General features: G+C 41.9%; 66 protein-coding genes, 2 tRNA genes and 1 pseudogene (1 of these 69 cut by a window edge). 51 read left to right on the forward strand and 18 right to left on the reverse strand.

Features of this window, described 5'->3' with window-relative positions; translation table 11 throughout:
- The 5 genes from B2863_RS02155 to B2863_RS02175 form a co-directional block, all read left to right on the forward strand.
- On the forward strand, nt 1–944 hold a 944-nt coding region (locus tag B2863_RS02155; protein ID WP_296207237.1), incomplete at its 5' end, for a hypothetical protein.
- 17 nt (nt 945–961) lie between these two features.
- Nucleotides 962–2092, forward strand: coding sequence for a GTPase-associated system all-helical protein GASH (locus tag B2863_RS02160; RefSeq protein WP_102078720.1), 1131 nt, complete (start codon nt 962–964; stop codon nt 2090–2092).
- A gap of 2 nt (nt 2093–2094) precedes the next feature.
- Nucleotides 2095–3072 (forward strand): TRAFAC clade GTPase domain-containing protein, encoded by a 978-nt coding sequence (locus B2863_RS02165; RefSeq protein WP_102083184.1) that lies wholly within the window; start codon nt 2095–2097, stop codon nt 3070–3072.
- On the forward strand, nt 3065–3910 hold the full coding sequence (locus B2863_RS02170; RefSeq protein WP_102078927.1) for a hypothetical protein: 846 nt from the start codon (nt 3065–3067) through the stop codon (nt 3908–3910). The genes B2863_RS02165 and B2863_RS02170 overlap by 8 nt, the downstream gene beginning before the upstream one ends.
- Nucleotides 3903–6338, forward strand: a complete 2436-nt coding sequence (locus tag B2863_RS02175; RefSeq protein ID WP_102083185.1) for an effector-associated domain EAD1-containing protein — start codon at nt 3903–3905, stop codon at nt 6336–6338. The genes B2863_RS02170 and B2863_RS02175 overlap by 8 nt, the downstream gene beginning before the upstream one ends.
- A 322-nt stretch (nt 6339–6660) precedes the next feature.
- On the opposite strand, the gene B2863_RS02180 is transcribed toward B2863_RS02175, so the two are convergent.
- Nucleotides 6661–6737 (reverse strand) — tRNA-Arg (locus tag B2863_RS02180).
- 352 nt (nt 6738–7089) lie between these two features.
- Here B2863_RS02180 and B2863_RS02185 point away from each other — a divergent pair.
- The 4 genes from B2863_RS02185 (at nt 7090) to queF (ending at nt 10787) form a co-directional block, all read left to right on the forward strand.
- Nucleotides 7090–7749, forward strand: coding sequence for a c-type cytochrome (locus B2863_RS02185; protein ID WP_296207238.1), 660 nt, complete (start codon nt 7090–7092; stop codon nt 7747–7749).
- Nucleotides 7750–8071: 322 nt separating this feature from the next.
- On the forward strand, nt 8072–9034 hold the full coding sequence (locus B2863_RS02190) for an ABC transporter ATP-binding protein (RefSeq protein WP_296207240.1): 963 nt from the start codon (nt 8072–8074) through the stop codon (nt 9032–9034).
- A gap of 29 nt (nt 9035–9063) precedes the next feature.
- Nucleotides 9064–9837, forward strand: coding sequence for an ABC transporter permease (locus B2863_RS02195; protein WP_057762348.1), 774 nt, complete (start codon nt 9064–9066; stop codon nt 9835–9837).
- Nucleotides 9838–9902: 65 nt separating this feature from the next.
- A complete protein-coding gene (gene queF / locus B2863_RS02200) occupies nt 9903–10787 on the forward strand; it encodes an NADPH-dependent 7-cyano-7-deazaguanine reductase QueF (protein WP_296207242.1) in 885 nt (294 codons plus the stop codon).
- Between the two features lie 123 nt (nt 10788–10910).
- Here queF and B2863_RS02205 read toward each other — a convergent pair whose 3' ends face one another.
- Nucleotides 10911–12629 (reverse strand): proline--tRNA ligase, encoded by a 1719-nt coding sequence (locus tag B2863_RS02205; protein WP_179799641.1) that lies wholly within the window; start codon nt 12627–12629, stop codon nt 10911–10913.
- A gap of 593 nt (nt 12630–13222) precedes the next feature.
- Here B2863_RS02205 and B2863_RS02210 point away from each other — a divergent pair.
- Entirely contained in the window at nt 13223–13963 is a 741-nt protein-coding gene (locus B2863_RS02210; protein ID WP_296207244.1) for a DUF4230 domain-containing protein, read from the forward strand.
- Between the two features lie 21 nt (nt 13964–13984).
- Here the strand turns inward: B2863_RS02210 and B2863_RS02215 are convergent, their stop codons facing one another.
- Entirely contained in the window at nt 13985–15601 is a 1617-nt protein-coding gene (locus B2863_RS02215; RefSeq protein WP_296207245.1) for a cryptochrome/photolyase family protein, read from the reverse strand.
- A 171-nt stretch (nt 15602–15772) separates the two neighbouring features.
- Here B2863_RS02215 and B2863_RS02220 point away from each other — a divergent pair, with 171 nt between their 5' ends.
- The 8 genes from B2863_RS02220 (at nt 15773) to B2863_RS02255 (ending at nt 24839) form a co-directional block, all read left to right on the forward strand.
- The gene (locus tag B2863_RS02220; RefSeq protein ID WP_296207277.1) at nt 15773–16474 is read left to right on the forward strand and encodes a phosphoribosylanthranilate isomerase; all 702 of its coding nucleotides are present in this window, start codon (nt 15773–15775) and stop codon (nt 16472–16474) included.
- A 160-nt stretch (nt 16475–16634) separates the two neighbouring features.
- Complete coding sequence (gene trpB / locus B2863_RS02225) at nt 16635–17909, forward strand: tryptophan synthase subunit beta (protein WP_296207246.1); 1275 nt, start codon at nt 16635–16637, stop codon at nt 17907–17909.
- A gap of 122 nt (nt 17910–18031) precedes the next feature.
- A complete protein-coding gene (locus B2863_RS02230; protein WP_296207247.1) occupies nt 18032–18784 on the forward strand; it encodes a hypothetical protein in 753 nt (250 codons plus the stop codon).
- 53 nt (nt 18785–18837) lie between these two features.
- Nucleotides 18838–19662, forward strand: a complete 825-nt coding sequence (gene trpA, locus B2863_RS02235) for a tryptophan synthase subunit alpha (protein ID WP_296207249.1) — start codon at nt 18838–18840, stop codon at nt 19660–19662.
- 398 nt (nt 19663–20060) lie between these two features.
- Entirely contained in the window at nt 20061–21008 is a 948-nt protein-coding gene (accD, locus tag B2863_RS02240; RefSeq protein WP_296207279.1) for an acetyl-CoA carboxylase, carboxyltransferase subunit beta, read from the forward strand.
- 199 nt (nt 21009–21207) lie between these two features.
- On the forward strand, nt 21208–22581 hold the full coding sequence (gene folC / locus B2863_RS02245) for a bifunctional tetrahydrofolate synthase/dihydrofolate synthase (protein ID WP_296207251.1): 1374 nt from the start codon (nt 21208–21210) through the stop codon (nt 22579–22581).
- Between the two features lie 258 nt (nt 22582–22839).
- The gene (locus B2863_RS02250) at nt 22840–24045 is read left to right on the forward strand and encodes an SPOR and LysM peptidoglycan-binding domain-containing protein (protein ID WP_296207253.1); all 1206 of its coding nucleotides are present in this window, start codon (nt 22840–22842) and stop codon (nt 24043–24045) included.
- A gap of 251 nt (nt 24046–24296) precedes the next feature.
- Nucleotides 24297–24839 carry a DUF2726 domain-containing protein gene (locus tag B2863_RS02255; RefSeq protein WP_057758628.1) on the forward strand — a complete coding sequence of 181 codons (543 nt, stop codon included), beginning with the start codon at nt 24297–24299 and terminating at the stop codon, nt 24837–24839.
- Nucleotides 24840–24920: 81 nt separating this feature from the next.
- Here B2863_RS02255 and B2863_RS02260 read toward each other — a convergent pair whose 3' ends face one another.
- From B2863_RS02260 to B2863_RS02300, 9 genes are all read right to left on the reverse strand, one after another.
- Nucleotides 24921–25898: a DUF1853 family protein gene (locus B2863_RS02260; protein ID WP_296207256.1), complete on the reverse strand. Its 978-nt coding sequence runs from the start codon at nt 25896–25898 to the stop codon at nt 24921–24923.
- A gap of 101 nt (nt 25899–25999) precedes the next feature.
- Nucleotides 26000–26167 carry a hypothetical protein gene (locus tag B2863_RS02265; protein WP_296207257.1) on the reverse strand — a complete coding sequence of 56 codons (168 nt, stop codon included), beginning with the start codon at nt 26165–26167 and terminating at the stop codon, nt 26000–26002.
- A gap of 112 nt (nt 26168–26279) precedes the next feature.
- A complete protein-coding gene (locus B2863_RS02270; RefSeq protein WP_296207258.1) occupies nt 26280–26477 on the reverse strand; it encodes a hypothetical protein in 198 nt (65 codons plus the stop codon).
- Nucleotides 26478–26515: 38 nt separating this feature from the next.
- A complete protein-coding gene (locus B2863_RS02275) occupies nt 26516–27307 on the reverse strand; it encodes a hypothetical protein (protein ID WP_296207259.1) in 792 nt (263 codons plus the stop codon).
- A 213-nt stretch (nt 27308–27520) separates the two neighbouring features.
- Nucleotides 27521–27597: transfer RNA gene (locus tag B2863_RS02280), tRNA-Pro, on the reverse strand.
- 114 nt (nt 27598–27711) lie between these two features.
- On the reverse strand, nt 27712–29238 hold the full coding sequence (gene gatB, locus B2863_RS02285; RefSeq protein ID WP_296207261.1) for an Asp-tRNA(Asn)/Glu-tRNA(Gln) amidotransferase subunit GatB: 1527 nt from the start codon (nt 29236–29238) through the stop codon (nt 27712–27714).
- Nucleotides 29238–30734: an Asp-tRNA(Asn)/Glu-tRNA(Gln) amidotransferase subunit GatA gene (gatA, locus tag B2863_RS02290; RefSeq protein ID WP_296207262.1), complete on the reverse strand. Its 1497-nt coding sequence runs from the start codon at nt 30732–30734 to the stop codon at nt 29238–29240. Before gatA ends, gatB begins: the two co-directional genes overlap by 1 nt.
- Before the next feature lie 81 nt (nt 30735–30815).
- Nucleotides 30816–31130, reverse strand: coding sequence for an Asp-tRNA(Asn)/Glu-tRNA(Gln) amidotransferase subunit GatC (gene gatC, locus B2863_RS02295; RefSeq protein WP_057758683.1), 315 nt, complete (start codon nt 31128–31130; stop codon nt 30816–30818).
- 528 nt (nt 31131–31658) lie between these two features.
- Nucleotides 31659–31787: a hypothetical protein gene (locus B2863_RS02300; protein WP_261863515.1), complete on the reverse strand. Its 129-nt coding sequence runs from the start codon at nt 31785–31787 to the stop codon at nt 31659–31661.
- A gap of 25 nt (nt 31788–31812) precedes the next feature.
- Here B2863_RS02300 and B2863_RS02305 point away from each other — a divergent pair, with 25 nt between their 5' ends.
- The 33 genes from B2863_RS02305 (at nt 31813) to rplQ (ending at nt 51656) form a co-directional block, all read left to right on the forward strand.
- Nucleotides 31813–32850, forward strand: a complete 1038-nt coding sequence (locus B2863_RS02305; protein ID WP_057758685.1) for a rod shape-determining protein — start codon at nt 31813–31815, stop codon at nt 32848–32850.
- A 313-nt stretch (nt 32851–33163) separates the two neighbouring features.
- The gene (gene mreC / locus B2863_RS02310; RefSeq protein ID WP_102077941.1) at nt 33164–34024 is read left to right on the forward strand and encodes a rod shape-determining protein MreC; all 861 of its coding nucleotides are present in this window, start codon (nt 33164–33166) and stop codon (nt 34022–34024) included.
- Nucleotides 34025–34142: 118 nt separating this feature from the next.
- Nucleotides 34143–34628 carry a rod shape-determining protein MreD gene (mreD, locus tag B2863_RS02315; RefSeq protein ID WP_296207266.1) on the forward strand — a complete coding sequence of 162 codons (486 nt, stop codon included), beginning with the start codon at nt 34143–34145 and terminating at the stop codon, nt 34626–34628.
- 105 nt (nt 34629–34733) lie between these two features.
- A complete protein-coding gene (locus tag B2863_RS02320) occupies nt 34734–35417 on the forward strand; it encodes a Maf family protein (RefSeq protein ID WP_296207268.1) in 684 nt (227 codons plus the stop codon).
- Between the two features lie 120 nt (nt 35418–35537).
- A complete protein-coding gene (locus B2863_RS02325; RefSeq protein ID WP_296207269.1) occupies nt 35538–37139 on the forward strand; it encodes an Rne/Rng family ribonuclease in 1602 nt (533 codons plus the stop codon).
- A gap of 410 nt (nt 37140–37549) precedes the next feature.
- Complete coding sequence (gene rpsJ, locus B2863_RS02330; RefSeq protein WP_010196670.1) at nt 37550–37861, forward strand: 30S ribosomal protein S10; 312 nt, start codon at nt 37550–37552, stop codon at nt 37859–37861.
- Nucleotides 37862–37910: 49 nt separating this feature from the next.
- Entirely contained in the window at nt 37911–38549 is a 639-nt protein-coding gene (gene rplC / locus B2863_RS02335; protein ID WP_057758696.1) for a 50S ribosomal protein L3, read from the forward strand.
- 14 nt (nt 38550–38563) lie between these two features.
- On the forward strand, nt 38564–39166 hold the full coding sequence (rplD, locus tag B2863_RS02340) for a 50S ribosomal protein L4 (protein ID WP_057758698.1): 603 nt from the start codon (nt 38564–38566) through the stop codon (nt 39164–39166).
- The gene (gene rplW / locus B2863_RS02345) at nt 39163–39513 is read left to right on the forward strand and encodes a 50S ribosomal protein L23 (RefSeq protein WP_057758700.1); all 351 of its coding nucleotides are present in this window, start codon (nt 39163–39165) and stop codon (nt 39511–39513) included. The genes rplD and rplW overlap by 4 nt, the downstream gene beginning before the upstream one ends.
- Before the next feature lie 11 nt (nt 39514–39524).
- Nucleotides 39525–40352, forward strand: a complete 828-nt coding sequence (rplB, locus tag B2863_RS02350; RefSeq protein ID WP_057758702.1) for a 50S ribosomal protein L2 — start codon at nt 39525–39527, stop codon at nt 40350–40352.
- Between the two features lie 12 nt (nt 40353–40364).
- Nucleotides 40365–40640, forward strand: a complete 276-nt coding sequence (rpsS, locus tag B2863_RS02355) for a 30S ribosomal protein S19 (RefSeq protein ID WP_010196682.1) — start codon at nt 40365–40367, stop codon at nt 40638–40640.
- 10 nt (nt 40641–40650) lie between these two features.
- Nucleotides 40651–40980, forward strand: coding sequence for a 50S ribosomal protein L22 (gene rplV, locus B2863_RS02360; protein ID WP_021813373.1), 330 nt, complete (start codon nt 40651–40653; stop codon nt 40978–40980).
- A 3-nt stretch (nt 40981–40983) separates the two neighbouring features.
- On the forward strand, nt 40984–41706 hold the full coding sequence (rpsC, locus tag B2863_RS02365; protein ID WP_057758704.1) for a 30S ribosomal protein S3: 723 nt from the start codon (nt 40984–40986) through the stop codon (nt 41704–41706).
- A 3-nt stretch (nt 41707–41709) separates the two neighbouring features.
- The gene (rplP, locus tag B2863_RS02370; RefSeq protein WP_025644399.1) at nt 41710–42123 is read left to right on the forward strand and encodes a 50S ribosomal protein L16; all 414 of its coding nucleotides are present in this window, start codon (nt 41710–41712) and stop codon (nt 42121–42123) included.
- On the forward strand, nt 42123–42320 hold the full coding sequence (rpmC, locus tag B2863_RS02375; protein WP_025644397.1) for a 50S ribosomal protein L29: 198 nt from the start codon (nt 42123–42125) through the stop codon (nt 42318–42320). Before rplP ends, rpmC begins: the two co-directional genes overlap by 1 nt.
- A complete protein-coding gene (gene rpsQ / locus B2863_RS02380) occupies nt 42317–42592 on the forward strand; it encodes a 30S ribosomal protein S17 (RefSeq protein ID WP_021813375.1) in 276 nt (91 codons plus the stop codon). Before rpmC ends, rpsQ begins: the two co-directional genes overlap by 4 nt.
- 183 nt (nt 42593–42775) lie before the next feature.
- Nucleotides 42776–43144: a 50S ribosomal protein L14 gene (gene rplN / locus B2863_RS02385; RefSeq protein WP_010196702.1), complete on the forward strand. Its 369-nt coding sequence runs from the start codon at nt 42776–42778 to the stop codon at nt 43142–43144.
- A gap of 8 nt (nt 43145–43152) precedes the next feature.
- On the forward strand, nt 43153–43470 hold the full coding sequence (rplX, locus tag B2863_RS02390; protein WP_101204866.1) for a 50S ribosomal protein L24: 318 nt from the start codon (nt 43153–43155) through the stop codon (nt 43468–43470).
- Between the two features lie 21 nt (nt 43471–43491).
- On the forward strand, nt 43492–44028 hold the full coding sequence (gene rplE, locus B2863_RS02395; RefSeq protein WP_296207270.1) for a 50S ribosomal protein L5: 537 nt from the start codon (nt 43492–43494) through the stop codon (nt 44026–44028).
- Nucleotides 44029–44040: 12 nt separating this feature from the next.
- Entirely contained in the window at nt 44041–44346 is a 306-nt protein-coding gene (gene rpsN, locus B2863_RS02400) for a 30S ribosomal protein S14 (protein ID WP_010196705.1), read from the forward strand.
- 11 nt (nt 44347–44357) lie between these two features.
- A complete protein-coding gene (rpsH, locus tag B2863_RS02405) occupies nt 44358–44756 on the forward strand; it encodes a 30S ribosomal protein S8 (protein WP_101204864.1) in 399 nt (132 codons plus the stop codon).
- A gap of 176 nt (nt 44757–44932) precedes the next feature.
- Nucleotides 44933–45466 carry a 50S ribosomal protein L6 gene (gene rplF, locus B2863_RS02410; protein ID WP_057758710.1) on the forward strand — a complete coding sequence of 178 codons (534 nt, stop codon included), beginning with the start codon at nt 44933–44935 and terminating at the stop codon, nt 45464–45466.
- Between the two features lie 11 nt (nt 45467–45477).
- Nucleotides 45478–45828, forward strand: a complete 351-nt coding sequence (gene rplR / locus B2863_RS02415; RefSeq protein ID WP_057758713.1) for a 50S ribosomal protein L18 — start codon at nt 45478–45480, stop codon at nt 45826–45828.
- Nucleotides 45829–45830: 2 nt separating this feature from the next.
- Nucleotides 45831–46346 (forward strand): 30S ribosomal protein S5, encoded by a 516-nt coding sequence (rpsE, locus tag B2863_RS02420; RefSeq protein ID WP_057758716.1) that lies wholly within the window; start codon nt 45831–45833, stop codon nt 46344–46346.
- A gap of 20 nt (nt 46347–46366) precedes the next feature.
- Nucleotides 46367–46546: a 50S ribosomal protein L30 gene (rpmD, locus tag B2863_RS02425; RefSeq protein WP_057758718.1), complete on the forward strand. Its 180-nt coding sequence runs from the start codon at nt 46367–46369 to the stop codon at nt 46544–46546.
- The gene (gene rplO / locus B2863_RS02430) at nt 46546–46986 is read left to right on the forward strand and encodes a 50S ribosomal protein L15 (protein ID WP_057758719.1); all 441 of its coding nucleotides are present in this window, start codon (nt 46546–46548) and stop codon (nt 46984–46986) included. Before rpmD ends, rplO begins: the two co-directional genes overlap by 1 nt.
- 19 nt (nt 46987–47005) lie before the next feature.
- Nucleotides 47006–48337 (forward strand): preprotein translocase subunit SecY, encoded by a 1332-nt coding sequence (gene secY / locus B2863_RS02435; protein ID WP_166739245.1) that lies wholly within the window; start codon nt 47006–47008, stop codon nt 48335–48337.
- Between the two features lie 31 nt (nt 48338–48368).
- The gene (rpmJ, locus tag B2863_RS02440; protein WP_010196721.1) at nt 48369–48485 is read left to right on the forward strand and encodes a 50S ribosomal protein L36; all 117 of its coding nucleotides are present in this window, start codon (nt 48369–48371) and stop codon (nt 48483–48485) included.
- Nucleotides 48486–48732: 247 nt separating this feature from the next.
- Nucleotides 48733–49089 carry a 30S ribosomal protein S13 gene (gene rpsM / locus B2863_RS02445; protein WP_021813384.1) on the forward strand — a complete coding sequence of 119 codons (357 nt, stop codon included), beginning with the start codon at nt 48733–48735 and terminating at the stop codon, nt 49087–49089.
- Between the two features lie 20 nt (nt 49090–49109).
- Nucleotides 49110–49499: a 30S ribosomal protein S11 gene (rpsK, locus tag B2863_RS02450; RefSeq protein ID WP_010196728.1), complete on the forward strand. Its 390-nt coding sequence runs from the start codon at nt 49110–49112 to the stop codon at nt 49497–49499.
- A gap of 48 nt (nt 49500–49547) precedes the next feature.
- Complete coding sequence (rpsD, locus tag B2863_RS02455; RefSeq protein WP_057758723.1) at nt 49548–50189, forward strand: 30S ribosomal protein S4; 642 nt, start codon at nt 49548–49550, stop codon at nt 50187–50189.
- Nucleotides 50190–50269: 80 nt separating this feature from the next.
- Nucleotides 50270–51277, forward strand: a complete 1008-nt coding sequence (locus tag B2863_RS02460; RefSeq protein WP_021813386.1) for a DNA-directed RNA polymerase subunit alpha — start codon at nt 50270–50272, stop codon at nt 51275–51277.
- A 19-nt stretch (nt 51278–51296) separates the two neighbouring features.
- Nucleotides 51297–51656, forward strand: a complete 360-nt coding sequence (gene rplQ / locus B2863_RS02465) for a 50S ribosomal protein L17 (RefSeq protein WP_021813387.1) — start codon at nt 51297–51299, stop codon at nt 51654–51656.
- A 110-nt stretch (nt 51657–51766) separates the two neighbouring features.
- On the opposite strand, the gene B2863_RS02470 is transcribed toward rplQ, so the two are convergent.
- The 6 genes and pseudogenes from B2863_RS02470 to B2863_RS02495 all read right to left on the reverse strand — a co-directional run.
- On the reverse strand, nt 51767–52387 hold the full coding sequence (locus B2863_RS02470) for an L-threonylcarbamoyladenylate synthase (RefSeq protein WP_296207273.1): 621 nt from the start codon (nt 52385–52387) through the stop codon (nt 51767–51769).
- 232 nt (nt 52388–52619) lie between these two features.
- A pseudogene (locus tag B2863_RS02475) lies at nt 52620–52991 on the reverse strand (elongation factor P hydroxylase); the annotation flags it as partial.
- Between the two features lie 394 nt (nt 52992–53385).
- Nucleotides 53386–53883 (reverse strand): elongation factor P hydroxylase, encoded by a 498-nt coding sequence (locus B2863_RS02480; protein ID WP_057758727.1) that lies wholly within the window; start codon nt 53881–53883, stop codon nt 53386–53388.
- Between the two features lie 103 nt (nt 53884–53986).
- Nucleotides 53987–54406 carry a hypothetical protein gene (locus B2863_RS02485; RefSeq protein WP_057758729.1) on the reverse strand — a complete coding sequence of 140 codons (420 nt, stop codon included), beginning with the start codon at nt 54404–54406 and terminating at the stop codon, nt 53987–53989.
- A gap of 1 nt (nt 54407) precedes the next feature.
- A complete protein-coding gene (locus tag B2863_RS02490; protein ID WP_057758731.1) occupies nt 54408–56447 on the reverse strand; it encodes a hypothetical protein in 2040 nt (679 codons plus the stop codon).
- On the reverse strand, nt 56444–56485 hold the 3' end of the coding sequence (locus tag B2863_RS02495) for a hypothetical protein (RefSeq protein ID WP_057758733.1). The gene runs 1920 nt beyond the window's last position; the window shows 42 of its 1962 coding nt (coding positions 1921–1962); its start codon lies off the right edge, out of view; the stop codon is at nt 56444–56446. Before B2863_RS02495 ends, B2863_RS02490 begins: the two co-directional genes overlap by 4 nt.

Consider the following 56485-nt stretch of genomic DNA (forward strand, 5'->3'; position numbering starts at 1 on the left):
TAAAGTCGGGGCGGTTCAAAGTCTTTCAAGGCGATACGTTGCAGTACAAACCAAGTGAAACAATAGTTCAAAACATGCAACGTACAAGTACGTTATATAAAAATCAGAGTATGGCATGGATGGAATTAAAGCCTCAGTATTCTTTAGAAGCGCAAGAAAACTGGGTATTGAGTCAATTAATAGATAATAAGAAACCAGTTGAACAAGATAATTTTGATGAAAAGTGTCCAGATTGGAGCGATGTTATCTTGAGACTTAGAAAAAGAGGTTATATCGAGAAACCAGTTAAGTTAACCGAAGCGGGTATAGAATATATTCAAGATTTATTATTACTCAACCCGAGAGGACTACCAGCAGAACCAGAGTTTTCTGTCCATGTTGCACCTATCGCAACAGGAGCAACTGTTACTGAAGATGAGCAAATATATAATAAGCTTTCAAGTTATATGAGAAAAGTGCTAGGACTAGACATGGAAGGAAGTGGGTTAGCTGCATCAGCTGATAGCTACGATATGCCATTTATATTTGCAAAAGGAGTATCAGATTTTGCAGATCCTTATAAAGATGATCGTTACCGTACTTTTGCAGCACGTGCTTCAGCTGAGTTGCTTATTCTCTTATTAAGGAATAGTGAGTCTTTATTTACTCGTAAAGAAGATAAGTTACCAGAAATTGAAAGCGATAATATGGACAGTGATGACATAGTGCGTCTGCTTGCAGAGTTGTATCCAGACTTTGACGAAACTCAAGTCTTATGGGAAAGAGCAGGAGGTAAGCTGAGTGATTTAGAAAATAAGTCACGCCCATATACCCGCTGGCATACCATATGGAAAAAAGTAAACCAAGGCTCAGAAGTAACACCGAAAGCGCTTTTACAAATCATTCAAAAAGATAATCCTCAATGCATAGCTATAAAATCTTTATTAAAAGCTTACCACTCATAAAATTTGGAGTACAGTAAATGTCAAGAGTATTGGATGGAGTCAATAGTTTAGGTTTAATTGAAAAGCTAGATGGCGATGATAGGCGTTTTGATAATATGGTTGAGGCAACTACCTTACTAGTAGAAAGGTTGAAAGAAGATGAGCCATTGCTTACCTCATTTGTATTAACCAGTATAAACCAAACGCCTAATAGCGATGATATAGCAATAAAAATTGCAGATGAATGTTTTACAGAAGTATGGAGGTCGGCCAGGTCAATCTACATAGACACCCCATTCTTACTTTATCGCTCTATGCTTCTAGATGCTTGTCAACAATTAGCATTAGATAATCAAAGGTATGCTTATATACTGTGGAATACAATTGCTGATATGCTACCCTTCAAACGGTTCGCAGAAGAAAAAGAAGTCTTTGAAAGTATATTTTCACAATGGTCTAAAGAAAGTGAGGAATATTCAAGTTTCGATCTTCTAGAGAACGGAAAAGGGAATAAAATACCATTTCCAAGAAAGCTTCCTACATTTGAACTAAGTACTGAGCTTGAAGGCATCCAGGACTTTCAAACCATGTATACTAAATTATCTGAAGATTTTACGACCCGAGAAAGTCTTTATCAAAGCCAGTATCAAAAATTTGAACAATACAGAAATAGTATAAATGAAAATATTAGGTCTAATGAAAATTTAAAGTTAGACACCATTTGGTGGAGTAAGGCTTTATACTCTCCTTCCTTAAATCAAAGCTATAGAGAGTTTGAAGGTAAAATTGCCTTAATAGTCATGGTGAGTGATTTACTGTCTCTAATGGAAAATGCGCCACCAGCAAGTATTTCTTATTTAATCTTTGAAACAGTTGCCGACTTACCTAATATAGATATTGAAGAAAAGTTTTCTTTAGAAAAGATATGGGAATTTTATTCAAAAAATAAAGATAGTGTCCCGAAAGAGACTATTCGGCAACTAACAATTGGTTATAAAGACAATTGGTCACTGAAGGACTTTGTTAGTTACGCTTTTTCTGATGATTCTTTCGATACAGATACCGCTATATCTAAACTGAGTATCTCCAAAGATACAGAAATTAGTCTTCCTAAATTGGCTCAAGCTATTTTTCGAGAACAATCTGCTGAAAATCAAGTAGAGACATGAGTATGAGTGATAGTGAAATAACCGTAGGTGGTGTTTGTTCTAGAGAGGGAAAAGATTGTTATGTCGGTGATGGCGGAGCTTGTAGTGAGGGTAAGGATTATCCTAATGAATGCCAATATTTTGAAGTTAAATTAAAAGAAACTACAGAAAATCCTGAATTAAAGCAATATAGGATATGGTGGTCGGGTAATAACTTAGGAATACAAGACTTAAGCCAAATTCGGGCACGAGGCGAAAGCCGTTTTATTGGTGTGTTTGGTTCGCATGACACGGGAAAAACCACATTCTTACTGATTGCTTATCTAAATTATATACGCCAAGGACTTAAATTAAGTTATAAATTTGCTGGTTCTAAAAGCTTGGTAGCATGGGAGAACCTGTCATCTTATTCAAGACTCGATACAACTAAGTCCACTTTCCCACCTCATACTTCTCGACAATCAGAGAGGGTTCCAGGGTTACTACACCTGGCATTAAGAGATAATGAAAGCAATTTGATCGACTTGTTACTTACTGATGCTCCTGGCGAATGGTTCACTACATGGTCATTAAACTCAGATGATCCTAATGCGGGTGGTGCGCAATGGATGGCTACGAACTCAGACATGTTTATCATAACAGCTGATTGTAATAAGTTTGCAGGAGAAAATAGAGGAAAGGCACGAAAAGAGTTATTTATGTTATTTGAAAGACTCATTCCATTTACCAAAAAAAAACCTACAGCTTTAATTTGGACTAAGTCCGATGAGTTAGTAGAAAACCCGATTTCAGACAGAATGAAAAAACAAATTACTGATAAGCTTTTATTTAATATTCCACATGCCAAACAATATAAAGTAACCATAGAAAACCCAGATTCAGTTACTAATGTTATACATGATTTATTACTAGAGAATGAGTCATTCAGACAACCGATAATAGTTTCTGACCCTATTGTGAGCAACTCACCTTTTATGTGCTACCGAGGAAGTCATGTCTAAGAAAAATATATTGGTTATTGGTCGAGCTAACAGTGGTAAAACACACTTTTTTGGACAACTTTATGGTCGTCTTAAAGAGCCTCGAAGCTCACTAAATATCAATGGAACACCAGCAAATTTAGAAATGCTTGGTGAGGTTTTTGAAGCACTAAGCGAAGGTAAAGCTTCTGCTCATACTGTGGCTGAGACTTGGAATAGCCTAAAAATACCATTAATAGATGAAAATGGTAAAGAGTTTGATATAAATTGGCCTGAATACGCAGGTGAGCAATGGGATACTATTTTCTCTACACGCTCGTTAGATGAGAAATGGAAAAGCCAATTAGATGATAGTGATAAATGGCTTATCGTGATTAGGGTGGAAAGCGAACCTACATTCCCAGATTTCCTTGAAAAATTGGCCAATAATGAAAAACCAGAAAAGAAGCATGAATCACCTAATTCCACAAATTGGGACGCAAATCCTTACTGGGTAGAAAAGTTACAGATACTATTACAATTATCAAAAACGCAAATAGCTAACAAAGTTCAAAGCCCTAAGGTAGCCGTTTTGCTTTCCTGTTACGATGAAGTAAATACTGAAAATGCCACTCCACATATGATTTTAGAGCAACGACTACCAATGTTAGCTTCGTATTTGGTCTCTAACTGGGACGAGGATAAATTAAGTATATGGGGGCTTTCTGCATTAGGAAAGGAATTAACAGAAGCGTCAAAAGATGAAGATTTTATTGATGAAGGTCCAGAGAACCAGGGCTGGGTTATATCGCCAAATGAGACTATTGAGCAGAAAAATATCGACCTAACTTTACCTATTAAATGGTTGCTTAATGACTGACTCTGATTTAGCTTTTCCTATTTATGCCACCTATGGTGATAAAGACAATAAGCATCAACTTATCCATACTACTAATTCCGAAGTAGAGCTTCCAAGTCAACTGCTATCTATTACTGATAAACCAGCAGGTTATTTGCCAGCGAATGTAGTTTGGTATCCAGTTCTTGGATGTGAGGTCTTTAACGATTATTGGTGCTTATGGTGTACGTATCCTGATTTTGGAGCTTTTAGAGGAGGAATGGTTAGAAGTAAGGTTGCCTTGTTACCTGTTAATCAAGCGATAGAATTAAACGATTTGACAGATATTTTAATATCAATTATGAATTCTGAAAAATTACCAGAAATTACTAATGAGCAGTTAAAAAACGTATTTGACTCATTAGTAATAGCAACTCACCCTGTCTTAATCTTAGAAAATCTAGCTTCTTTTGCCACTATCATTATGGAGCTTTGGAGAAGTTTATGGCCAAAAGCTAGGAAAAGGCTAATATGTAACGTGAAATGGAGTCCTTCTCAAATCTTAGCCGATGAGAGCGAATTCAATATTGTCGCATCTATAGCATCTAATAAGCTTCGATGGATTGAACCTTATACTGCTATTAGTAGTACTGGCAACAACAATGAGGTTAGCGATACTAGAGCGGTAAAATTTCTTTTAGACCATCAGGATACTATTCTTGAAAATCTCTTAGAGAACACATCATTAGCCATAGAAAAACCTCCGTTACAAAGACTGAGAAAGTTATCAAGAACTGTGGAGTTGATAGACACGTTTAATACAGAACCTTCAGCGTCTCTTGCAATTAACCTTATTAGAAATAGCTTATCATTTGAAGATACTGAAGGTGACTTAGATATATATGTAAACAAAGCACTCATATATCTTGCAGAGAACCTAACAAGTTTAAGCTTTATGGAAGTAGAAAAAATACAAAATATCGTATTTAAAAAGAATCACAACTATAACTTACTATGTCTTTCGTTAGCGAGTTACATCGAAAATAAATTTACTTTATTGAAAGATGAAGATAAAAATAGGTTGATAGCCGACAGTATAAGGAAGAATAGGTGGTGGTATATAGCCCTAAAGAAAGGTATTAGTCAGGGGGTTGATACATTGACGCCTAGTTGGCTTCAACAAGCTAAACAGCTGATTATAGATGAAGAATTGTTTGCCATAGCGAGTGATGTTATTTCAGACTCAAAAGATATTGAAAAGGGCATCTTAGAATTGACTCTTGAAAATGAGCCTAATGATAATGATATCGAAAGGCTAAAGGAATTTGCTAGGTCAAAAAACTGGGCAAAACTATATGCCTGGTGCTTATTTAGATTAGATCAACCTATAATGGCTCTGAATAAAATCTTAGATTTTGAGCATCCTGAGGTAGTTGGCTTTGATTACTTGATTGAGTTATATAACGAAAATGAACTATTAAGTACTTTTAGGGTCATCGATGATACGAGAGTAATTACAAACATTGAGAATACAGATACACTCGTTGAAAATTTACTACCCTATCTAGAACTAGATAAGAAGTTTGATAGATATTTGCTTTCACAGGGCTATCGCAGTAAGTTATCAATACCATCCAAAATTATCATCAACGATGGAATAGACAGTATTTTACGTAGTGCTACTAATGGTCATGAAACATATGGATTGATTGAAATACTAGCAGAGAAAAGCTTTGAAGAAAATCTTGCTGAGCGAGCACTGTTGCAGTTAACTGAAGGTTTTTCTTGGGATAAATTAAGTAAATCGGATACGCAGGTACTGATTAATACGGTAAGTAAATATGTCGTTGAAAACGGCATCAGTAACGTAACTGATAAAATCATTCAAGAAAATATAAAGGAGAAGTTCCTAAAATCAGAGATAGCGCCTAAGGTAATGGATTTATTAATAGGATGGAATGTTCATGTGAATGAATCTGAAGTAATTAATATTTTAGGTCAATATACTGACAACAACTGGAGACAGTATGGTAAAAATTTAGGAGAGTTCATAAACTCAAGTAAATGGATATCAATAACTAAGGCTTTATATACATTGTATGGAAATAAGAAGGTTGTTAATAATGCGCTGAAATATTGCTACAGTCTATTACCAAAAAAACAAAAGTGGGCCTATTCATTTAAATCTAAGATAAACCTTGATGAATTGCCAGATGATTATCTTATTAGTAGATTAGTTGACGAAGCCAGTTCCTTATATAGTTCAGAAGAATTAGAATTCCTGTGGGAGAAAGCAGGTGGCAAACTCAAAGATTTAAACTCCAATGGAAACCTTGGCAAACAATGGACTAAAGCGATTAAAAAAGCAAAAAAAGGTAACATAGAAGGAGGCGTGCTTACTTTGATTGATATCATGCTAGAAAGGTATCCATATAATACTGAATTAAATGAGCTGAAGACCTTTTTTTAAGCAAAAGTTATATGAGTTGTTTTATCAAATCATCGTTTCTATCGTTGGAGTGATAGAAGTTCCTGTGTTTCTCAACCTTGGTCACAAAATGGTCACCGTTTGGTCACTGATAACTTGGTCACTGATTTTTAAGAGAGAGAATGTATGTACGCAAACTTATAGCTAATACAGGATTAAAGAGAATGTGACTTCATGAGAGTTTAGAAAGATAAAATAGCCAGGCATTGTGAATAAAGGGCTTGATCTAAAATTCAGACACAAAAAAACCCCAAACAATCTAATGCCTGAGGCGAAATTTGAACAAAGCTTAAGCTATAAATAGTGGTGCGCTCGGCGGGAATCGAACCCACGACCCTCGGCTTCGGAGACCGATACTCTATCCAACTGAGCTACGAGCGCATATGATAACGATATGTCTAACTGTCACGCTTAGATGCGCGTGATAATTAGCATAAGGTGTCTAGAAATAAAGACCGCTTAGTCTAACAAATAAAAAGCATAAAGCCAATAAATGACAGTCGCGATTGAGGTTTTTTAAGAAAAAACAGCCAAGTCATTAAACAAGCATGGCAATTTACCTGCCTTTTCCCTTATAATGTTGGGGAGAATTCATATTTATAATCACCGATTACAAGTGCGTTGGCACGCGGGATGGCTGTCTGCTATTGAAGACTTAGAAGTCGTCAAAGGAGGACAGACAGAATGTCCGAGCCGTGCTAGTCCTTGTATACGTAATAAGAGAACGTGACGAATGAGAAAAGTAGTTATGTTATCGGCAGCTGCCATTCTAGGAATCGCTAGTATCGCGGTGAGCCAAGCTGAAGATGTTGTAGACACTCCTGTAACTGCGTCAGACGTAGCAGAAGGCCAAGAGGTCGTAGAAGCTGCTCCTGAAACGCTAGGTGACGATACCCAAGCTGCTGCAGATACGACAGATGGTGCTGCTGCGCCTATTGACGAAGCCGCTCTAGCAGAAGGTGAAGAAACTGCCGCTGCAGCGCCTGCCGCTGATGAAGAGCCAATTCCACAAGATACGCCGCAAGTACAGAAGCTAATTGCTTTGTATCCTAATCTGATTGCGCGTATCCAACCTGTTGCCAATATCTGTTTTGAAGATGGTGAAGCTTGTGATGTAACGGCACGCTCATCTGGCCCAGCTGCTGGCGACGGTCCTCGTGACGGTAAAGCGGTATATAATGCTGTATGTCATACTTGTCATACAGCAGGCTTGCTAGGCTCTCCTATCTTTGGTGATGCTGGCGCTTGGGGCCCACGTATCGCAAAAGGTAAAGATACGCTATATACCCATGCTATCAATGGTTTCAATGCGATGCCTGCCAAAGGTGGCGCGGATATTCCTGATGAAGAAGTTCAAAATGCTGTAGATTATATGGTTGCAGAAGCAAGCTAATCTTTGTTGATTACCTTCCAAGCTTTTACGATAGTTATCTATAAAGCGCCTATTTCAGTGATGAGATAGGCGCTTTTTCATGATGAGTATTATTAATATGGTACTTCGAATACAAGGCAGTTGAAATTCGCCATGAGTAGCCTCATTTTATGAGATTAGTTCATTCATTACCGTACATTACATTGTTACCTTTAGATAGTAGAGTGTGTTGAACATTCTTATACGGCTTTTGCCTATATGATAATGATAGTCGAATGTTCAACACGGCCTATTATTCTAAAATCGCATTTTATATAAATTGATAACAAATAAAGAGGTCTTCATGTCTGATGCACCAGCACTCTCCATAAAAAACCTATCCAAAACCTATGACAATGGGTTTTCGGCATTAAAAGGGGTTGATTTAACGGTACCACAAGGTGGTTTCTTTGCGTTACTTGGGCCAAACGGCGCAGGCAAATCTACCATGATTGGCATTATTAGCTCATTGTTTAAGCCAACCACCGGTAGCGTCCATATTTTCGGCACAGACCTATTAGAGAACCCTTCGATTGCCAAGCAATACCTTGGCGTTGTACCGCAAGAATTTAACTTTAATATGTTCGAAAAAGTCGAAGATATCCTGATTACGCAAGCGGGTTATTTTGGTATTCCGGCAAAAGAAGCCAAACCACGCGCAAAGAGACTGTTAACAGCGCTAGGATTATGGGATAAGCGCGACAGCAAATCACGTGAGCTATCTGGTGGTATGAAACGCCGTTTGATGATTGCCCGTGCTTTGATTCACAAACCAAAACTATTGATTCTAGATGAGCCAACTGCGGGTGTCGATATCGAGCTTCGCCGCTCGATGTGGGAATTCATGCAGCAGATTAATATTGAAGAAAATACCACTATTATTCTGACGACTCATTATCTCGAAGAAGCTGAGCAATTGTGTAAACGCATTGCGATCTTGGATCACGGCGAGATTCGTATTAATACGGAAATGAAAGAGCTACTGGCGCAGTTGTCGGTAGAGACGTTTGTGTTTGATTTGGATACGCCGCTCACTGAGCAGTTGGCTCTGACAGGAGTCACAGGGGTCTCGCAACCAGACGAGCAGACGCTAGAAGTTACCTTGACAGAAGGTGAGTCACTAAACGGTGTCTTTAATCAGTTGTCTGATAAGGGTATCAGTGTGGCGAGTATGCGCAATAAAGCTAACCGACTAGAAGAGTTATTTATGCGCTTGGTAGACAAAAACATTCAAAGTGCAGATAGCATGAAGGAGGCGGGGTTATGAGTCAGGAACTAATCGATCATAATAAAACAATGTCATTGAGTAAGAAGTGGATTGCGTTTCGTACTATTTGGTTCAAAGAAGTGCGCCGTATTTTACGTATCTGGCCGCAGACGTTGCTACCGCCAGTTATCACGATGAGTTTGTATTTTGTCATCTTTGGTAAGATGATTGGTTCGCGTGTGGGTGAGATGGGCGGCGTACCTTACATGCAGTTTATCGTGCCTGGTTTGATCATGATGTCGATCATTACCAACAGTTACTCTAACGTCGTCTCAAGCTTTTTTAGTGCCAAGTTCACGTCTAGTATCGAAGAGCTTTTGGTCTCGCCCGTATCTAAGCATGCTATTTTGATGGGTTATATCAGTGGTGGTATCTTCCGTGGTCTGGCCATCGGTGTGATTGTCTCGATAGTGGCGCTGTTCTTTACTGATCTTGGTATCGAGCATTTATTTGTGACTGTATTTACGGTACTTGGCACGTCTATCCTATTTTCGTTAGGCGGCTTTATCAATGCGGTATTTGCACGCTCATTCGATGATATCTCTATTATCCCGAGCTTCGTATTGACCCCGTTGACCTATCTTGGCGGTGTGTTCTATTCGATGGAGAATTTATCGCCATTTTGGCAAAATATCTCGCTACTGAACCCTATCGTCTATATGGTCAACTCATTCCGTTACGGTATTCTTGGCTACTCTGATGTCAATGTTTGGTATTCAATGGCGGCTATTTTTGTATTCTGTGCGATATTTTATACCATCGCTTATCGCTTGCTAAGTAATGGTTCACGTGTACGTTTGTAGTGCGTATTATTCGCTAAGCATATTATTTAGAGTAAATTTTAAACGGTTTAATATTAGGAAGACAGATGAGTATTCACGGTATCTTAGGTGAGCAAACCACAGACTATCCAACTGAGTATAGCCCAGAGACGCTATATCCGATTGCGCGCAGCATGGGACGTGATGCGATTGGTTGGCATGACGACAAGCTAGCCGTCGGTGTCGATTGGTGGCAGGCTTTTGAGATATCTTGGTTAAATCCGCAAGGTATCTCGCAAGTAGCGATTGCACGCTTTAGTATTCCTGCTAGCTCACCGTTTATCGTGGAGTCAAAATCGCTTAAGTTATATTTGAATAGTATTAACTTTACCGAATTCGCCAGTTGGAATGACGTACAAGCGTTGATTGCGAAAGACTTGTCAGCTTGTTTGCAAACAGACGTACAGGTAGCGTTATTCGGTTTAAACGATGATCTAGATGGTAACGAAACAGCGTTATTGATTGCTCAGCCTGAGGGTATTTGCATTGATGAGGCATTGGCAGATAGCACGGATAAAGTTGCGTTAACGGAACATCCTGATGCGTCGTTGCTGAGTGAAAAAGAAGTAGGGGCTAGCGATGAAAGCGTGGCAAGTGATGGTACGCAGCCGTATACCTTTTATTCCAATCTACTGCGTAGTAATTGCCCAGTGACCAATCAACCAGATTGGGGAACTCTGGCCGTTTCGATAACGACTGATAAGCCTTTTAATAATGCAAACATGCTGCGTTATATATTGAGCTTCCGTCAGCACAATGGTTTCCATGAGCAGTGTGTCGAGCAGATATTTGCTGATTTGAGCCAATACTATCAGCCAAGCGAGCTAATGGTACGGGCGTGGTATACGCGCCGCGGTGGTATCGATATCAATCCTTGCCGTGTTAGTGATATCAGTCTATTGCCTACGCCAAGCCGTTTAATCCGCCAGTAAGTTCTTGCTAAAAATACAATGTTCATAAAAATACAATGTTAAATAGTTTTTAAGCCAATAAAAAAGCGCCTATCTCACGTGATGAGATAGGCGCTTTTTGTTATATAGTCTTTAATTACAAGACTATTTACCGCTTACTTTTGCCATGACTTCTTCACGGCTCAGCATTTGCTTTTCGGCTTCACGGCGATTGACGTACTCATACTTGTCTTCAGCCAAGTTGCGATCAGACACGACGATACGATGTGGTATACCAATCAACTCAAGATCAGCAAACTTAACGCCTGGGCGCTCGTTACGATCGTCCAGTAGTACGTTGATGCCTTGAGATTTTAACTCTTCATACAGGGCGGTTGCCGTCTGCATGACCGTCTCTTCTTTAGATTTCATCGGGATGATGGCGACTTCAAAAGGAGCGATTGAATCATCAACCGTTGGTGTTTTTGGCCACATAATACCGTTTTCATCATTGTTCTGCTCGATAGCAGCGGCAATAATACGGCTAACGCCAATACCATAACAGCCCATCATCAAGGTGACAGGTTTGCCATCTTCGCCAGAAACTGTACAGTTCATCGCTTGTGAGTATTTATCACCCAACTGGAAGATATGACCGACTTCGATACCGCGTTTGATTTTTAGGCTGCCTTTACCATCAGGAGACGGGTCGCCTTCTTGTACATTGCGCACATCAACGATGCGAGTAATGCGAGTATCACGTGCCCAGTTCATACCGATAGTATGTTTGTTCACTTCATTGGCACCGCAGACAAAATCTGAAAGCGCAGCTGCTGAACGATCAACGAATACAGGCATATCTAAATTAACGCCGATATAGCCTTTATGCAGACCTGCCGCTTTTAGCTCTTCGTCAGATGCTAATGTCAATGGTACGTTGGCTTCTTCGATTTTCTCAGCTTTAATAGTGTTGAGCTGGTGGTCGCCGCGCAACACGATAGCAATCAGTTGTGGCTCATCATTCTCGGTATGACCATGAACGATCAAGGTTTTAACCGTCGTTTCTAACGGGATGTCCAAGTGTTCAGCAACCATTTTGCAGCTGGTCATGCCTTCAGTTAGAACGTCTTCACGCTCCATTTTTGGCGGTTGACGCTCAGCGGTGCTGACAGATTCTGCTAGCTCTACGTTGGCTGCATAGTCAGATGAGTCCGAAAACGCAATATCGTCTTCGCCGCTATCTGCCAAGACATGGAACTCATGTGAGGCAAAACCACCGATAGAGCCCGTATCTGCTTGTACCGCACGGAAATCTAAGCCCAAGCGGGTAAAGATGCGTGTATAAGCGTCATACATATCATGGTAAGTCTTGGCCAATGAGGCTTGATCCACATGGAAAGAGTAAGCATCTTTCATGGTGAATTCACGGGCGCGCATCACACCGAAGCGTGGACGAATCTCGTCACGGAATTTACCTTGAATCTGAAAGAAAGTAATCGGTAGTTGTTTATAACTACGTAGCTCGCCTTGTGCTAGATTGGTGATGACTTCTTCGTGCGTTGGACCAAGTACAAAATCGCGATCATGACGGTCTTTGAAGCGCAATAGCTCAGGACCATAATCATCGAAACGTCCGGTCGTCTGCCAAAGCTCAGCAGGCTGAGTCATCGGCATTAGCACTTCTTGTGCGCCGACGTTTTGCATCTCTTCACGAACAATACGTTCGACCTTTTGTAAGACGCGCAGACCCATAGGCAACCAAATATACAATCCAGAAGCAATCTTGCGGATAAGACCAGCACGCACCATCAATTGGCTTGAGGCGATGTCGGCGTCACTGGGGGTTTCTTTTAGTGTGGCAAATAAAAATTGACTGGCTTTCATAAATAAAGCGTAACCTTATCAACGATAAAAAAATAAGAAATAGTAGGATGTTGAGCGTATGGCTAATCGTTTCATTGCCGCCGCAAGCTTACCTTTATCACTTAGCAATAATCTAGGGTATTTCCTAGTTACCAACCTGCTTATATACAAAGCACATCAGTAAAAACCACTCTCATAAAAGAGAGGCAAATTTGATTTGATGTATCAATATGCCAAAAATGCAATATATTCAGGTCAAAACCCTGATAAATGCTTTAAGACTGACATTTTATTCATACAATCTGACTATGTTAGGTAAAGTTCGCCTAAGACGCAATGACTTTTTGTCTTTTCAGACCGAACGTGACGCAAAGGGTTCAATAAGGGATAAATAATTGAGCTATTCGTATGATTTTATAGCGAAAGCACTGATTACTTGAGAGACAGTTTATTAACATGAGTGCGTAGAGGTTTATGGATAAAGTTATGTAGAGGAATGGTAGCCAATACTTGAAGTTACTGCACAATAGTCGCATTTATAGGTCAGGTATTACAGAGTTTTGATAATACAGTTAGCCTTATAAAAACAATGCAACATTATAAAGGTAGCTTCTATGGATAATCCTGATATGAATAACGCTAAAGCCACTCAAAAGCCTGAGAAACGTCCTATTGCGACAATGTCGTGGGTGATATTACTTATCGGTCTAGCAGCGATTGTTTTTGCTATTTATAGCGCGCAAAACAAACCAGAAGAAGCGCCGATAGAAACCATTACTCGCGAAGGGGTGGTTACGCAAATTCAGCAGTTAAATCGCTTACATACCGTCGCATTCAGCGTTGATACAGTGATTACGAGCGAGCGACCTGGGAGCTGGATGAAGCTGTGGCAGGATGAGCAAAAGGCCTTGTTTATCGCTCATGGTCGCGTAGAGGCAGGCGTTGATCTGAGTGCACTGACACCTGAGATGGTACAAGTAGTGCAACCTGCTCAAGCTAATGCAGACGAAGAGCAAGTAGCTGATGCCAACTCACCAGCTGCCACTATGCCGCAAATCAATATTACTTTGCCGCCTACAGAGATATTTTTAGTATATTTGGATGATATCGAGATTTATGACTGGCAGACAGGGGCTTTTGGCATGATGCAAGTCGATCCTAATATATTGGCACAAGCACAGACCATGGCAAAAAAAGAAGTGCTTGAGCGTGCCTGTCGAGGTGATGTCATGAATATGGCACTTCAAAATGCGCAAACCCAATTGCAGCAGCTATTTGCACTCACGGGAGCGGTAGTGACGGTTACCACTCAGGGTGCAGGTGCATGTCAATTGCCAGTCACTACCAATGGCTAGTCTACTAGTTATTTTCTAAAATTAAGCTTCTTTTTTAAACTCAGCAATAGCTAGCTTGCGTACTGATTTATGCTCGATCATCGGTGCAGGGTAGTCAACATCGGCAAACTTACCACCTTTTGCCAATTCCTTACGCATCTTGTCTTCGTTGTGCAAGATACTGTTAGGAATATCTTTTAACTCCGGTAGCCAAGTTTTAATAAACAGAGCTTTAGGATCATGCGTATTGGCTTGGCTAAAGGGGTTCATAATACGGAAGTAGGGCGCTGAGTCCGTACCTGTCGACGCGCTCCATTGCCAGCCACCATTATTGGACGCAAAATCGCCATCTATCAGCTGCTGCATAAAGTAACGCTCACCCAAGCGCCAATCAATCAATAAATCCTTCGTCAAAAACATCGCGGTGACCATTCGCAGGCGATTATGCATAAACCCTGTCGCATTTAGGCAACGCATTGCTGCATCTACGAGCGGCACGCCTGTTTTGCCAGTGCACCATGTCTTAAAGTCATCATTGTCATATGACCAATTGATCTTAGTGTCAGTATCTTCTTTATAAGCCTTATGACGAATCAGATTTGGTTTTTCGACCAGTACATGGCGATAAAAGTCTCGCCACGCAAGCTCACTTATCCAGCGATTGATGTCTTCATTATCACCGTCATTGCCGTGTAGCTTTTCCTGTGCTTTGCTCGCCTGTAGATAGCAGAATCTAGGACTGATAGAGCCTATGGTGAGGTAAGCCGATAGCTGACTGGTTGCGTGCAAGTGGGGGACATCACGGCTTACATCGTAATCATTGATATCATCATCGACGAATACTTCTAGACGCTGGCAAGCGGCAGACTCACCTGCAGGATAGGCGTCTCTTGCTTGGTTAAGCTGAGCTGTCATATCGATATGTTGCAATGACTCGTTCTTTTCTAATGTCTGCTGGTAGTCACTGAGCATCTTCTCACTTAGTGCTTCGATATCGTCGATTGTGTTGGCAAATGTTTGCGATGATTGTAGTTTGATTTTATAATCGCTAACCACTGCGGGTGCTTCATGCATTTGAATAGTGCTGACGTCCAACATATGTCGCCATTTTTTATAAAATGGGGTGAAGACCTTATACATACTATCGCCATCATTGGTCGTGATGCTTTGCGGTGGCAAAATGCATTGGTCATGCCAGCGGACAAACTTGATATCTTCTTTTGCAAGTTTTTTGTTTAATTGCTCATCACGATCAATCTCATTGCCTTCGTACTCGTGATTGGCCATGACGCAGCTGATTTCATTGTCATTGCATAAAGTCGTGAGCGCCTCTATACAGTCAGTAAAGCTTGGACAGAGCTGTACTGTTAAAGTGATGTTCAGTTGCGATTGCAAGCCCTTTGCTAGAATAGGTAGCGTGCGAGCAATATGATCAACTTGTACAAGGGACGTATCGTGCGCTTGCCACTGCTCAGGCGTCAAAAAGAATACGGCAGACACTGAAGCGTTGTCTTCCTTTGCACGTTCACAAAGCGCTGCTAGAGCGGTATTGTCATGAATGCGTAGGTCACGGCGAAACCACATCAAATAATGCGGTGGATTTTTGCTAGTAGCATTGTCGTCAGTATCAGTAGCGGCTGTCTGTGCAGTCTTAGACATCAAAGTATCCCTATATTAATCAATCGCAATCATAAACAAAACTAAGGATAAAAGTATGCTAGGATAAGTTTTTGGATGCAATGGCTTTGCCGTTTGGTTAACAAAACCTCATCACATCTAACGATTTATCTTTGGCTTGAACCTATCTGATGCCGCTATAATCGGTGTCATATTCAGTACCATGAAACGCAAGGTCACAAAATGCACGTTAAGTTTTGCGGGTTTACTCAGCTTAGTGATATACAGACTGCAGCACAGTTAGGTGCAGATGCAGTGGGTTTGGTGTTTTATCCACCAAGTCCGCGTGCGGTCACGATAGAGCAGGCGCAAACCCTAAGCGCTGCCGTACCTGCTTTTGTCAGTGTGGTGGCATTGGTAGTCAATATGCCCAAAGATGAGCTGATTAAGTTAGTAAACAACGTCTCTTTTGATATTATCCAGTTCCATGGTGATGAAACGCCTGAACAGTGCCAACAGCTGGCAGGTATGGTCAATAAACGTTGGATCAAAGCATTGCGTATCAATACAGAGCAAGACAGTCTCGATAGCGTTCGCGCCCAAATTAATAGATTTGCGACTGCAGGTGCCAGTAGTATTTTGCTGGATGCTTATCATCAAGATGCATACGGCGGTACAGGGCAGCGTTTTGACTGGAGTCTCATTCCACATGACAGCGCACTACCGATCGTTTTGGCTGGTGGACTCGATGCCGATAATGTTGCCGCTACATTAGATTTGCCGATTTATGGCGTCGATGTGAGTGGTGGTATTGAGGTTGATAAAGGTAAAAAAGACGCTGCCAAAATGCGTGCCTTTATGAAAGCGGTCAAGCGCGATCGATGGCAAAACGCTACGGTCACTGGCGCCATCTAAATGGGTTTGTATCAAGCTATTTGCGATACGTAATCTGCTTAGTTGATCGTTATTCCGATTTTTCTGCTTAAATCTGATTAGATTGTTATCCTTTTTATTATTTTCTCTCTATTTATCTAAAATTATCTAAAAAATACCACTTATTACAGTAGGAATTATCATGAGTCATGTCGAGAACAAAGATTTATCTACTACAGCACAATCTGTAAACACCTTTACCAATCCTGAAAACGTACAGGACTTTAACCAGTATCCTGATGCACGCGGCCATTTCGGTGTACATGGTGGACGCTTTGTCTCTGAGACGCTGATGGCCGCATTAGAAGAGCTTGAGACGCTTTATACCAAAGTCAAAGCAGATCCAGCGTTTTGGGAAGAGTATCATAACGATTTGGTCAATTATGTCGGTCGTCCAACGCCGCTATATCATGCCAAACGCTTGAGTGATGAGATCGGCGGCGCGCAAATTTACTTTAAGCGTGAAGACCTGAACCATACTGGCGCGCACAAAGTAAACAACACCATTGGTCAGGCATTGCTTGCCAAGATGTGTGGCAAAAAACGTATCATCGCCGAAACTGGCGCAGGACAGCATGGTGTCGCGACCGCAACGATTGCTGCGCGCTTGGGGCTAGAATGTATCGTCTATATGGGTGCTGACGATGTTGAACGTCAAAAGATGAACGTCTATCGTATGCGCTTGCTTGGGGCGACAGTCGTGCCGGTTACTTCTGGCTCACGTACGCTCAAAGACGCGATGAACGAAGCCATGCGTGACTGGGTGACCAATGTTGATAGCACGTATTATATTATTGGTACGGTTGCAGGGCCGCACCCTTATCCGCTATTGGTTCGTGATTTCCAAGCGATTATTGGGAAAGAAGCGCGCATTCAGCATTTAGAGAAAACAGGCAAGCTTCCTGATGCATTGGTCGCTTGTGTTGGTGGTGGTTCAAATGCTATTGGTTTGTTCTTTGACTTCCTAAACGATACTGAAGTAAAAATGTATGGCGTCGAGGCAACAGGCGATGGTATCGAGTCAGGTCGTCATTCAGCACCATTGGCTGCTGGCCGTATCGGTGTGCTACATGGCAACCGTACTTACCTCATGGCAGATGATGATGGCCAAATTCAAGAGACGCATTCTATCTCAGCGGGTCTTGATTATCCTGGTGTCGGTCCGGAGCATAGCTTCTTAAAAGATATGAAGCGTGTTGAGTATGTCGGTTGTACGGATAAAGAAGCGTTGGAAGGCTTCCATGAGGCAACTCGTAAAGAAGGCATCATCCCTGCGCTTGAGACTGCTCATGCCGTCGCTTATGCATTGAAACTGGCGAAAACCATGACACCTGACCAGACGATCGTCGTTAATATGTCAGGTCGCGGTGACAAAGATCTGCATTCAGTGATGAAAGCAGAAGGGATTGAGATGTAGTAAGAATAGAGTGGTTTAGATGGTTGTATAAGAAAGTTTAGCAGCGTATTAACTCGATTAGGTATCATAAATCTCAATACGCTAATTGATAACTATTTTTTAATTATCGATAGTATGCCTTCATGAATTTGAACCGCTTAATACCTAGTAAGCCTAGCCAGTTGGGCAAGTATCCAGACCAAGCAGTACTAACAGCGCCAGTCACAATAAGTGTGGGTGTGCCTACTGAAAGTGTCAGTTTTTGGCAGAGCTATATTCTCTACTTAATGATGTTTGTAATAATACAAGTTACTATTATTTTATTTTTTATGAGTTGGTGGGCTAGTTTTGAGACAATGAGTCTATATGAATCAATACAAGACATTAAGGTTGTATGGATAATGTGTTGTTTAGGTTTGTTTTTACTATCTTACTGGATATATAGGATCACTAAGAATTCCGCTGTGCCAAATCCATGGATTGCTAAAAAATGGACTTGGAAGCATATCCCCATACTTATAATCGATAAAGACAATATCCAATTGACGTCTCAGTTTTATATAGCTAATAAAAATTTTCAGCACGATAAAGTCATAAATTATGATGACGTTAAAGCATTTTATCTTAACCGAATTCAAGGAAGCACTATTGGTTTTTGGATAGATTACACAGAAATATATAGTAGAAAGATGAAAAACCGAGGGAACAGGGTGCAAGGTCTAATATTTAGTAAAAATATTCCACTGTGCGAGAGGTACAATGTTTTAAACGGTCTATACTACATAGAGCAGCGTGAAATTCTAAATATTATGAATACTTTTCATAAGCAAAGAACTGATGATATTAAATATTTGTCGCAAGATAACCATGATAATTTAATGGATATTGGCTGGTAAGAATACACTTATATAAGCTAAAAATTTATTTAACAAAATTATAAGAGATCACTATGACCCGAATTGAAAGCACTTTTGAAACTTTAAAATCACAAAACAAAAAAGCCCTGATTCCTTATGTGATGGCAGGCGATCCTAATCCTGCAACCACTGTCGGTCTATTGCACGACTTGGTCAAACACGGCGCCGATATGATCGAAGTCGGTCTACCATTCTCTGACCCAATGGCCGATGGCCCAACTGTAGCCTTGGCTGGCGAGCGTGCATTAGCAGCAGGTACGAGTACTCGTGATGCATTAAAGATGGTTGCAGAGTTCCGTCAAACAGATACGCAAACGCCAATTATCCTAATGGGTTATCTCAATCCTGTTGAAATCATCGGTTATGACAACTTTGTGGCGCTATGTGAGCAGTCAGGTGTTGATGGTTTATTGATGGTAGATTTGCCACCAGCAGAGGCGGGTAGCTTCACTCAGCATTTGACTGATCATTCGATGAATGAGATTTTCTTGCTATCGCCAACGACGTTGCCTGAGCGCCGTGAGCAAGTATTGACTCATTGTGGTGGCTATATTTATTATGTATCACTAAAAGGTGTGACTGGTTCAGCCACACTGGATACTGACGATGTAGCAACTCAAGTTAAAGCAATCAAAGCAGAAACAGACCTGCCAGTATGCGTCGGCTTTGGTATCCGTGATGGTGCTTCTGCAAAAGCGATCGGTACTCATGCAGATGGCGTTATCGTCGGTAGTGCCTTGGTACAGAACTTTGCCGATATTGATGCCAACGATACTGCTGCGGTTGTAAATGCACAGCAAAATATCATGGCAAAAATGGATGAGCTACGTGAAGCGTTAGATAGCTTAAGCGCTTAATAGCTATTGCTTTCATATTGTGGTTACTTGAAGAGATAGTTATTTGAAGAAGTAGTTATTTGAAACGGCAAAGTCAAATCGAAGCTATTGTTTACCTAAAGACTTTACTCAAATGCTTTACGTGAAGACAATACTAAATGACTTTGCTAAAATTAGTTTACGAGTGTAAACTAACATCACTATTATATGGTGTCTGATAGCAGTAATTTATTCGTCATTTTGATTGGCAAATACATTATCTATCAACAAGCGCATAATCAAATTACCGACATACGAGATTTATTTATCAGTATGTCGCATGACTGCTCATGTTATGACTGTATTAGACGCTTTGTTTAGACAACCATTAAACTCTCAATGACAAGCGAATGAGTAAACTTGTCAATAAGCCTTTTATGATGGCAAATAATATGACTGATACAATAACAAAACCCGACAATAATACTGCTAAAGCCGCGCCAAACAGCAATACGGATAGGCAGTCATGGTTTAACCGTTCTATTCCAGGTATCAAGCAGCATTTGACTGCGCCACTGTCTGCGGTAGAGACTGAACCGTCAACCAAGTGTAGTAATTGTCATTCGATGATTACCAACACAGCGCTGATTTTTAACTGTTATGTGTGCCCGCATTGCGATCATCATTTACCGATGAGTGCTCGTGAGCGCCTGAACTGGTTACTTGATCAAGTAGACGGCGAGACAGGACAAGAGTTTACGGCAAAAGATCCATTGAGCTTTGTGGATAGTAAGCCATATCCTGCGCGTATGAGTGAAGCACAAGAAAAAACAGGTGAGTCTGAGGCGTTGGTTGCGATGTATGGCAAACTGCGTAACCTTGATATCGTCGCCTGTGCTTTTGACTTCCGTTTTATGGGCGGGTCAATGGGCTCGGTCGTTGGTGATCGTTTCGTGCAAGCAGCTGAAAAAGCGCTAGAGCAAAAAGTACCTTTGGTTTGCTTTGCTGCTTCTGGCGGCGCACGTATGCAAGAAGGCTTATTGTCATTGATGCAAATGGCACGCACGGCAGCAGCGATTGAGCGTCTAAGAATCGCTGGGATTCCTTATATTGTGGTATTGACCAATCCTGTGTACGGCGGCGTAACTGCATCACTGGCGATGCTGGGTGATATTCATCTAGCAGAACCAAAAGCGATGATTGGCTTTGCTGGTAAGCGTGTAATTGAGCAGACTGTACGTGAGACGTTAGAAGAGCCATTCCAGCGCGCTGAGTTCTTATTAGAGCATGGTGTGGTGGATGAAGTGGTACATCGTCATCAGTTGATTGATACGATCTATCGTCTACTTGCAAAACTATGCCGCGTACCAAATGTAGATGCTCAGTAAAATGAGATGCTCGATAAGGTAAATGACTCAGTATAATGAATCATTTATTGAGTGCATAATGACTTAGCTGCGTGCTAACATCTACTACATATGCAAGACCCCTAATAGCATTTATCGTCATTGCACGGTAAGTGCTATTTTTGGTTTTAGCTAGCACATATATTTCTATCTCTTATTAAATTTTATATAGGTTCTATTCATGTCTGACCTTTTAGCCTCTGACCTTCACAGCCCCAACACCCATAGTCCTAATGAAAGTGCTAGCCTAACTGAATGGCTCGATTATATGCAGCAGATTCATGTGTCTGCAATTGATATGGGATTGTCACGTGTGTTACCTGTCGCAGAAGCGTTAGGCGTGGTGCAGTCAGCGAAAGATGATGCTTATGTGTTTACTGTGGCAGGTACCAATGGCAAAGGCTCGACAACCGCTGTCATCACCGAAATGTGTAAAGCCGCAGGTTATAAGACGGCACTATATCAGTCGCCACATCTTAGCGCCTTCAATGAGCGTGTACGTATCAATGGCGAGATGGTCAGCGATCAGACGCTGATTGAGGCTTTTAGCAAAGTAGAAGCAGCACGCTTACAGTGCGAGTTGACGTTGTCGTTCTTTGAGATGACCACACTAGCAGCGCTATTGATATTCGCTGAAGCAGACTGTGACGTGTGGGTATTAGAAGTAGGGTTAGGCGGCCGCCTAGATGTGGTCAATATTATTGATCCTGACATGGCAGTTATTACCAATATCGGTATCGATCACGTTGACTGGTTGGGTGACAATGTCGAGGATATTGGTCGTGAAAAAGCAGGTATCTTGCGCAACGGCATTCCTCTGATTTATGGTGCTACTGAGATGCCATCCAGCGTGCAACAATCTATCGATACCCAGCAGGCAACTTGTTATCAGATTGGACAAGATTTTAGCTACCGCGATATTGATTCAACGACTTGGCAATACAGTAATGCAGCAGTTACCTTGCAGTTACCACGTCCTGCGCTATCGTTAACTAACACGGCCAATGCACTATCAGCAGTATTGGCAAGTCCATTAGATATTGATATCAATGCCATTGAGCAAGCACTACAAACTGTCAAACTGGCAGGTCGATTCGATTATCGTGAGAGCCATAGCCGCCATTGGTTGTTTGATGTGGCGCATAATGAGCAAGGTGTTGAGTTCTTACTAGCGCAGCTATTACCGTTTTGGCAGCAGCATGTAGCCAAGCAAAGTAATCAAGATAGCTCAACAGATATCCCTACACCAAAGATAAAAATGTTATTTTCTATGTTAGGTGACAAAGATATCGATAAGGTTGTGCAGCGTTTGACTGAAGCAGGCTTACCGATTAGTGGCTGGTTTATCGCTGAGATTGATTATCCTCGTGCCGCGACTACTGAGCAGCTGCAAGCTGTTTTGGTTAAATATATCGATAGCACCAATATATATGAGTTCGATGGTTTGCATACAGCGACCCATGCAGTGATAGAGGCGAGCCAGCCGCAAGACCTTATCGTCGTATGTGGTTCGTTTCATACGATTGGGGAAGCGTTAAGTGCACTTAGCGTATGATAATTTAAGTTAAAGTAGTGCCTGTTTAATGTTAATCTTAGTCGTAGCCTGATAGCAGACAGCATGAAAAATATGCTTTATAATCAAAATGATTTGCCAGACCAGTATAAGACGGTCGGCACAAATTTTGAACTCTGATGGCATTAACTGACAGTAATTGGCGGTAAGAGATCATAATTAAAGCGATTTGATATACTGCTTTGAGATAGTCGCTACGCCGCTCAATCAACCTTATTACCAACTAAGAGACGTAAACGGATGAACTTTTCGAGACAAGCCTTATTGGGCATGGGGATGATTATCGGCGGTAGCGTGATGCTATACGCCATGGTGCAACAGATTGGCGATAGCGACCAACCAGAGCCGATGTCAGCGATGGTCGACAAACTAAGCTCGGAGCAAGAATCTCCGCAGCCGCTTACGACTGATATCGAAACAGAAAAACGTATCCTTGCGCAAAAGCAAAAAGAGCGTGCAGCTCGCGTTGCAGAGCAAGAAAAACGTGCAAAAGAATTTTTGACAGAGCAGGAAGTTGCTGAAGCAGAAGCGTTGGCCAAGGCACGTGCTGAGAGCCAGCAATATGTCGATAATAGTGCGCCAGCTACTGATGAAACTAGCAGTACCGAGTCTACAAAAGACGTTACTACAGATCTAACTGTTCAGCCTCGTACTGAGAGTCAGTCTGCTACTGATACTACAAAGTCTAGCGAAGCCGAAAAGCAAAAAGCGGTTCAAGAGCAACAAGAAGCTCAAAGGCAAGCGGCTATCAAAGAGCAAGCGGCCGCCAAAAAACTTGCTGAGAGCAAAAAACAAGCGGAGGCAGAGAAACTAGCCGAAGCAAAAAAGCAGGCGGAAGCCCAAGCAGCGGCTGAGAGAAAAAGAGAAGCAGCTGAAGCGGCAAAAAAAGAGCCACCAAAATCGCCTTCTGAATACCAAATCAAGAAAGGTGACGGACTTATCAAACTGGCAAGACAATACAATATGCCTGTAGAAGTATTGGCTCAAGCCAACAACCTATCGCCATCAGCAGCGCTACAACTGGGTCAGAGCATCACCATCCCATCAAGCAAACAGGTACAACGCTTAGAGCGTGAAGCGGCGGCAGCTGAACAAGCGCGTGAGAAGAAGCGTCAGCAAGAAGAAGCGCTGGCGAAGAAATCTGCCGATGCAAAACGTGAAGCGCAGCAAAAGCTGAGCGAAGCGCGTAAAGAAGTCAAAGAAACAGACGCTAAGGGTAGCTTTGGGGTGCAAGTGGCTCTAGCAAATGACCAAGCCAAAGCCGATGAGTTAGCGAAAAAATTCCGAGCAGCAGGTTATCAAGTCAAGACCAGTGCGACCAGTCGTGGAGTGCGTGTCGTGGTTGGGCCTGAACGTGGTAAAGTCGCAGCATTGGCACTAAAAGATAAAATCAATAGTGACCCTAAAGTTAATACGACCAGTGCTTGGGTGCTTTATTGGCGTTAAGCTAGAGCGTTTCTAACGGTCTCGATTCGATTTTTATCTACTTTATATGAAAACACGACAAATACTGTCGTGTTTTTTGTTTTATAGATTGCTGATTAGCGCAGCCTTAGTTAAGATGAGCGCCATTTTTATAATCCGTTGTTGTATAACCTGTCAGCCTATATAGGTTGCCTTGTCGTGGTCGGCGTATTATTAATTGCTATCAATAATGACAATTAGCCCATCACTCTCATACTGTATAAGGTAGAACCATGTCGTTTGGTGTTATATTTTTAATATTGGCCGTTGGGTTTTTGGGGCTGATTACGTTACCGAAGCTGCTACCAACACTACTGACGAAGCGCCCTGTCGTTGAGCCTGATCCAAAACCTGTGCGCGGTGATGAGTTGGCTATTTGGCCATTTGCGCCGATGCCAATCATGACCGATACGGAAGTGATATTTTTTAATAAATTAAAAAATGCGCTGCCGGAGTATCACATATTTGTCCAAGTACAGCTGTCACGGATCATTGAAGCCAATAGTAGCGAGACATCAGAGCGTAGCTTTTGGTTCAATCGTATTTGCCGTCAGAGCGTTGACTATGTGATTGTGGATGTCGATGCTCAGACTACATTGGTCGCTATCGAGCTTGATGACTGGACGCATAGTAGCAAAGCGCGTCAAAAAGCAGATGACAAAAAAGATAAGGCGCTTGCCAGTGCAGGTATTGCGATGGTGCGCTTCCACGCTGAGCGTATGCCGAGTGCCGATATGCTTAGATATGAGCTAATGCAAGTGATTGAGAGTTATTAAGCATTCTGTGAAAGCTGTCCGATTGTTAAGGCTAAAACATTATCTAAGCAGCATCATTTTAAAAGTGTAGGTTAGCTAAATTTATTCATCGATTTGGTCTGATTGCCTTGGGTAAATAACGATTGGTCGATTACCTTCAAAATATAAACCTGCTTTAGGTAGTTCGCTATCTGACCAAACTATCGGCTGCTGCCAACCATCATAAGCAGTTCGCCCATCATAAAAGTCGCGCTTGGTGAACCATTCAATATAATGCGCGGCTCGCAAATCTGTAGTGTCAATCGTCCCAAGACTTGCCATGTCTCTCTTATCACACCACTCATGCATCGGAAAGCTCGGCGTTAGCCAATATGGCCAGTCATCATCACCGCAACCAGTTGTGTTAATCGGTAAAAAGAATCGGCCTTTAATCACGCCATAACGTTTATCGATTTTTACCTGTCCATGATTTTCTGTATCTACCCACACCGCTCGAAACTGCTTGGTTTGCATGTGCGTCATCTTGCGTTGTAGATTATCATTGGAGTTAATCCCGACCCAGTTCACAGGTTCAAAAGGTGCTGACCCCATAAAAAACTTAATGGCTAGCTCCCAATGTTCAACCAGCTGTTCTGTATGGTTATACAAAATCAAATCAAGCTCGCCAGTTGTCTGCTTACCATTATAGAGCTGCACATTGCTAGCCAGTGTTTCATACGGATGCAGCTTGCGTGCGAACCCATCCTCTAACCAAAATGACAGCAACCCTTCAAAATGAAATCCTAATCGATTGGGACTTGGGCGTTTGAGTAAATAACGAGTCAGCTCTTGATAGGCAGCAGTGGTGTCTAGCTCTACTAATTGTTGCTTATACGCCTCAAACTGCGTCTGCCAAAATTGTGCGCTATGCACGACAACGGTATGTGTGTTCTGATGCGGTACAAAGTCTAGCCACTGCGTCAGAACATTAGGGCATGCCAACACATAAGCCAAATCACGCACATAGGGTCGGCGGTAACGCTCCCAAGGAGCGTTATCTATGAGGCGATTAAATGTGGGCTGATTGACAAGCTCGGACATAGGATAAACCAGTGTGAAGGTGTAGCATTTACCCTAACGGCTCGCTCTATAAAAGTCTATAGATGACAGGTATCCACTAGGGCAGTATAAGCTTTCTTACGTTAAAATAGGATGTTGATGTGATGGATATGAAAGCTGATATCAGGCGACAATAGCAGGTAGGGTAATAAAATGCTAACTACTGCTTTAAGTAGAGAGAGTTGCCATTTAGGCTGATATCGAGATGGTTTTTGTTTTGGCTTAGTTGGAATGTGAATTTTCTGTTTCATGTATCTAGCTCCATAATTTACCGTAACTTGATTGCTGCGGCTTATGGTTGCTAGTTTATGAAGTAAGGTTATTCGATAGTTCTAATTAGAAAAACAGAGGTTCTAGTTAGAGTTAAATACTGTTTTCATGGGCAAGCTTTAGCCAGTGTGCAATAACATCTTTGCTAACTGTATTCCCCTGTTTTTCAATAGCTGTCATTATTTGCCCATTACTATTTTTGGCGAAAGGCTGTGTTATATCCATCTTCAGAAGTTCACTAGTGAGAGCTGCTATTATCTTGCTTGCATTATTCGCAGTTCTAGGGTGCATAGACTTATCTTTGCCAGAAATAACTTGCTCTGAGTCGTTTAGATTTTTTTAGCTTCTGCTAATTGGCTTTCAAGAGCTGCTACTTTTGCTTGAAGTTCTGCTATCAACTCTTTGTCACTTTTTATTGTTTTTTTACTATCACTAGACTTATCAGTAAGAAGTTTTGATATCTCATCGCGATGAGTAGGGCTTGCATTGTATGATTCCATCTGAGCATTCATATATTCATTAATCCTTGCTATTACTATCTTTTGAATATCAGTGGCTTCTTTTAAATCTGTACTATGATCAATCTCTACCTTAACAATATGTTCTGCAGCGGTTAGTTCATCTATTTTTTTCTGTGATAGTCCCGTTACAAGTTCATTAGAACTAAATAAGCTACCTGTTGCATCTCTACTTAAATAACCAAACCCTCTGCTCATAGCTTCATGAGCAGCATATTTTTTTATAAAGCTAACCTGCTTCAAAGCGTTAGACTTAAACAGCTCTAGCAATGAAAAATATAAGTCTGCATACTTCTCCTGTTCTTCATAAGCAAACCCTGTAATTACTGAGAAGCTCGTTACTTTATCAATCTCATAAAAAAAGTTACAAGTGCTTTGACAGTCATTTTCGTTATCCCCTTTAGGGCTAATATAACCTTTGTTTTTTCTATACAGAGTAGTAGTAGAAGGGAATGAGTTTATATTTAGATAAATTATAATCTCTTCTAGATTTGTCTGCTCAAAATCGATAAGCAGCTCAAGGAAGGTACAGACATTTATATATTGAATAGCCATATCTTTTTTATAGTTCTCTAAATAATCCTTAGCTGTTTTTAAACTCACGTTCGCACCTTTCTACCTTTAAATTAAAGTTAAATGTAAGACAAGCCAATCCAAAGGTTTGTGAGTAGCTGGCTTTCAAGTAATCAGTCCTAGCCTTACAGAATTTTTATAATCATTATTATTTTCTTAATCAAAAAATCACCCACCAAATTTAGCACAAAAAAAAGCCAACCATTGAAAACAATGATTGGCTTTTCTCTTTACTGCTATGTTTGGTCGGAACGGCAGGATTTGAACCTGCGACCACTACACCCCCAGTGTAGTGCGCTACCAGACTGCGCTACGCCCCGAGTGACTGACTATTTTACGCAAAATTATGTATATTGCAAGGGCTATTTATAGCAGCCAAACTCTACAATATTATTCTGCATAGCATAGTCAGTATAATCGCTTAGCAGCTAATATTAACCCAATAATTCTTTTAGAATTTGGTTCACTTGCTGTGGGTTAGCACTACCGCGACTGGCTTTCATGACTTGACCGACCAGACCGTTAAAGGCTTTTTCCTTACCACCGCGATATTCTTCGACCATCGCTTCATTTTTTGCGATGACTTCTTCGACCATCGCTTTGATAGCGCCAGTATCGGTTTCTTGCTTAAGGCCTTTGTCTTTGATGATTTTATCTGCTGCATCATCGCCATCGCCGCCTTCGCTCTCGTATAGAGCACTAAAGACTTTCTTAGCCAGTTTGCCAGATAACGTGTCATCTTTGATACGTTTGAGCATGCCAGCCAATTGCTTGGCGCTGATAGGGGAGTCGATGATATCGGTGTCATCTTTGTTCAGGGCGCCGAGCAAGTCACCCATGACCCAGTTGCCAGCCATTTTGGCATCTTGCTGACCGATTTCAGCTACCACATCTTCGAAGTAATCAGCAATTTGACGACTACCAGTTAAGATACGTGCATCATATTCTGACAGACCAAGTGCTTCTTCAAAGCGTGCGCGACGAGCGACTGGTAGCTCTGGCATCGCTGCTTTGATTGCATCAACCGTATGCTGCTCGATACGGACAGGTAGCAGGTCAGGATCAGGGAAGTAGCGATAGTCGTTAGCGTCTTCTTTGGTACGCATGGTACGCGTTTCATCACGATCTGGATCATATAGCATCGTCGCTTGAACGACTTTGCCGCCATCTTCTAGGATATCGATTTGACGTTCGATTTCACGATTGATAGCACGCTCGATGAAGCGGAATGAGTTTAGGTTCTTTAGCTCAGTACGTGTACCAAGATCATCACCAGGCTTGCGCACAGAGACGTTACAGTCACAGCGGAATGAGCCTTCGGCCATCACTGCGTCTGAGATACCTAGCCAAGTGACTAGCTGATGGATGGCTTTGATGTAGGCAAGTGCTTCGTGGGCTGAGCGCATGTCTGGCTCAGAGACGATTTCAATTAGCGGCGTACCAGCACGGTTAAGATCCACACCCGTCATACCATCGACGGCATCATGGACAGATTTACCTGCATCTTCTTCTAGATGTGCGCGAGTGATACCCATACGTTTCGGATATTCGTTCTTTTCGCCTTCATTGACCACGACATCGATATAGCCAACGCCTACGATAGGATTGGCCATCTGAGTGATTTGATAGCCTTTAGGCAAGTCAGGGTAGAAGTAGTTTTTACGGTCAAACGTATTAAATAGACCCAACTCAGCATTGACACCAATGCCGAATTTTAGCGCACGATCGACCACGCCAGCATTTAGCACTGGCAATACGCCAGGCAAACCCAAATCGACGATACTTGCTTGGCTGTTTGGCTCATGACCAAAGTCAGTCGGTGCACTTGAGAAAATCTTACTTTCCGTATTTAGCTGGCAGTGAATCTCGATACCGATGACCACTTCATAGCCATCGACAAATAGCTCTTTACGCACGGCGTGTTCACGGACGGCATTGTTATCAGTAGTAGCTGTACTCATTATACCGTCTCCTTTGCGATGGTAGAGTGTTGTAGGTGATGATCAGTATGCTGCTGGAACAGGTGCGCAGTCGTGAGCAGTTGACTCTCTTGCCAGTGCTTACCGATCAATTGCAAGCCAATAGGTAGACCTTCCGTCGTCAAACCAACTGGCTGACTGAGGGCAGGTAGACCCGCTAGGTTGACCGCGATGGTATAGACGTCGCCTAAGTACATCGTTGCAGGATCTAGGTCTTCACTAAGCTTATAAGCCGCAGTCGGTGCAGTTGGGCTAGCAATCACATCACAGCTAGCAAATGCTTCATCGAAGTCTTTAACGATTAAGCGGCGAATCTTCTGTGCTTTAGTATAGTAAGCATCAAAGTAGCCAGCCGATAGCGCATACGTTCCTGTCAAGATACGGCGCTGTACTTCAGGGCCAAAGCCTTCAGAGCGTGAGCGTGTGTATAGATCGATAAGATCCGTTGGATTCTCACAGCGATAGCCAAAGCGTACGCCATCGAAGCGTGATAGGTTCGATGATGCTTCAGCAGGTGCTAGCATGTAGTAAGTGGCAAGTGTGATCTCAGGATCAGTGATGTTTACTTCTACAATCGTTGCGCCTAGCTCTTCGTATTTCTTGAGCGCGGCACGTGCTGCTTGCTCGACTTCGCTATCAAGCCCTGTACCGAAGTATTCTTTTGCTACACCAATACGCAAGCCAGAAAATGGCTTATCACCAGCAGCAGCTTCTGCATCATTGATGTCTTGTACGTAGTCAGGCATCTCGTACTTGATAGAAGTTGCATCGCGTGGATCATGACCAATCATTGGTTGAAGCAGATAGGCGCAATCTTTCGCGCTACGTCCCATGCTACCCGCTTGATCCAAACTTGAAGCGTAGGCAATCATACCAAAGCGTGACACACGGCCATAAGTAGGTTTGATACCCGTTAGACCACAGAATGAGGCAGGCTGACGAATAGAGCCACCAGTGTCACTACCGGTAGCAACAGGGACAAAACCAGCGGCAACGGCAGCAGCACTACCACCTGAAGAGCCACCAGGGACGCGCTCTAGGTTCCAAGGGTTCTGTACCGTACCGTAGTATGAGCTACTGTTGTCTGAGCCCATCGCAAACTCATCCATATTGAGTTTACCTAAGCTAATCATGCCTGCTTTGTCGATGTTAGAGACGATAGTCGCATCATATGGAGAGATAAAGTTATGTAGCATCTTTGAGCCACAAGTGGTCAGTACGCCTTGGGTACAAAAGATGTCTTTGTGCGCCATCGGTACGCCAAGTAATGGACGCTGATCGCCTTGTGCACGCATCTCGTCTGCCGCTTTAGCTTGTGCGCGTGCTGTCTCAGAGGTATGAGTGATAAAGCTGTTAATCTTGCTGTCTAGCGCATCGATACGCTTGATGTAGTGTTCAGTTAATTCTGCGCTGCTAAATTGTTTGTTTTGCAAACCAGTAATGAGTTGCTCGGTACTTAATAAATGAAGTTCAGACATAAGGTGTCGTCCGTCAAAATGTTAATAGCATAAAATAAAATGAGATAATGGCAAATGCGTGATTGTATTACTCAGCCATTATTATTCAATCACCTGAGGCACTAGATATAAGCCTTCTTCTACGGCAGGCGCGACTGACTGATTACGCTCACGATTGATATCGTGTTTTGCTACATCAGCACGCAGCTCTTGGCAAGCTTCATGGATATTGGCTAGGGGCTTGATGTCTGTCGTATCAACGTTAGATAGCGTATTCATCAGTTTTAATACTTTACTGATATCATCAGCATAGCTATCGGCTGTACTTTCATCGACACCTAAGCGGGCAAGGTTGGCAACTTCTAGGATTTCTTCACGGCTGACGTTGCTGTCAGACGTTGCTGGCTGCTGAGACATAGTTTCTCCAGTTAAGGACAGTTTTTGTTAGAGTAGTTGATTACGAAAACGAAAATACGTAAGCGCTAAAATAGAAACAACTAAAATAGATATAAATAATCAGTGGGCTTATTATAAAGCATCTGACTCAAGTTTACAGAGCATGACGCTTGATTGATGCACAATCTCAACCAAGAGACTGAATTGATAAAGACGTAATATTAAATAAGATATGGTGCTAGCCGAGCCGTAATGCCAATTAAGACACAATGATTTACAGAGAATTGCAAAACTGACCCCCTAATTCATCATTGTTCTTCAATTGCTCTCCAATTAGCTTCTAAAATACGTTACAGTATGCATCTGCTATTAAGCAAAGCATTCATCTGCCTGTAGAGCCTTGTTAGTTATCAGATTAAATGATGTTTCATTGAGTTGAATGATATTCACTACTATTTCAAACTTTGTAACAACTTTTGGCGTCTAAGACAAAAATCCTTACTTACTGATGCAAATATCTATGTTTTTTTTGAGCTAAATCGGTATAATTTAGCTCAGTTTTTTCATTTCATCATTATTGTTTGGATTTTGACTTGTTGGGATGATTAACTGTTGCCACAAGTAATGTTTAACGACGACCTGCTCAATACTGACGAGTAACACCTCAGTCAATCTCATTCGCCTCATTCGTAAGACGCTGGATATATTAGTCATGAACCTGTTTGGATTTTTATCAAATAATATCGCTATCGACCTCGGTACTGCGAACACCCTAATTTTTATTCCTAATAAAGGCGTCGTGCTTGACGAGCCAACGGTGGTCGCGTTACGAAGCAATCGTACTCAGAACCCGACCGTCGCCGCTGTTGGTATCGATGCCAAGCAGATGCTAGGTCGTACGCCTGCGAACATCACAGCAATTCGCCCGTTAAAAGACGGTGTGATTGCTGATTTTGAAGTGACGCAAAAAATGCTTAAGCACTTTATCGCTAAAGTAAAAGCCAAGCGTTTTATGGCACAGCCTAACGTTGTGGTTTGTGTACCATGCAAGTCTACTCTAGTTGAGCGCAAGGCGATTCGTGAGGCAGTATCATCAGCAGGTGCGAGCAAAGTACTATTGCTAGAAGAGCCGATGGCTGCGGCTATCGGTGCTGGTATGCCAGTTCATGAAGCCAGTGGTTCTATGGTGGTGGACATCGGTGGTGGTACGACTGAGATTGCTGTTATCGCACTGTCTGGTTGTGTATATGCTGAGTCGATTCGTATCGGTGGCGATATGTTTGATGAAGCGATCATTACTCATGTACGCCGCACGCATGGTTGTGTCATCGGTGAGACGACTGCTGAGCGCATCAAAAAAGAAGTCGGTTCTGCATTGAATGAAGACAGCCAACTAGAAGTAGAAGTTCGTGGTCGTAGCATGGCAGAAGGTGTGCCAAAGACCTTTACTGTCAATTCAGAAGAAGTGCAAAAAGCGTTGACTGATCCATTGAGCGGTATTGTTAGCGCTGTAAAAGTAGCGCTTGAGCAGACTCCTCCAGAGTTATCATCAGATATCGCTGAGCGTGGCATTGTATTGACAGGTGGCGGCGCGCTATTACGTGACTTAGACAAACTTATCTCACAAGAGACCGGTTTGCCAGTGACGGTAGCAGAAGATCCATTAACCTGCGTTAGTCGTGGCGGTGGTATCGCGCTTGATTTCATCAATAACAAAAGTTTAAACATGATTTTTGTTTAAGTCATCTTTATCCTTAATTGCTATATAGTCTTGGCAATATATGATGATTTATGTGAATGATGAAACTATAAATATAGTCGGTTCAATATAATTTGGATACAGGAAAGCCGAGCGAAAGTACTACAAGTATTAGGCTGAGCGCGACTGACACCGTATCTAATTTATAGAAAATTGACTATATATAAAATTAAAGGTAGCCGATTGTGCTACCTTTAATTGCATTCATTTGTGCTAGAACCCAATATCCTCGATAAACACTCATGCTGTAAATAAGTGCTATTGTTTATTTTAGAATCCTTAAATCAGACGACTTATGACTCCAAGTATTTTTGCTCGCCAGCCGTTATCACTTCGTAAGACTGTTATCGTATTGATAGCAGCCTTAATTTTGATGTGGTTTGATAGCAAAAACTCTGATTGGTTCAAGCCTGTACGTAGCACCAGTCATGCCGCCATGCAGCCAATCTATGAGCTGTCTCTATTGCCAAGCTATGCAAAGCATTGGGCTGGTGGCAGCCTGCAGTCAAAAGAAGCATTGCGCCGCGAAAACATGCAGCTAAAGTCGCAATTGATACATGCGCATGCCAAACTACAACAGCAAGATTATATTTTGGCGCAGAACGCACGCCTGCAAGGTATTTTATCTACCACCAAGCCTGAGCAGTTCGATCTTAATTTGGCGCAAGTCATTGGTACAGATACCAATTTGCTTAGACAGATTGTCGTGCTTAATAAAGGTGAGCAGGACGGCGTACAAGTTGGGCAAACGGTCATCGATGAAGACGGTGTATTAGGACAGATTATCAATGTCTATCCGAATACTAGCCGTCTGTTGTTGATTACAGATGAGCAGCAGTCAGTTGCGGTTACTGTTAAGCGTACTGGTCAGCGCGCCATCGTTACAGGCCAAGGCATCCCATCTTCATTGAGTCTCAATTACGTCTTTAAGACGTCAGATGTGCGAGTAGGTGATGAACTAGTGTCTTCAGGACTGGGCGGTCGTATTCCGGCAGGTTATCGAGTAGGGCGTATCGCGCATGTCAAAGACGAGCAAACCGATAACTTTAGAACGATCGAAGTTACTCCAGCAGCCAACTTTATCGATAATGCCTATGTCTTAATACTTCAAGACAAGCTGTTAAATGAGAACAATGCTGCTGCTATTGCTCCGTAGATAACGACGTAAGTCACAGTAGTAACGTTTTAAAGCTGTTCACTTATGGTATTCACCTTGCCAATATCCAATCAACAATATAACCGCAACCATCAAACACTCGCTAAGGTAAGTACCCATGTCGTATCCTGATTCTGAGAATGCCACGGTACTATTGATAGTTGTGATTGTTCTAAGTTTCATCGCTGCATCATCACTCAATGTCTATCCATTAAGCCCAAGCATGGCCACATTGCGTCCCATGGTCATGATTATGGTACTGATCTATTGGCTGCTGTTTCAGCCGCGCTATGTTGGCATTTTTACCGCATTTTCGGTTGGGCTGATTGCTGATTTATTGATGGATACCCATTTAGGTCAGCAAGCTTTTGCCGCTGTTGTGGTTGCACTGGTTATCAAAATTACCAGTATCTACGTCAGACAGTTGAATACCGTTAGTGCGTGGCTGATTGCTAGTCTAGGGCTGATTGTCTTTCAGTTAAATCTATGGATACTACAGATGTTTATTCAAAACGTCTTTGTCGCTCAGTCTGCTTTGTCACTGTTTATGAGTATCATCAGCTGGCCACTCGTGTTGTTTGCTTTACGCAAGTTTTCGCGTTAATGAGTCACTAGTTATAGCTGTTACTCTGATTAACAGCTTAGCTTGCTCTGTATGCAATACTATATAACCACACACATCATAAATTTATAAATGAAGAGAATATCGATGGATATCGTTTTGGCATCTGGCTCTCCGCGTCGTCGTGAGCTACTAGAAAGAGCGCAACTAGACTTTACTATCTTAAGTGTAGATATTGATGAGACGCCGTTAGATAATGAGTCGCCGACAGACTATATCGAACGCATGGTCGCAACCAAAGCCGATGCCGCGATACAAAAATTGTGCGACACATCTCAAGCGGATCACGATAGCCTTACCTCACCGTTTATTATTCTGACCTCTGACACCATCGGTGTGCTGTCAGATGGTAAGACAGTCTTGGTCAAACCTGTCGATCGTGAGCATGCATATAGTATGTGGCAGCGTATGTCTGATAACGTCCACGAAGTATGGACTGCTGTGCAAGCGACTCAAGTACAGTTATTGCCTAAAGCAGAACGAAACCCCTCAGAACCTACACAGTGCTTGCAAATTATTAATCAGCAGCGAATCACTGAGCATACGGAAGTAACTTTTATACCACTGACGACACAAATGATGAGCGACTACTGGGATAGTGGCGAACCTGCTGATAAAGCAGGTGGGTACGGCATTCAAGGACTGGGTGCGGCGTGGGTCAGTCGTATCAACGGTAGCTACACCAATGTCGTTGGTCTGCCACTGGCACAAACACTGGCACTAATCAAAGAAATGACAGAAGGCAATATGGACACAGTCAACCCGTTATAATGGGATATGCACATAATGACACGGTAGGGTAATGGGCAAGAGCAAGTCGCATTTGTTACACTGTCAATCTAATAGGCGATGACCGTCTAATAAGAAAGCTGAGAGATAAGAGAAAAAACTATGTCCGAAGAGCTGCTGATTAATATTAGTCCAATGGAATCCCGTGTTGCGGTTTTAGACAATGGTATTTTGGGCGAGATTTATATTGAACGACATCACAAACTGGGGTTGGTCGGCAATATCTATCTGGGGACGGTCGTACGTGTCCTTCCTGGTATGCAGGCAGCCTTCGTAGATATTGGTCAATCACGGACCGCATTTCTACATGTAAACGATATGCAGCGTGAACCGCGCCCGGTTGCAGAAAAAAACAAAGCGGCTAAGGCCACGAAGCACGAGATAAATGAGGACGATGCTACTGCCAACGCTTCTGCTGATAGCTTGGCTGTGACACCACCTATTGTCAGCGTGCAAAGCACAGAGATCGTACCAGCGTCTAAAACATTGATTCAGCATCGTCTGCATGAAAGTCAGCGTATTTTGGTACAGGTAACCAAAGACCAGTTAGGAAGTAAAGGTGCTCGTTTAACGACCAATATCTCGCTGCCATCACGTTATCTAGTATATTTGCCATCGAGTGATCATATTGGCATATCGCAGCGTATTGATGGCGAAGAAGAGCGTAGCCGATTAAAGACTGAGCTTAGTAGCCTAATGCAAACGGTCAATCTAAAGGGTGGACTGATTGCCCGCACCGCTGCTGAGCGTGTGCCTGTCGATAAGCTAGAAGAGGACATCTATTATCTATTGCAGCTGTGGCGTACTATCTGTGCTCGTCGCCAAGAGATTAATCATCATCAGAGCTCAGAGCTGATCTATCAAGAACTGTCATTACCATTACGTTCTATCCGTGACTTGGTTCACGCTGATACTGAAAAAGTCATTATTGATAATACGCAGATTTATGAGCAAGTCAGATATTTTGCCAAAGAGTTTGTTCCATTTGTCTATGATCGTATCGTGCATTACACCGCTGAGCAGTCGTTGTTTGATGTACACCGTGTCGAAGACGACTTACGTGATGCACTAAAGCGCCGTGTCGATCTAAAGTCTGGTGGCTATCTGATCATCGACCAGACAGAAGCTATGACCACGATTGATGTCAATACAGGTTCTTTTGTAGGCGGTCGCTCATTAGAGGATACGGTTTATAAGACTAATCTAGAAGCCACACATGCTATCGCTCGACAGTTGCGCTTACGTAATCTAGGCGGCATCATTATTCTAGATTTTATCGATATGCTTGAGCAACAACATAAAGATGACGTGCTTGAGAGCTTACAGGCGCAGCTTACCCAAGATTATGCAAAAACCAAGATTACGCAGGTCAGTGAGCTTGGCTTAGTAGAGATGACACGCAAACGCACGCGTGAATCATTGGGTCAGCAGCTTTGTGAGCCGTGCTCAACTTGTCAAGGACGAGGGTTTGTCAAAACCGCAGAGACCGTTTGCTTTGAGATTTTCCGTGAGATCATGCGCTGCGCACGCACTTATAACTCTCCTAAGAAATTCACAGTAGTGGCTCATGCAGCAGTCATTGATTTACTACTTACAACAGAGTCAGACACAGTGGCTGATTTAGAGTATCTATTGGGCAGGGTCATTACTTTTGATGTAGAGAATCTATACACTCAAGAGCAGTATGATATTGTTTTAGATTAATATTATTCAAAACAAATAATAATTTCAGATGAAAATATTTGTGTGTTTAGTAACCAGTATAAGAAAGAGCATCTCTAATCATACTAGAGATTGCTCTTGCAATACCTAAAATACTATGTATAATATACACCACTGAATTATATATGCGCAGCTGAATAAAAAAAGCTGGCGCTATGACAGCTAGAGCATCGTTTCTAGCACTATTTCATTATGCCTTTGCTACTTTCCATTTAATAGGAGGGTTGGCGGGGCTTTAAACTATTTTGCTTTTGGCACGCTATAAGTTCGGATAAAGAACTCATTCTGGTTAAGAACAGAAGGCCGCTTTAAGTGAATATTTAACCAAACTGCTTTTGATCATGGTCTTGCGACGCAAGAATGACAAAGGCACATATTAGGAGCTTGCTGGCATGGCTAACCAGAGAATCCGTATCCGTCTTAAGTCTTTTGATCATCGTCTGATTGATCAATCTGCACAAGAGATTGTTGATACTGCAAAGCGCACCGGTGCGCAAGTTTGTGGTCCTGTACCGTTGCCGACTCGCATTGAGCGCTTCAACGTTCTAACCTCACCACACGTTAACAAAGACGCTCGTGACCAGTACGAAATCCGTACTCATAAGCGTATGGTTGATATCGTTCAGCCAACTGACAAAACTGTGGATGCGCTAATGAAATTAGATTTAGCGGCGGGTGTTGACGTTCAAATTGCTTTGGGTTAATGCACATTAAACACCCAACCCATTAATATAAGATATAAAGAGGTCTAAAATGGCGATCGGTTTAGTCGGTAAAAAGTGCGGCATGACCCGTGTCTTCACTGAAACAGGCGCATCTATCCCTGTAACAGTTGTTGAGGTCGATGCAAACCGCATTACTCAAGTAAAAAATACTGATGTAGATGGTTATCAAGCCATCCAAATTACCACAGGTACTCGTCGTGACAGCCGCGTAACAGCTGCACAAAAGGGTCACTTCGCTAAAGCTGGTGTTAAAGCTGGCCGTGGTGTTTGGGAATTCCGTGCCAACGAAAGCGATCTTGAAGGTCGTGAGATTGGTGGCGAGATTCTAGCTGACTTGTTCGAACAAGGTCAGATGGTTGATGTGACAGGACAGAGCAAAGGTAAAGGTTTCCAAGGCCCTGTTAAGCGTCACAACTTTAGTATGCAAGATGCTACTCATGGTAACTCAGTGTCTCATCGTGCGCATGGTTCAACTGGTCAAAACCAGTCACCAGGTAAAGTATTCAAAGGCAAGAAGATGGCGGGTCAGATGGGTAACAAACGTGTTACCGTTCAGGGCCTAGAAGTGATTTCGGTTGATGCCGAAAAAGGGTTACTTGTCATCAAGGGTGCTATCCCAGGTGCCACCGGTGGCGATGTTATCGTACGTCCGTCAGTCAAAGCCTAAGCAAGGGGATTAACGTGGATTTAAAAACAGTTACAGGTGCGGCGGTTGAGCTTTCTGATACGGCATTTGGTCGTGAATTCAACGAAGCACTAGTGCATCAAGTCGTCACCGCTTATTTAGCTGGTGCTCGCCAAGGTACACGCGCACAAAAAACACGTGCCGAAGTTTCTGGCGGTGGTATTAAGCCATGGCGCCAAAAAGGTACTGGTCGCGCTCGTGCGGGTTCTATTCGTAGCCCAATCTGGCGTTCAGGTGGTCGTGCATTCGCTGCAAAACCACAAGATTGGTCACAGAAAGTAAACCGTAAAATGTATCGCGGTGCGATGCAGTGCATCCTAGCAGAATTGATTCGTCAAGAGCGTCTGATTTTGGTAGAAGAGTTGAGCGTTTCTGGGCCGAAAACCAAAGAACTGATTGCTAAGTTAAACGATCTGAATGCACCTCGTGCACTAATCGTTACTAAAGAAGTTGATGAAAACTTATACTTAGCTGCTCGCAACATTCCACACGTCAATGTACTTGGTACAAATGAAGTGGACCCAGTGAGCTTGATCGCATTTGATAAAGTGATCATGTCAGTTGAAGCTGCGAAACAATTTGAGGAAGCACTAGCATGAATAACGCAAGACTTTATCAGGTCTTAAGAGGGCCTGTATTCTCAGAAAAATCTCAAATGCTTGGCGACTCACTTGGTGTGCAGGTATTTAAAATTGATTCTAATGCTACTAAGCTTGAAGTCAAGAAAGCAGTTGAGTTGATGTTTGAAGGTGTTGAAGTCACTAAAGTAAACACTTTGAATGTTAAAGGTAAGACAAAGCGTTTTGGTAAAAGCATCGGCCGTCGTAACGACTACAAAAAAGCCTATGTTACCTTAAAAGCTGGTCAAGATGTACAAATGGCTGATGCTGGTGAAGAAGTAGCGAATACTACTGATTCTACTAGTGAAACAGCGAATAACGAATAAGGATTACACTCATGCCTATCGTAAGAGCAAAGCCAACATCACCAGGCCGTCGTTTTGTTGAAAAAGTAGTGCATCCACACCTGTACAAAGGTCGTCCGTTTGCAGCACTTCTAGAATCAAAAAGCAAGTCAGGTGGTCGTAACAATAATGGCCGCATTACTACTCGTCACATTGGCGGTGGTCATAAGCAACATTATCGCATTATCGATTTCAAACGTACTAAAGACAATATCCCAGCAACGGTAGAGCGTATCGAATACGATCCTAACCGTACTGCTCATATTGCTCTACTTAAGTATGCTGATGGCGAACGTCGTTACATTATCGCTGCTAAGAAACAAGTAGTTGGTGATACAGTAATGTCAGGCGAGACTTCTCCAATTCGTCCAGGTAACTGCTTACCGCTAAAAAACATCCCATTGGGTACTGTGATTCACAATATCGAGCTTAAAATCGGTAAAGGTGCACAGATGGCTCGTTCTGCGGGTGCTAGCGTTCAGTTACTAGGTCGTGACGGTGTTTATGCTATTCTACGTATGCGTTCTGGCGAAACTCGCCGTGTACACGTAAATTGCCGCGCTGTTATTGGTGAAGTTTCTAACACTGAAAACAACTTGAAATCACTTGGTAAAGCCGGTGCTTCACGTTGGCGTGGTGTTCGTCCTTCTGTTCGTGGTGTCGCTATGAACCCGGTTGATCACCCACACGGTGGTGGTGAAGGTCGTAACAAAGGTCGCCATCCAACCAGCCCTTGGGGTCAGAAGTCTAAAGGACTTAAAACGCGTCACAATAAGCGTACTGACAACATGATCATCCGCCGTCGCGCCAAGAAGAAATAAAGGAAGAATTTCATGCCTCGTTCATTGAAAAAAGGTCCATTCATAGACGCGCACTTGTTTGCTAAAGTTGAGAATGCATTAGACACCAACTCACGCAAGCCAATTAAGACTTGGTCGCGCCGCTCGATGATTCTGCCACAAATGGTTGGCCTAACTTTATCTGTTCACAACGGCCGTACTCATGTACCGGTTATCGTGAGCGAGCAGATGGTTGGTCATAAACTAGGTGAATTTGCCCCGACTCGTACGTATCGTGGTCACGGCATTGACAAAAAAGCTAAGAGATAAGGTGCTTACCATGGAAGTAACTGCAAAATTACGCGGTGCCGCCATATCGGCACAAAAAGTTAGACTCGTTGCTGATGAAGTTCGTGGCAAATCTATTGAGCGTGCTTTGGATATCCTAACGTATAGCAATAAAAAAGGCGCTGTGTTTGTTAAGAAATGCCTTAACTCAGCCATCGCCAATGCCGAACATAATCACGGCTTAGATATTGACGACCTAAAAGTCGCTACTATCTATGTTGATGAAGGCATTACGCTAAAACGTATCCTACCACGTGCCAAAGGCCGTGCTGATCGTATCAGCAAGCGTACTTGTCACATCACTATAAAGGTAGGAGAATAAGTTATGGGTCAAAAAGTACATCCAATCGGAATTCGTCTTGGTGTTGTAAAAAAGCATAACGCAAACTGGTATGCTAACCCTAAACAATACTCAGAATACCTAATCAACGACATTCAAGTTCGTGAATATCTACGCAAAAAGCTAGACAACGCTATGATCAGCAACATCATGATCGAGCGTCCTACTGGCGCTGCTAAGATTACCATCGCCACTGCGCGTCCTGGTATTGTTATCGGTAAGAAAGGCGAAGATATCGAAAGACTTCAAAAAGAATTGACCAAAATTATGGGCGTACCTGCTCAGGTCAACATTGAAGAAATCACGTCACCTGACCTTGATGCACGTTTGGTAGCAGACGGCATCGGTAGCCAGCTTGAGCGTCGTGTTATGTTCCGTCGTGCGATGAAACGCGCGGTACAGAACAGCATGCGTTCTGGTGCTAAAGGTATCAAGGTTGAGCTGTCTGGCCGTCTAGGCGGTGCTGAGATTGCTCGTAGTGAATGGTACCGTGAAGGTCGTGTGCCATTGCATACACTCCGTGCTGATATTGACTACTCGTCAATTCGTGCAGAGACAACTTACGGCACCATCGGTGTTAAAGTTTGGATTTTCCGTGGCGAAATCCTTGACGGTATGAACAGCGTATATAATCCCGTCAAAGAAGAGCAGACTCGTGCGCCAAAACGCCGTGGTCGTGGAAACCGTCGAAACTCAGACAGAGGTTAAACTATGTTACAGCCAAAACGTACCAAGTTTCGTAAAATGCACAAAGGTCGTAACACTGGGCTAGCTCATCGTGGAAGCACCGTTGCATTCGGACAAATTGGTCTAAAATCATTGACGCGTGGTCGTATGACAGCTCGTCAAATCGAAGCAGCACGTCGTACCATCACTCGTAAAATTAAGCGTGGCGGTAAGATTTGGATTCGTGTATTCCCTGACAAACCAATTACTAACAAACCATTAGAAGTACGTATGGGTAAAGGTAAAGGTCCAGTCGAATATTGGGTATGCGAAATCAAACCTGGTAAAGTGCTATATGAAATTGAAGGGGTATCTGAAGAGCTTGCTCGTGATGCATTAACGCTCGCTGCAGCAAAATTGCCCTTTAAAACTACCATTGTTAAGCGGACGATAATGTAATGAAGATCAGTGAATTACGTGATAAATCATTAGAAGAACTGACCCAGTTACTTGATGAAAAGCAACTTGATGCTTTCCGTATTCGTATGGCTAAAGCAACTGGTCAGTTGGGTAATACCCATGAAGTTAGAGCCAATCGTCGTACGATTGCCCAGCTTCAGACTTTGATTAACGAGAAACAACGAGGCGACTCATGAGCGATAACAATCAAACAGCTACCAATGCTAGCGTATTGACAGGACGAGTTGTCAGCGACAAGATGGACAAGTCCATCACAGTTTTGATTGAGCGTCTGGTTCGTCATCCTTTGTATGGCAAGCAGCTTCGTCGTTCTACGAAAATCAAAGCTCATGATGAGAATAACGTTTGCCAACAAGGCGACCTTGTCCGCATCAAAGAAACGCGTCCAATCTCAAAAACTAAGTCTTGGACTTTAGTTGATGTGGTTGAAAAAGTAGAAAAAATCTAAGTAAATTGCATTAAAAGCCAGAAGCTGTTAAAATAGCCGCCTTTTTAAGGATGCTGATTGCGCCGAGCGTATATCACTCACATTAAGAGTAAGTCGCGGTTATTTATATTAAAATGCCGTCCTACTCATTCTGTGCTAGCGGCAGCAACTGGTTTTTATTGCTCATACGTGTGGAGTAACGCTATGATTCAGGTTGAGTCAATGCTGGAAGTTGCAGACAATAGCGGTGCAAGGCGAGTTCAGTGCATTAAAGTACTGGGTGGTTCTCATCGTCGTTATGCATCAGTTGGCGACATTATTAAAGTAACGGTTAAAGAAGCCATTCCTCGTGGTCGTGTTAAAAAAGGCGACGTGATGAATGCAGTAGTTGTACGTACCAAAAAAGGCGTTCGTCGTCCAGATGGTTCTGTGTTACGTTTTGACGACAATGCTGCGGTATTGTTGAACCAAAACAAAGCGCCGATTGCAACTCGTATTTTTGGACCGGTAACTCGTGAACTACGTGGTGATCAGTTTATGAAAATTGTATCACTAGCACCAGAAGTATTGTGAGGTAATCCATGTCAAAATTACGTAAAGGCGATACAGTTATCGTGATTGCTGGGAAAGACAAAGGCAAGCAAGGTACTGTACAAGCTGTAAAAAACGATCGTATTAAAGTTGAAGGCATTAATATTGTTACTAAACATCAGAAGCCAAATCAGGCAACTGGCGTTGAAGGTGGCATTCTTAAGCAAGAAGCTTTTCTGCATATCTCAAATGTCGCAATCTTAAATGCGCAAACCCAAAAAGCAGACCGTATTACTTATCAGTTTGGCGAAGACGGCAAGAAACAACGCGTCTATCGTTCAAGCGGTGAAGTAGTGGCGACTGCGTAAGACACTAAGGGTGTAATGGTAATGGCAAGATTAAAATCTTTATATAACGATGAACTAAAGCAGCAAATCAAAGAAGAGCTTGGTTTGGTAAATGTGATGCAAGTGCCTAAAATCACTAAAATCACACTTAACATGGGTGTAGGCGGCGCGTCTCAAGACAAGAAATTGTTGGAAGGTGCTGTAGCTGATATGACCGCGATTGCTGGTCAAAAACCTGTTGTCACCAAAGCGCGTAAATCAGTTGCTGGCTTTAAGATTCGTGAAGAATGGCCAATTGGCTGTAAAGTAACGCTACGCGGTGAGCAAATGTACGAATTTTTAGATCGTCTCGTTGCCATTGCAATTCCTCGTATTCGTGATTTCCGCGGTTTTTCACCTAAAGCCTTTGACGGACGTGGTAACTACTCATTGGGTATCAAAGAACAAATCGTATTCCCAGAAGTAGATTTTGACAAGATTGATCGTATCCGTGGTATGGATGTGACAATCACTACGTCAGCTCAATCTGATGAAGAAGGTCGTGCGTTGCTTAAAGCATTCGGCTTCCCATTTAAATAAGGTAAAGACGTTATGGCAAAGAAGAGCATGATTAACCGCGAATTAAAGCGCGAAAAAATGGTTGCTAAATATGCTGAAAAGCGTATCAAGCTAAAAGAAACTATCAGTGATATGACTGCAAGTGACGAAACTCGTATGGAAGCGATGTTAGAGCTACAAGCTCTTCCACGCAACTCATCACCAGTACGTCTGCGTAATCGTTGTGCTATCACCGGTCGTCCTCACGGTTACTTCCGCAAGTTTGGCTTGTCACGCAATATGCTGCGTGAGCGTGTCATGCAAGGCGATGTGCCTGGTGTTCGTAAAGCAAGCTGGTAAGGAGTAACTATATGAGTATGCAAGATACCGTTGGGGATATGCTAACCCGTATCCGTAACGCACAAATGGCTAACAAAGTATCGGTAGCAATGCCGAGCTCTAAATTACGTAAATCAATTGCTGATTTACTAGTTAGCGAAGGTTATGTGGCTAGCGCTGTTGTTGCTGAAGAAGAAAACAACAAAGCAACCCTTACTATTGAATTGAAATATTTCGAAGGCCGTGCTGTCATCGAAACTATCCAACGTTATAGCCGTCCTGGTTTACGCCAGTTCCGCGGTAAAGACGCTATCCCTACTGTTAAGCAAGGTATGGGTGTTGCTATCGTATCTACTAGCCAAGGTATCATGAGCGATCGTGCTGCACGCGCTGCTGGTATCGGTGGTGAAATCGTCGCATTTGTAGCGTAAGCTATACGACGATGAAGTCTATTTGATGGTTGTTAGGCTTCTATTGGTTGAGTAATATTAAATTATTTCGAATTGATAGATGTCTAACACAGTCAACTATGCTAAACTAACACGCTTTTTAGCCTGTTAGTTTTTTCGCTAATATAAAGAAGTTAAATTTTTTAAGGAATATTCCTATGTCTCGTGTGGCTAAAGCCCCAGTGACGCTGCCAAACGGCGTAAGCGTTACTTTGAACGATCGGCAGGTCGAAGTTAAAGGCAAGAACGGTTCTATGTCTTTACGCCTGCATGAATTGGTCGAGCTGAAACAGGAAGATGATGCTATCATTTTCTCACCTACAGTCGATTCAAAAGAAGCTATGATGCACACTGGCACCATGCGCGCTCTTGTTAACAACTATGTTACTGGCGTGAACGAAGGCTTTGAAAGACGTCTTCAGTTGATTGGTGTTGGTTATCGCGCGCAAGTTACTGGTAACAAAGTAACCTTGAACGTTGGTTATTCTCATCCAGTAGAGTATACGTTACCTGAAGGTGTATCAGCTGAAACGCCAACGCAAACTGAAATTGTTTTGAAATCAAACAATAAACAGCAGCTTGGTCAAGCAGCCGCCAACATCCGTGGTTTCCGCCCACCTGAGCCTTACAAAGGCAAAGGTATTCGTTATAGTGACGAGCATGTGATTCGCAAAGAAGCTAAGAAAAAATAAGGTGAGTTGAAATGTTTGATAAAAAAGCAGCTCGTCTGCGTCGAGCTAAGAAAACACGCGCGCATATCCGTTTCTTAGGCGTTCATCGCTTAACGGTTAACCGCACGTCAAAACATATTTATGCCCAGATTATCTCTCCAAATGGTGGTGAAGTGATTGCTCAGGCATCTACCTTAGACAGCAGCTTGCGTTCAGGCGCGACTGGTAATGCTGATTCAGCAACGTCTGTAGGCCAAATGATCGCAGAACGCGCAAAAGCAGCTGGCATTACTAAAGTTGCCTTTGACCGTAGTGGTTTCAAATATCATGGTCGAGTTAAAGCTTTAGCAGAAGCTGCTCGCGAAAACGGATTGGAGTTTTAATCATGGCTAGAAATGATAAAAATGATAAAAATGAACAGACTGACGGTCTAGTAGAACGCTTAGTTACCGTTGATCGCGTAGCGAAAGTTGTTAAAGGTGGTCGTATTTTCTCTTTCACTGCATTGACTGTAGTGGGCGATGGCAATGGTCGTGTTGGTTTTGGTCGCGGTAAAGCACGTGAAGTGCCAGCTGCTATCCAAAAAGCACTAGAAGCTGCCAAACGTAATATGATTACTGTTGAGCTAAATGATGCAACTTTGCATCATCCAATCAAAGCACGTCATGGTGCTAGTAAAGTCTATATGCAACCTGCATCTGAAGGTACTGGCGTAATCGCTGGTGGCGCAATGCGTGCTGTATTAGAAGTTGCTGGTGTCAAAGATGTTTTGACTAAATGTTATGGTTCTACCAATACTGCTAACGTTGTTCGCGCAACGTTTAACGGTTTACGTGATATGTCAACTCCAGAGAAGATGGCAGCTAAACGTGGTAAATCTGTAGACGAAATCTTGGGTTAACTTAGACTAGGTGAGTTACGATGAAAAAAATGAAAGTCACTCAATTTAAATCGGGTGCCCATCGCCTAAAGAGCCACAAAGCGAGCTTGAAAGGATTGGGTTTACGCCGTATTAATCATACTGTAGTAGTAGAAGATACTCCTTCGACTCGTGGTATGGTCAATCGCGTTAACTACATGGTAAAAGTGGAGGAAGCGTAATGGGTCTTAGATTAAATGAATTATCACCAGGTGTTGGCGCAAAGAAAACTGCCCAACGTCGTGGTCGTGGTATCGGTTCAGGTCTTGGTAAGACTGGTGGTCGTGGTGTAAAAGGTCAGAAATCTCGTTCAGGTTCTAGCATTCGCTCAGGATTTGAAGGTGGTCAGATGCCTCTATATCGCCGTCTACCAAAATTTGGTTTTACCAGTAAACTGGCTATGAAGACTGCTGAAGTACGTCTTTCTGAACTGAATAAAATTGAAGGCGATGTAGTTAGCCTTGAAACACTTAAAGCTGCTAACCTTATCCGTCACGATATGAAACGTGCTCGTGTAATGCTATCAGGCGAAGTCACTAAAGCTTATACTTTCAAAGGTATTAAAGTGACTAAAGGTGCTAAGCAAGCTATCGAAGCTGCTGGTGGTAGCATCGAGGAGTAGTAACGTGTCAAAACAATCAATGTCATCGGCTGGTATACCGCTTAATCCATTCGCATTTATACGTAAGTATGATGAGTTATGGACGCGTTTATTATTTTTAATCGGCGCATTGATTGTTTATCGTTTAGGGTCACATATTCCAGTTCCGGGTATTAACCCAGTTAACTTGGCTGATCTGTTTTCGCGCAACGAAAACACCATTCTGAGCATGTTTAATATGTTTTCAGGTGGTGCGCTAGAGCGTATGTCTATCATGGCGCTTGGCATTATGCCATATATCTCAGCATCGATTATCGTACAGATGATGTCTGCAGTATTGCCATCGCTTGAAGCCCTCAAAAAAGAAGGTGAAGCGGGACGACGCAAACTAAACAAGTACACCCGTCAGGGAACGCTTGCTTTAGCACTAGTACAGTCATTAGGAATGTGTGCCGGCTTAATCAGCCAAAACCTTACCTTATCTACTGGTCTTACCTTTTATATTCCAGCTGTTACTTCTTTAGTAGCAGGCGCAATGTTCTTAATGTGGCTTGGTGAGCAGATTACAGAACGTGGCGTAGGTAATGGTATTTCAATGCTCATTTTTGCGAGTATTGTGGCTGGTACGCCAGGTATGATTTCGCAGTCTATTGAACAGGTCAATCAAGGTCAGATGAACTTGATTGTGCTATTTATTTTTGTACTGCTAGGTATCGCGGTTACTGCGGGTATCGTTTATATTGAACGTGCTCAACGTCGTGTTCCTGTGAACTATGCACAAAAACAGCAACAAGGTCGCAAAATTTATGCCCAGCAGCAATCACATTTGCCGTTGAAGCTAAATATGGCAGGGGTTATCCCCGCTATTTTTGCCAGTTCTTTGTTATTGTTTCCTGCAAGTTTAGGGCAGTGGGTTGGTCAATCGACTGATCCTACCTTTGTACAGAAAATACTTCAAAATATGGCATTGGTGTTGTCTCCAGGACAGCCGCTATATTTAGTACTGTTTGGCGCAATGATTATCTTCTTCTGTTATTTTTATACGGCATTAGTATTTAGTCCGCGTGAAGTAGCAGAGAACCTTAAACGTAGTGGTGCGTATATCCCAGGTATTCGCCCAGGACAACAAACTCAGCGTTACCTCGATCATGTATTAAACCGACTGACCTTTATTGGCGCGATGTATATGACGGTTATTTGTTTAATGCCAATGGTCGTCCAGTCATCGTTTGGTGTGCCGTTTCAACTCGGTGGTACGTCTTTACTGATTATGGTGGTTGTGGTAATGGACTTCATCTCGCAGATTCAAGCGCATTTGATGACCCATCAATATCATGATCAGACGTTAATTCAATCGCCCACTCAACCTTAAATGAGCGGTACGATATTTCAAGGAGCATGCTATGAAAGTTCAAGCATCAGTTAAAAAGATTTGTGGTAGCTGTAAAGTTGTGCGCCGTAAAGGCCGTGTACATATTATTTGTACAGCAGAACCTCGCCACAAGCAACGTCAAGGTTAATATTTAGTATTAGAAAACCTCTAGTTTTCGCTGCTAATTAAATTAATACTTGAAAAATAACGGCGGATGCGATATCATCCGCCACTTGCCGTGTTTATACAAAATCTTTTATAATAGAATCGATGAGCAGACTTATAGTCAAAACATCGATAATGACTATAAAAGCTCTAGTATTAACAGCAACAAATCTGAAGAGTAAAGCCTTATCGCTAGATAACGCTTATTTTTCTTTAATGGAGAGAAATCAATGGCTCGTATTGCCGGCGTAAACATTCCGGATAATAAGCATGCTGTTATTTCACTAACTTACATCTTTGGTGTAGGTCGTACCACTGCTCAGAAAATCTTAGAAGCAGTTGGCATCGCCCCTACTACTAAAGTCAGTCAGTTAGATGATACACAGTTAGATGCTATCCGTGCACAAGTTGCAAACTACATGACTGAAGGTGACCTTCGTCGTGAAGTTTCAATGAACATCAAGCGTTTAGTTGATCTTGGTTGTTACCGTGGCATCCGTCATCGTCGTAACCTACCAGTTAGAGGTCAGAACACCAAGAACAACGCTCGTACTCGTAAGGGTCCGACACGCCCTCTCAAAAGATAATTAACTTAGGAAGCTAAAAGATGGCAAAAGACACTCGCAGTCGCAAAAAGGTGGCTCGTCGTTCAGTATCGGAGGGCATTGCCCATATCCATGCGTCTTTTAATAACACCATTGTTACGATTACCGATCGTCAAGGTAATGCATTGGCTTGGGCCACTTCAGGTGGACAAGGCTTCCGTGGTTCACGTAAATCTACACCATTTGCAGCTCAGGTTGCAGCTGAAGTCGCTGGTAAAGCGGCCCAAGAATATGGTGTTAAGAATATCGATGTTTTGGTCAAAGGACCAGGACCGGGTCGTGAGTCTGCGGTAAGAGCACTAGGTGCATTGGGTTATAAAGTTAACAGCATCTCTGATGTAACCCCAATCCCACACAATGGTTGCCGTGCGCCGAAAAAGCGCCGCGTCTAATATTAAAGACGAAGCTTTTTATACTAAAAGCTTATAGGAGACATAACAATGGCCCGCTATATTGGACCAAAACTGAAATTATCACGTCGTGAAGGTACGGATTTAGGCCTTAAGTCTGGCGTTAAACCGTATGACGTAAAAACGAAGAAAGCTGGTCGTCCACCAGGTCAGCATGGCGTAAGCCGTAACAAGACCTCAGAATATGCTCTACAGTTGCGTGAAAAGCAAAAAGTTAAGCGTATTTATGGTGTACTAGAGCGTCAATTCGCGAACTACTATAAAGAAGCTGCTCGTAAGCGTGGCGCTACTGGTGAAAACTTGCTAGCAATGCTTGAGAGCCGTCTAGATAACGTTGTATATCGCATGGGCTTTGGCTCAACTCGCGCAGAAGCACGTCAGCTAGTCAGTCATCGTACTGTTATGGTAAAAAAAGCTGGCCGTGATGAGTTTGTTCGTGTGAACATTCCTTCAATTCAGCTTCAAGATGGTGATGTCATCGCTATCCAAGAGAAATCTCGCGAACAGCTACGTATTAAAAACGCTATCGAATTAGCGACACAACGTGGTATTCCAGAATGGCTTGATGTTGACCACAGCAAACTACAAGGCACGTTTAAACATGCGCCTGATCGTATTGATCTACCTGCTGAAATCAACGAAAGCTTGATCGTTGAGCTATACTCTAAGTAATGACGTAATGCTCAATGTTATGAAAATGGCATTGAGCAATTAACGTTAATTAAACCAGTTTAATAAATCGAGGTGACATCATGATGCTAAATGCAACTGAGTTTCTAACGCCGAATGCCATTAATGTGGATACGGTTAACGAAACGATTGCGAAAGTCACGCTCGAACCGTTAGAACGCGGCTTTGGGCATACCCTAGGTAATGCTCTGCGTCGCATCTTGTTATCTTCATTACCTGGTGCTGCAGTCATTGAAGCTGAGATTGATGGTGTTGACCATGAATACTCAACGCTTGAAGGCCTGCAAGAAGACGTACTTGATTTGCTTTTGAACCTAAAAGGCTTAGCAATTACGCTTCATGACCAAAATGAAGTATTTTTGACCTTGGATAAACAAGGTCCAGGCACTATTACTGCTGCAGACATCGCGTTGCCGCACAATGTTGACATCATCAATCCAGAATTGGTCTTGGGTACATTGAGCGATCGTGGTCATCTTAAGATGCGTTTGCGTGTAGTGATGGGTCGTGGATATGAGCCAGCAAACCAGCGCCGTGAAGATGGTGATACTAAAGCAATTGGACGCCTAAAGCTTGATGCAAGTTTTAGTCCTGTGCTTCGTGTTGCTTATCAGGTTGAGAACGCTCGTGTAGAGCAGCGTACTGATCTTGATCGTCTTATCATTGAGCTTGAAACTAATGGCACTATAGATCCAGAAGAAGCAATTCGTAAAGCAGCCACTATTTTACAACAACAGATTTCTATCTTTGTTGACCTAGAAGCTGAAGAAGCGCCTGAGCCTGTGAAAGAGAAAGAAGAGGTTGATCCGGTGCTATTACGCCCTGTGGACGATCTTGAACTAACGGTTCGCTCAGCCAACTGCTTGAAAGCTGAAAACATTTACTATATCGGTGATTTGGTACAGCGTTCAGAGACTGAACTTCTAAAAACCCCAAATCTTGGTAAGAAATCATTGACAGAAATCAAGGACGTATTAGCGTCTAAAGATTTAGAGCTCGGTATGCGCCTAGATAACTGGCCACCAGCTGATTTACGTGTTGATGATCGCTTTTCTTATCGTAGCCGTTAAACTTTAAGGATTTTTGACTATGCGCCATCGTAAGAGTGGAGTCAAGCTGGGTCGTACCGGCAGTCATCGTAAGGCAATGTTTCAGAACATGACTAACTCATTATTTGAGCATGAACTGATCAAAACAACTTTACCAAAAGCTAAAGAACTACGTCGCGTTGCCGAGCCATTGATCACTATGGCTAAAGAAGACAGCGTTGCTAACCGTCGTTTAGCATTCAGCCGTATGCGTAGCAAAGCTATGGTAGGCAAATTATTTGGCACGTTAGGTCCTCGTTACCAGACGCGTCCAGGTGGTTATTTGCGTATCGTAAAATGCGGTTACCGTGATGGTGACAATGCGCCAATGGCTTATGTAGAATTGGTTGATCGCGACTAGTTTTACATCTAAGACATATTTCATAAAAAAGCTCCAATGCAATTGGAGCTTTTTTTTGTCTTAAATTTGACTAAATATACTAGTAGTTGTTTAAAGCAATAATTAGCTGTTTAGAGTAATAACGAATCGACATTGGCCGCACCTTGTCTGATAATTTCAGGAACGCTACTTGTCATATCAACGATAGTAGTAAGCTTGGTTGTCTTTATACCTGCATTGATGAGACCGTCGATTTGATTACCTAGTAAGTCTTCAATCTCAAATGGGTCATCCAAAATATCGTCTTGATTAGGCAAAATCAGTGAGCTGGTCAAGATAGGTTCATCCATCGCTTCTAATAATGCTTGAGCAATAGGGTTGCTAGGTACACGAATACCAATGGTCTTTTTCTTTGCATGCGCTAGTTTTTTTGGTACATCCTTTGTCGCCGTCAAAATAAAGGTAATTGGGGCAGGGGTGTGGGCTTTCAGTTGTTTAAATTGCACATTATCAACTGTTGCATAATTGGCAATTTCGCTCAGGTCGCGGCACAGTAGCGTAAATTGATGCTTATCATCGAGTTCACGGATTTGCTTAAGTTTAGCTAGGGCATCCTTTGCACCCAAACGGCAACCAAAAGCGTAACTGGTATCCGTTGGGTAAATAATCAACTGATCTCTGCGTAATAGGTCAGCGGCTTGCTCAATGAGACGTGGCTGCGGATTATCGGGGTGAATATAGAAGACTTCCATAATGGTTCCTTATTTTATAATTATTGGTTTTTAATTGAGACAAATTTTTCATTAATTAGATGTGTTTCAATCATTAGTTATATTAGAAAAACTATTCTAGAACTAAAGCAGATCGATATCTTCAAAATACTACTTCAGTTATTAGTATAGCTTAAAGCAGATATAAGTTTAGTGGCAAGGCGTTACCAACCGTAGAAAATCGTTAATAAGTAGGAATGCTTAGTAATTTGAATTAAGCGCTAGTTTCAGATGAAGAAATGCAAGCGTTAAGTAACGCAGTCAGTAAAGTCTGAGCGTCACGCGGCAGAGTATTAGGTTTGGCTATATAGCTTTGGACTTGCTGATAGACATCAATAGCAAAGGTGCTACTACTGGTGTCGAAGTCGGCAAATAAGTTATCTTGTGAGACTTGGAAATTTCGCCCACACGCCAAGGTAAATAGACACTCTAATGCTTGAGGTTTGATTTCTACACGCTCAAATGCTTGCTGCTGCGCCGCTGATCGTCCATCAGGTGCATACCAATAGCCAAAGTCAGATAGTTGTCTACGAGCGTTACCAGCCACGCACCAATGACTCAGCTCTAGTAAACTCTTAACTATAAATGTACATTACTAAGTTATTGATTGATAAAGAAGTAATTGTAATGATGTAAAATCAGCTTCTTGATAAAAAAATGTACAATATTCCTCATAAAAGGAGATATTGTACATTAAGTGAGTCATTGGAATTATCACTTTTCAAAGCACTAAGAAGCTTATATTAGCCGTGTATATACAATCGAGACATATCAATATTTTATTTTTGATGAATAGATCGGGACTTTTTGTTGGTTCTTCTCTTAGTAGATATTCTTTGTTTTTTCAATAAAATTGGGAAGGCTAGAATATTTACTATAGTTATCATCGGCTGAATAGTAGCCTGATGAATATACTTCACATGACTGCTTTGAAATTTTAAAATTAAGTAAGTATGAATTTGCAATATGTAGTTAATAAACTAATTATCCCTTAACGTAGAAAAATCTGTATGCATTAATGTTTCTAAAGCTATTCTAGCCGTAGGAGGAGGATTCGTAATCATCTCTTGATAATTAACTTCTAAGTTTTTTAGAAACACCTCTGATATCGGTCGACCTGAAAAATCATCAAAGCTAGGTGAAAAATGTATACCTATAGCTTCACACATAGCCTTTTCTAAGCCTTGAGGTCTTGCTTCAACCAATTGAAATAGCTCTTGCTCTTCACTTGTTCTACCACATTCAGTATACCAGTAACCATAGTCATCTAATTTGCGTCGTTTTTGCCCTGCCAAACAGTAATGAGCAATTTCATGTAATAGGCTTCTTGGGTAGTTTTCTTTAAAAAAGATCTTCGCATTTGTATCTGCTTTTGGCGCTTCATAGTAGGGTTCATCTACTCCACCAATTATGGTTAGAGTAGGAAAAAGATGTTCAAATAAAATTTTTAGTTTGTTACACAAATGATCGTCATTCATAGGAATACTTTTAAGGCATCTTAATAGCCGTAATATGAGAAATAAAGCTTTAGAGAGGCTTTATTCATAGATTGTATTTGAGCTAAACAGGAACAAGATTAAGCTATTTATTAGATCTTTTCACTAATCTTATATGTGGAGAATCTGCTAACTCTCTTTGAAGTTCAAAATTCTGTCTTAGAATGTTAAGATAATCTTGCATTATAATGTCATATTCTTCTTTTATCATGTCGTATTTCAAATTAGCTTTGATTTTGAGCTCTTTTTCATGTTTTAACTTAGTAGAAGTATTAGGTTTTTCTTGAGCACGATTTTTGCGTTCTTCTTCCGCTTTTGTTATTGCTTCGCAAAGTTCTGGATATCTCTCATTACGGACATACCCTTTTCCTTTACCTGCCTCTCTACCTACAGCGTCTCTAGTAAACTTAAACCGTGATGACTTTGTATTGACAATTTTGGCTGTACCATCTTGTAGACGATTCAAAGCATCCCAATAAGCCTGTTCTGCCTGGCTAGTTTTCATGTTATTTCTCTTGATTTACTTCTAATACTGAAAGAAGACTGTCTATTTTTTTAATACTCACTTCGTATTCATGATGAACACGCTTTGGAATATCTAAAGTGAGTTGAGACTTATAAAAATCTTTAGTTTGTAGCAAAATACTTTTGGATTCTGGTGAAAACACCGCATTTTCACAGCTAATACAAGCAGATGCCAATACACCAGCACCTTTATCACAAGGTTTAATAGACATACATCCGCCAACTAAAGTAGATCGATAACGAATTTTGCCATTTTTGACTGCTTTCTTAGTACTATTTCTATTATCTAAGAACTTAGGAAGCTTATTCTCTACTTTTCTTTTTTGTAGATTTTTACCAGCTGCACCAGTTAGTGTCACCCTGCTATCTAACAATTCATGCAAATTATCTGACTCTACTCTTGCTTGGGCCTCCTGCCATTCCTTTTGCATAGCTTTGACTTCAGGGCCGTTGCCTAAAATATTTATCGCTCTAGAGTTTGAGTCCGTGTAATAGACTGTCATCATCATGCTTATATGTTTTAGCTGGGATTTAAGAGTAGGATATGAAACATAACCACTAGAAGCAGCATACACGGCTAAGGAGCGTCTAAACTGATGAAAGCCTAAAGGCCAAGGCTTACCTAATTTAATATTATTAGATATTTCATCGCCGTATAAAAATTGACTGACTTCCTTTAAGTCTTGTTCTGAAATTAATAAGTGCTCTGATGACATTATTTTTTGAATGAGGTTGCTATTTAAGGCAGTTGTTGCATAATCAAAATGCGGATGAGGCTTTCCAGATTTCCCATTTTCAATTGAAAAAAACAACGGTAACTTACTCTCATCTTCTGCCACCTGACTCTTATTAGCAGACCAGTTCAAAGCTCCTTGAGTGATAAATTTAGCTGCTTCAAAAGCTTCTTCAACAATTGAACCTGTTACCCATTTTGTAAATCTTGGTACTCCATTACTTTCCAATTTTGTTGTAGTTGACCATACTACAGGTATATTCCCAGTATCGGAATGAATATGTCTTAGCCCGTTGAAAGGGATAGATAGTAATTCATTTTTACGCATACCTGTAAACGCAGCTATAACAAAAGCGCTTTTCATCTGTATTTGACCTAAGCTGATTGTTAAACTTAACCAATTAGCATTCTTGATGATGTTTAAATCTGTTAATTCTGCTAAAATCTTAGTTAGCTTTGTATCTGTCTTCAAAGCAGTTTGCCAATAAAATCTGATTAAGCTTTTTTGTGATTTAGTAAGCTTACTCATAGGTACACTCTGATCTAATCTTAATGCTTCATCTCTTACTTTAGTACGTGCAGAAAAAACATATGAGATCTGCTCAGCGTGCTTATTAAAAACCTGCAAACTTTCAATGGTATCTTTTAGCAGGTTCTGATAAATACGTGAAGGAATGATCATGGTTTGAAGACTTTGAGAAGTCTCAGGGAAAGATTTTCTAGTCTTTCTTAGTTTGCTTGAAAATTCTTTTGAAGGTTGCATGTTACACCAAAAATTACTTTGATTTAAAACAGATGCTGTATCAATAAATCTTTGTATCTTGCCTAAATGCAAACCTATTTGTTTCTCCGTCGAACTATTAGTTACTAGGAAGTCGATTGCACTACTGTCAGTAAATATATTATTAAAGTCAATATTATTGTTTACACAGTAACTAATTAGGAAGGATATAGCGACTATATCACTATTCAATTTTGACATAGAACATCCATTCATCTCACAATTCCAATTGAGAGTAAATACCTTCAAAAACTTAACTGCTGATTTGAATTTTTTGCCGTCGGTATTAATAGATGAGGATAGGTTCCGAATTTTAGTTCTAAAATTAATAGTTCTATGTGAATTGCTAGTAGCACTATAGTCCCAAATATCATCAGAGAATAATGATAAAGCATCTCCACTCTTGGAAAGCGTTACAATCAAACCAGATGATGGGTTTTCGATTAGGTCTTTAGATATTGGTTGTATCTCTTTAACGAGGGGTTCACGCATCATTGTCTTGGTCATAAACTTAAGCTTTTTCTGTTAGATTCTGAGGCTACAGT

Source organism: Psychrobacter sp. UBA3480 (assembly GCF_002377945.1).
Taxonomy (GTDB): domain Bacteria; phylum Pseudomonadota; class Gammaproteobacteria; order Pseudomonadales; family Moraxellaceae; genus Psychrobacter.

Excerpts from the sequence above, each read along its gene's own strand:
- rplQ (WP_021813387.1), top strand. The coding sequence starts at position 51,297 with ATGCGCCATCGTAAGAGTGGAGTCAAGCTGGGTCGTACCGGCAGTCAT.
- B2863_RS02485 (WP_057758729.1), bottom strand. The coding sequence starts at position 54,406 with ATGAAAACTAGCCAGGCAGAACAGGCTTATTGGGATGCTTTGAATCGT.
- B2863_RS02320 (WP_296207268.1), top strand. The coding sequence starts at position 34,734 with ATGGATATCGTTTTGGCATCTGGCTCTCCGCGTCGTCGTGAGCTACTA.
- rplW (WP_057758700.1), top strand. The coding sequence starts at position 39,163 with ATGAATAACGCAAGACTTTATCAGGTCTTAAGAGGGCCTGTATTCTCA.
- rplP (WP_025644399.1), top strand. The coding sequence starts at position 41,710 with ATGTTACAGCCAAAACGTACCAAGTTTCGTAAAATGCACAAAGGTCGT.
- B2863_RS02460 (WP_021813386.1), top strand. The coding sequence starts at position 50,270 with ATGATGCTAAATGCAACTGAGTTTCTAACGCCGAATGCCATTAATGTG.
- B2863_RS02250 (WP_296207253.1), top strand. The coding sequence starts at position 22,840 with ATGAACTTTTCGAGACAAGCCTTATTGGGCATGGGGATGATTATCGGC.
- B2863_RS02165 (WP_102083184.1), top strand. The coding sequence starts at position 2,095 with ATGAGTGATAGTGAAATAACCGTAGGTGGTGTTTGTTCTAGAGAGGGA.
- rplF (WP_057758710.1), top strand. The coding sequence starts at position 44,933 with ATGTCTCGTGTGGCTAAAGCCCCAGTGACGCTGCCAAACGGCGTAAGC.
- secY (WP_166739245.1), top strand. The coding sequence starts at position 47,006 with ATGTCATCGGCTGGTATACCGCTTAATCCATTCGCATTTATACGTAAG.
- rpsH (WP_101204864.1), top strand. The coding sequence starts at position 44,358 with ATGAGTATGCAAGATACCGTTGGGGATATGCTAACCCGTATCCGTAAC.
- B2863_RS02190 (WP_296207240.1), top strand. The coding sequence starts at position 8,072 with ATGTCTGATGCACCAGCACTCTCCATAAAAAACCTATCCAAAACCTAT.
- gatA (WP_296207262.1), bottom strand. The coding sequence starts at position 30,734 with ATGTCTGAACTTCATTTATTAAGTACCGAGCAACTCATTACTGGTTTG.
- rplO (WP_057758719.1), top strand. The coding sequence starts at position 46,546 with ATGGGTCTTAGATTAAATGAATTATCACCAGGTGTTGGCGCAAAGAAA.
- rplC (WP_057758696.1), top strand. The coding sequence starts at position 37,911 with ATGGCGATCGGTTTAGTCGGTAAAAAGTGCGGCATGACCCGTGTCTTC.
- rplX (WP_101204866.1), top strand. The coding sequence starts at position 43,153 with ATGTCAAAATTACGTAAAGGCGATACAGTTATCGTGATTGCTGGGAAA.
- B2863_RS02470 (WP_296207273.1), bottom strand. The coding sequence starts at position 52,387 with ATGGAAGTCTTCTATATTCACCCCGATAATCCGCAGCCACGTCTCATT.
- rpsS (WP_010196682.1), top strand. The coding sequence starts at position 40,365 with ATGCCTCGTTCATTGAAAAAAGGTCCATTCATAGACGCGCACTTGTTT.
- B2863_RS02270 (WP_296207258.1), bottom strand. The coding sequence starts at position 26,477 with ATGCACCCTAGAACTGCGAATAATGCAAGCAAGATAATAGCAGCTCTC.
- rpmJ (WP_010196721.1), top strand. The coding sequence starts at position 48,369 with ATGAAAGTTCAAGCATCAGTTAAAAAGATTTGTGGTAGCTGTAAAGTT.
- B2863_RS02205 (WP_179799641.1), bottom strand. The coding sequence starts at position 12,629 with ATGAAAGCCAGTCAATTTTTATTTGCCACACTAAAAGAAACCCCCAGT.
- rplR (WP_057758713.1), top strand. The coding sequence starts at position 45,478 with ATGTTTGATAAAAAAGCAGCTCGTCTGCGTCGAGCTAAGAAAACACGC.
- rpsE (WP_057758716.1), top strand. The coding sequence starts at position 45,831 with ATGGCTAGAAATGATAAAAATGATAAAAATGAACAGACTGACGGTCTA.
- rpsM (WP_021813384.1), top strand. The coding sequence starts at position 48,733 with ATGGCTCGTATTGCCGGCGTAAACATTCCGGATAATAAGCATGCTGTT.
- B2863_RS02490 (WP_057758731.1), bottom strand. The coding sequence starts at position 56,447 with ATGACCAAGACAATGATGCGTGAACCCCTCGTTAAAGAGATACAACCA.
- B2863_RS02210 (WP_296207244.1), top strand. The coding sequence starts at position 13,223 with ATGGATAATCCTGATATGAATAACGCTAAAGCCACTCAAAAGCCTGAG.
- rpsC (WP_057758704.1), top strand. The coding sequence starts at position 40,984 with ATGGGTCAAAAAGTACATCCAATCGGAATTCGTCTTGGTGTTGTAAAA.
- B2863_RS02170 (WP_102078927.1), top strand. The coding sequence starts at position 3,065 with ATGTCTAAGAAAAATATATTGGTTATTGGTCGAGCTAACAGTGGTAAA.
- queF (WP_296207242.1), top strand. The coding sequence starts at position 9,903 with ATGAGTATTCACGGTATCTTAGGTGAGCAAACCACAGACTATCCAACT.
- B2863_RS02325 (WP_296207269.1), top strand. The coding sequence starts at position 35,538 with ATGTCCGAAGAGCTGCTGATTAATATTAGTCCAATGGAATCCCGTGTT.
- trpB (WP_296207246.1), top strand. The coding sequence starts at position 16,635 with ATGAGTCATGTCGAGAACAAAGATTTATCTACTACAGCACAATCTGTA.
- B2863_RS02265 (WP_296207257.1), bottom strand. The coding sequence starts at position 26,167 with ATGAAACAGAAAATTCACATTCCAACTAAGCCAAAACAAAAACCATCT.
- rpmC (WP_025644397.1), top strand. The coding sequence starts at position 42,123 with ATGAAGATCAGTGAATTACGTGATAAATCATTAGAAGAACTGACCCAG.
- rpmD (WP_057758718.1), top strand. The coding sequence starts at position 46,367 with ATGAAAAAAATGAAAGTCACTCAATTTAAATCGGGTGCCCATCGCCTA.
- rpsJ (WP_010196670.1), top strand. The coding sequence starts at position 37,550 with ATGGCTAACCAGAGAATCCGTATCCGTCTTAAGTCTTTTGATCATCGT.
- rplN (WP_010196702.1), top strand. The coding sequence starts at position 42,776 with ATGATTCAGGTTGAGTCAATGCTGGAAGTTGCAGACAATAGCGGTGCA.
- rpsQ (WP_021813375.1), top strand. The coding sequence starts at position 42,317 with ATGAGCGATAACAATCAAACAGCTACCAATGCTAGCGTATTGACAGGA.
- gatB (WP_296207261.1), bottom strand. The coding sequence starts at position 29,238 with ATGAGTACAGCTACTACTGATAACAATGCCGTCCGTGAACACGCCGTG.
- folC (WP_296207251.1), top strand. The coding sequence starts at position 21,208 with ATGTCTGACCTTTTAGCCTCTGACCTTCACAGCCCCAACACCCATAGT.
- B2863_RS02160 (WP_102078720.1), top strand. The coding sequence starts at position 962 with ATGTCAAGAGTATTGGATGGAGTCAATAGTTTAGGTTTAATTGAAAAG.
- rplE (WP_296207270.1), top strand. The coding sequence starts at position 43,492 with ATGGCAAGATTAAAATCTTTATATAACGATGAACTAAAGCAGCAAATC.
- rpsD (WP_057758723.1), top strand. The coding sequence starts at position 49,548 with ATGGCCCGCTATATTGGACCAAAACTGAAATTATCACGTCGTGAAGGT.
- B2863_RS02215 (WP_296207245.1), bottom strand. The coding sequence starts at position 15,601 with ATGTCTAAGACTGCACAGACAGCCGCTACTGATACTGACGACAATGCT.
- trpA (WP_296207249.1), top strand. The coding sequence starts at position 18,838 with ATGACCCGAATTGAAAGCACTTTTGAAACTTTAAAATCACAAAACAAA.
- rpsK (WP_010196728.1), top strand. The coding sequence starts at position 49,110 with ATGGCAAAAGACACTCGCAGTCGCAAAAAGGTGGCTCGTCGTTCAGTA.
- B2863_RS02260 (WP_296207256.1), bottom strand. The coding sequence starts at position 25,898 with ATGTCCGAGCTTGTCAATCAGCCCACATTTAATCGCCTCATAGATAAC.
- mreC (WP_102077941.1), top strand. The coding sequence starts at position 33,164 with ATGACTCCAAGTATTTTTGCTCGCCAGCCGTTATCACTTCGTAAGACT.
- accD (WP_296207279.1), top strand. The coding sequence starts at position 20,061 with ATGGCAAATAATATGACTGATACAATAACAAAACCCGACAATAATACT.
- B2863_RS02185 (WP_296207238.1), top strand. The coding sequence starts at position 7,090 with ATGAGAAAAGTAGTTATGTTATCGGCAGCTGCCATTCTAGGAATCGCT.
- rpsN (WP_010196705.1), top strand. The coding sequence starts at position 44,041 with ATGGCAAAGAAGAGCATGATTAACCGCGAATTAAAGCGCGAAAAAATG.
- B2863_RS02175 (WP_102083185.1), top strand. The coding sequence starts at position 3,903 with ATGACTGACTCTGATTTAGCTTTTCCTATTTATGCCACCTATGGTGAT.
- B2863_RS02255 (WP_057758628.1), top strand. The coding sequence starts at position 24,297 with ATGTCGTTTGGTGTTATATTTTTAATATTGGCCGTTGGGTTTTTGGGG.
- B2863_RS02300 (WP_261863515.1), bottom strand. The coding sequence starts at position 31,787 with ATGAGATTGACTGAGGTGTTACTCGTCAGTATTGAGCAGGTCGTCGTT.
- B2863_RS02480 (WP_057758727.1), bottom strand. The coding sequence starts at position 53,883 with ATGAATGACGATCATTTGTGTAACAAACTAAAAATTTTATTTGAACAT.
- mreD (WP_296207266.1), top strand. The coding sequence starts at position 34,143 with ATGTCGTATCCTGATTCTGAGAATGCCACGGTACTATTGATAGTTGTG.
- B2863_RS02230 (WP_296207247.1), top strand. The coding sequence starts at position 18,032 with ATGAATTTGAACCGCTTAATACCTAGTAAGCCTAGCCAGTTGGGCAAG.
- rplV (WP_021813373.1), top strand. The coding sequence starts at position 40,651 with ATGGAAGTAACTGCAAAATTACGCGGTGCCGCCATATCGGCACAAAAA.
- rplB (WP_057758702.1), top strand. The coding sequence starts at position 39,525 with ATGCCTATCGTAAGAGCAAAGCCAACATCACCAGGCCGTCGTTTTGTT.
- B2863_RS02195 (WP_057762348.1), top strand. The coding sequence starts at position 9,064 with ATGTCATTGAGTAAGAAGTGGATTGCGTTTCGTACTATTTGGTTCAAA.
- gatC (WP_057758683.1), bottom strand. The coding sequence starts at position 31,130 with ATGTCTCAGCAGCCAGCAACGTCTGACAGCAACGTCAGCCGTGAAGAA.